The organism is Oleidesulfovibrio sp. (assembly GCF_047973035.1).
Lineage (GTDB): Bacteria > Desulfobacterota > Desulfovibrionia > Desulfovibrionales > Desulfovibrionaceae > Oleidesulfovibrio.
This window is the reverse complement of the sequence record NZ_JBKEBF010000011.1, coordinates 56,535-105,067: the sequence shown is the minus strand read 5'-3', so window position 1 is coordinate 105,067 and position 48,533 is coordinate 56,535. Positions and strand designations below refer to the sequence as shown.

Sequence of the window (48,533 nt, the reverse complement as noted above, 5' to 3'; positions counted from 1 at the left end):
GGTTGCTCTCAAATTTGCGGCAGACGCGGCATATATGGTGAAAGACTGGAAGGCCAGCACCGGCGTGTGGGAAACTCTGGACAAGGCTTTGTTTGAGCGGGTGTACACCGCAGGGGCTGCACACCTTGAAGCAGCTTATGCTTGGCAAAAGGCCAAAGAGGAAGAGTTAGCCGCTACCCCTGACGCAGAGCTTGGCGGGTTTGTCATAACTGAGCGCCTTGAGTTGTAAAAACAAGAAATCGGGCTGCACTATTTGTACAGCCCGATCCTTTGCAGAGGAACAGGCGGGGGTGTATGAGCACCCCCACTGACGCGGTGTAGCACCACCGCACCACGGCCCCCTGAATGACTAGAATCATTCAGTAGAGATAACCCGCTGCTCCATTCGTCTGATCAGACTAGGGAGGGTTGTATCCAAGGGGCATGGAAAGAAGCAACAAAAAATGAGACAAGAAATTCGGTGCGGTCAATGTAACAGGCTGCTGGCAAAGGGGGATGTACGAGAGTTGGAAATCAAGTGCCGCCGGTGCGGCACCATGAATCTAGTGAGGACTACACGTCCCAGCCGAGAAGCCCGCGAGGCTCACTCGGAGAAACGAGTTGAAAATAATCGGTGATGCAACATTATATATAGGTGACTCCCTGCGTGTTATGATGCAGATGCCTACTGAAAGTGTTGATTGTATTCTGACCGATCCGCCGTATTCGACAGGGGCGGCAGCGTTATCTACAGGCCGAAAGTTCATTGGCGTTGAGATGGATAAGGGGTATTATGGGGTTGCGTGCGAAAGGTTGGACAACCAGCATGAGCTGGCGCTGTGGAAATAAAACGTTGGCAAACGGGTGCCATTTTGGGTGCCATTGACGAAGTGAAAAGTAGATAAAAAGAGAAAAGCAGCATGTCGTTTTTGGCTAACATGCTGCTTTTCTTTGATATGGCGATGAGGGAGGGATTTGAACCCTCGATACGCTTTTAAGGCGTATACTCGCTTAGCAGGCGAGCTCCTTCGGCCAGCTCGGACACCTCACCGTGATTTTCGATACTTCGTAGGCGCGTTCGGGAATAACCTGAATGCGCGAGGTGTGTGTTTACCCACTGGCAGCGCAGGTGTCAAGCTTGGAGGGCATTTTTTAGGAAAAAAACTATCCGCGCATAAGCTTGTTATCGCAAGTGCCAGCGGTGCTGTTATCAGGTGCGGTAGTCCGCATTGATACTGACGTATTCATGAGTCAGGTCAGATGCCAGCAAAGTATACGTGCCGCTGCCGGACCCCAATTTGATATCCACATTGATATCAATCTGCTCTAAAGGCTCTTTGAGCAGTGCATCGGCGTCAATATCCGTTGGAGCGCCATCTTTAAAAATGGTTACTCCGCTGATGGTAACACTTACACCATCCGGATTAAACTTTGCGCCGGAGCGTCCCAATGCCGCCACAATGCGGCCCCAGTTGGCGTCCTTGCCGTAGAAGGCCGTTTTCACCAACTGCGAATGACCAACCGTTCTTGCGGCCTTTTCTGCATCAAGAGTGTCCGTAGCGCCCTGCACATTGATACGCAGCACCTTTGTTGCGCCTTCGCCGTCTTGCACCAGCATGTAGGCTAGGTCGCTCATAAGGGCTGTTACCGCCTGCTGCAACAGGGGCAGTTCTTCGGGCAGCACTTTTACGCCGGACGCGCCGTTTGCAAGGCCGAATACCGTATCGTTTGTCGACGTGTCTCCGTCAACAGTCACGCGGTTGAAAGACTCTGCCACAGCAGTGCGGAACATCTGCTGCCACGTATCGGTGGGAACATCTGCGTCGCACAGCAGTACGGAAAGCATGGTTGCCATTGTCGGGCAGATCATGCCTGCACCTTTGGCAACACCCGCCAGCGTCACCTGCCCGCCGGCAAGGTTGACTGTCGCGGTGGCTGTTTTCGGAAAGCTGTCAGTGGTCATGATAGCACGGGCAAAGTCGTCCAGCGTGGAGTTGCCCAGATTTTTCGCTAGAGCGGGCACGGTGGTGCGCCACAGATCCATTTTTAGTTGCTGTCCGATAACGCCTGTGGATGCGGGTAAAATAGCTGATGCCGGAATGCCTGTAGCTTCAGAAAGCAGTCGTAGCGTGGTACGGCAGTTTTCCAGACCTTCAGCGCCGGTGCATGCATTTGCCTGACCGGAGTTAATGACAATAGCCTGAGCAGTGCCGGAGGCTACCGCTTCCATGGCTACTATTACGGGGGCAGCTTTGAACAGGTTGGTTGTGAAAACTCCTGCAGCGCTTGCAGGGCGTTCACTCACAATGAGGCCCAGATCGAGCCTGTCGGCCTTTTTAAAACCGGCAGGTACTGCGGCAAAAGAAAATCCTTTAATGGCGGTCATGCTAAGGCCTTATATGGTTGCACTGTGTTGAAAAACGGCTGGCTCCGCTACATTTTCCTAACCGGAGCAGGAGGATAGTTTGCCCGTAACTTATTGTTTGCGCAAGAGGTGCAGAACGCAAGATGTGGCAGAATGTGTGCAGGGGAGGGCTAACATGGTCTTAAGTGCTAAGAGTGCCGTTTTTGGGGGACGAACAGATTGTATATGCCGCAGCCTTGAACTGGTTCACTAGACATGAACACTTTGCCGATACTAGCTTGTGTGACAGGTAAGAATAAAGAGTGGCGGTACTTGATGGCTAGTTATGGAAGGTGTGCTGTTATCAGCTTTTTCAGCCCATTTGGTGTGCGCTGAATCGCTACCCAATCGGGTTCCTTTGTTTGTTCTGACTTTGCAAACCGTTATGCATTATTCAAAGGCCCTGCCATAGCGCCTTGTGTGCTGGCGGGCACAGCATGAAAAAAGGCAGAAGCGATATGCTTCTGCCTTGTAGTTTCGGGAAAAAATGCGGTGTTAGCCACAGCACTTTTTGTATTTTTTGCCGCTGCCGCAGGGGCAAGGGTCGTTTCTGCCAACCTTGGGGGCAGCACGGCGTGCAGGAGTTTTGCCGGATTCTTCTTCTCCGCCGGAATAAGACAGTTCAGAAGGTTGTTCCTTGTGACGCAGCTCGGTTGCTTTTGCTTCCTGCATGCCTTCAGTCTCTTCCTGCGCAGGCATCTCTTCAACGCGCTGCAGACGCAGACGGGTAAGCGCGCGGAACACGCTTTCCTTGATGCTCCACAACATACCCTGAAACAGGGCAAAACCTTCGCGCTTGTATTCCTGCTTGGGGTCACGCTGACCGTAACCACGCAGGCCGATACCGTCGCGCAGGTGGTCCATGTTCAGCAGATGCTCTTTCCAGTTGCGGTCCAGTTCTTCCAGCAGGAAATAACGCAGAATATCGCCGTATACAGGGCCGGCATCAGCTTTTAGCCTGTCCAGCATCCCTTCGACAGCCTTCTGGATTTCCTCGGCAGAGGGCAGCTCGGGCAGGCTCTTTTGTTCATCGCCGCTTGTTACTGCAAGTTGCGGGTACACTCGGGAGATGAAGAACGTTTCTTCCAGACGGGCAGCGATGCCAGCCTGAGTCTCTTCGTCCAGCGCTTTGCCTTTGGCCATTTCGACAGGCTCGTAAACATCGTCGATGATGTCACCGAGGAATTCGTGAACCGTGGGTTCAAGATCTTCGGTCATCATGGTGTCGCGGCGAAGGCTATAGATAACTTCACGTTGCTGGTTCATTACGTTGTCATAATCAAGCAGCGTTTTACGGATTTCAAAGTTGTGGCCTTCCACACGCTTCTGGGCGTTTTCAATGGCGCGGGAAACCATGGTGTTCTCAATGGGTTCGCCTTCCTGCATGCCCAGCTTTTCCATAAGGCCGGAGATACGTTCGGAACCAAAGAGGCGCAGCAGGTCATCTTCCAGTGAAAGGAAGAAGCGTGATTCACCGGGGTCACCCTGACGACCGGCACGACCACGCAACTGGTTGTCGATCCGTCGCGATTCGTGGCGTTCGGTACCCAGAATGCACAGGCCGCCAGCTTCGGGCACACCTTCGCCCAGTACAATGTCGGTACCGCGGCCTGCCATGTTGGTGGCGATGGTCACTTTGCCTAGCTGACCGGCTTCAGCAACGATTTCTGCTTCTTTTTCGTGCTGTTTTGCGTTCAGCACGTTATGGGGTACGCCTTTTTTCTTCAGCATGCCGGCAATCAGCTCAGAAGTTTCGATGGAAATGGTACCAACCAGAACGGGCTGCCCTTTTTTATGCAGCCGTGCGATTTCTTCAACTATGGCGTTGAATTTTTCTGCACGGGTCCGGTAAATGGAGTCCGGCTGGTCTTTTCTTACCATGGGCTTGTTGGTGGGAATATTTACCACCTCAAGCTCATAAATCTGCTGGAATTCGACAGCTTCAGTGTCTGCCGTACCTGTCATGCCGCTCAGCTTGTCGTACATACGGAAATAGTTCTGGAAAGTGATGGAAGCGAGGGTCTGGTTTTCCGCTTCAACCTTCACGCCTTCCTTTGCTTCCAGTGCCTGATGCAGACCATCGGAGAAACGGCGGCCAGGCATCAGACGACCTGTGAATTCGTCGACGATGACTACCTGATCGTCTTTGACAATGTAGTCGACGTCTCGCTGGAAAATGCTGTGAGCCTTCAAAGCCTGCAGAATGTGGTGCTGGAATGTGATGTTCTGCGGGTCATACAGGTTTTCAAGACCCAGCAGCTTTTCAGCTTCCTGCACGCCTTCGTCAGTCAAGGCTGCGGCGCGGGCTTTTTCATCTACGGTAAAGTGCGTGTCACGTTTCAGACGAGGTATAATGTCGTTTACACGGCGGTACATGCCGGTGGATTCGTCGGACGGACCGGAGATAATAAGCGGAGTTCTTGCTTCGTCGATAAGAATGGAGTCCACTTCGTCCACAATGGCAAAGTGGTGCGGGCGCTGTACAAGTTGCTCTTTGTAGAACTTCATGTTGTCGCGCAGATAGTCGAAGCCGAACTCGTTGTTGGTTCCGTAAGTGATGTCCGCAGCGTAGGCCTCGCGGCGTTGTTCGTCTGTAAGACCATGCACGATGACGCCGACGGAAAGGCCGAGAAAGTTGTAAAGTTTTCCCATCCACTCTGCGTCACGACGGGCAAGATAGTCGTTGACGGTAATCAGGTGCACACCTTTGCCGGTAAGCGCGTTAAGCACTGCGGGCAGCGTTGCAACCAGCGTTTTACCTTCACCGGTGCGCATTTCTGCAATTTTTCCGGAGTGCAGCGCAATGCCGCCCACCATCTGGACATCGTAATGCCGCATACCCAGCGCACGTTTGCCTGCTTCACGCACCATGGCAAAAACTTCGGGCAGGATAGAGTCAAGCGAAGTACCTGCAGCCACTTCTGTGCGCAGTTCCGCCATACGGGCGGCAAGCGCCTCATCGGACATCTGGCTTATTTGCTCTTCCAGCTCGTTGATTTGCTTGAGGATGGGATTGAGGGATTTGAGATAACGGTCGTTTTTGGAACCGAAAACTTTTTTGACAATGGAACCGAGCATTCTGTCTCCCGCTGGCGGATGTATGTATTCGGCACATAGTGCATATACGCTGTTACGGTTCTATGACGCTTGCCGGACAGGCTGCGATGGCTGGACCGTAACGGCTGTGCCGATAAAAACTGTGTAATGGCTGCAGGCAGGATAATTGTCTGAAGCCTGACATGCTGCAATCGGCAAGGCGGTGGCAGCACATTGTTCAACCAGAAATTGGTAATTGAAACAGGATAAGAACGCAATGTCAGACGTCAAGCGTAAACATTGCAACCCAGCGGCCTAGGATATAGCGGTATGTCCGGTACGAAGGGAACGCTGTTTGTTAAAAGTTTAAATTGTCAGGATGTTATATAGTTACCAACGGGGGCTTTGATGGTGATGGCCATCCCCGCTGAAGCCTTCCCGCAGGCACATGAGAAATGTGCCTTTAACGGGCTTTTTTCTGGATGCCGCTCGCAACACTATTCTGTTGCCGTATGATTGAGTGCCTCTGGGGTAGGGGCGCACTGTTCGAACCCGCATATGACGCGCGGGAACGATGCAGTATGGGCGCAAGGAAGTGCTGCTCCAAAGAGCTGATATTTATTATTTATCCGGCGGTGCAGGTTCGTAGCGTATCAGGAACGAGAGATGTCTGATTTTGTACGGCTGGCCGCCACACTGCCAAGAACCGCCGAATGCGGTTTCGCAATACGTGCAGCTTGAGGCGCAAAAACAGATGCAAGTTCTGCCGATGCGTCGTCGTCCATATCCTGCTGGTCTTCCGAGTCACCATAAACTTTGGTGACCATAGCCTGTTGCTGGCTGATGTGCAGGGTGCTGAGAAAGTATGACCCCTTGCAGAGGCGCTTGGGTTGGACAGACACGGGAACGGAGGTGGGGGGAATGACAGACAACGTGTCGACGCCCTCGGAAGAGGCTGGTGCTTCCGGAGTAAGCAGACCGATGGCCAACGACTCGTCGTCGTTGTGCACAATGGGGGGGCGGCTGGGGGGCGAGGCCGGATGCTTTTTCATGGTACTTCTCCTGTTGATTGTTGCGGCGTTATATATTCTGGGGGGCGCCATATGTAATTAGGGCTGTGTATCCATCTTATCTGACCTTAGTCCTTTGGAGTACGGTGTCAAGGCTGATATAATGCTTTTGTTGTTACGTTTGAGTGACTGTTATTTATGGTGATTGCTGCATCTGTATTTTTTGTGCGTTTGTACCAGACTGAAATATCACGACTGTGCGTCGCGTTATATTTTTCATTTCACAGTGTCTGGGAATGTATAAAAAAGAGCTGAATGGTGAAGCTGCATACCGCGTGCGGAACATAGTTTTTAATAGGCGGTAGTACATAAGCTGATGCGGACAGAACAGACTGAGAGGAAGACAAAGCAAAGCGCCCTGCCGAAGCGGCAGGGCGCTTTGTGCTGTATAATCTCTGGTTATGGCTTGATGATATCCAGCCAGTGATGGACGCGAACTCCGTCCGGGGCTGTTCCTGCCAGTTGCAGGGTGCAACCTGAGCAACCTGTCAGCACAGGTGATGGTGTGTGATTTTGCCGGTTGTTGACGTCTCTTTCCTGCTGTGCCCTTTCGGGCTGACTTTCGGGAAGGCCTGAAGTGGGAATCTCTGCCATGTTGTCCGAAGAGGAAGCCGAAGAATATGTTGAATTCTCTGAATGGCTTTCAGCAGGTTGCAGGCAGTTTAACGCTGCCCAGCAGGCGTCGTTTACTGTGCCGCACAGGGAGGGGGCGGCAAGTTGCATTACGCCGCCCATGCCGCAGCATTGGCGGGTTGTAATACCATGGAGCGTTGTTTCAGGGGTATTCAGGACTGCCACTTTGAGCAATGAAATATCGGGATCGTTACTACGCGGAGCATGGCACGGCTGGTGATAGCGGAATCCGTCCGGTGCATTTTGCGTCGGTTGCAGAATGCATCCGGCAAGCAGTTTTGAAAGCGGTATAATGGATTCTGTCCACTCCTGCGCACTCGGATGCTGCTGATTTTTTCCGCAAGTCGCGGGGGGATGCGTAGTGTTGTTTTCTTCCCAAAGGCTTGCATCCGCTGTGTAAGCTTGCAGGCCATGGTTGCATGTCGCGCAAAATGTTACCAGCAAAGGCTTACCGGCTTTTTTCCAGACTTCAACATTGTGTTTTCGTGCCGTGGCGGCAGCTTGCGGTATACCTGCATGTTCCAGTGTGCAGCCGCAACAGGTGAAGTCTGCTTCTGCCACGGGCGGCAGACCCGCTTTGGTCAGCAGCTCTGCTGCGCTGGCGCTCCAGCGGTGGCGGATACGACGCGCTGTGCAGCCGGAAAAGAGCATAACAGGGCGGCGCTGCATGCTGTCGGGATATTCTGCAATGCGAAACCAAGGTTCCGGTGCGGAGTCGCGCATGGCTTCCATTTTGGTGAGCATGGGGCGCATGTTCTGTGGCAATAATCCCTTCGGGGCGAGCCCGCCCAGCGAAGCAACAGCCGGCCATAATATGTTTCCTTTCGTAATCCAGCGTTGCCACATCCATTGGTGCCATGCGGGGTGCTGCGCACGAACCGTGCCCAGTACCTGCGGAACGGAAAGGCCCTGCGGGCAGGCTTTTTCACACCTGCCGCATGATACACACAGGTCCGCAAGTTTACGGGCAGGCAGCTCCTTTAGTCTGTCTGGCGAGTGTTTTAACGCTTTGAAAAGCTGATGCTTTGCTTTGGGCGAAAGTTCCTCTTTGCCGGAAGCAAGAAAAATCGGGCAGACATCAAGGCAGCGACCGCAGAGTATACAGTCTTTGGCAGGTGTATTTGCATTCATTGTGGTGTTGTCTTTTTAGTAATCCTGAACATCCAGCCCGTACGAGGCGTTATCCAGATGCATGCGCAGTGTGTGGGTGCCGGAATTATCAAAGGTCCGGTCAAAGAGAATGCCTTGTACTGTAGCATCAGGGCCATAGTAGACGGCATTCATGGGCTTGCGTGGTGACATGGAAGCAACCTGAACTGTGCCGCCAAAGTAAAAGCCCTGATTCATGGCCGCGTAAAAAATATCGTCCCGCTGGAAGCGGGTGAGTGTGGAGTACTCGTCGCCGGTGCCTGTGGGGCCAGCGGCAACAGAAGCCTGCACACTGGCGGAACCGTTGTCATACAGCGCAGCCTTCAGCGCTTCATCTGTCATAAACGCCATAAGCACTGCGGCTTGTTGTGCACCGGCCTGAAAGCCGAAGCTTGCCCCGCTGATGTTCATAAAAACGGGCGCGCTCCAGTCTCCTGCCGGTCCTCTGGCAAAGAGCAACCCCGTACCGCCGCGAACGCCGAAAATGAACCCGCCGTTGATAAGCGAGGGCACCAGCAGTACCCCTTTTGCCTGTTCCAGATACATGCGCACCGGCTTTGGCGAATCAGGCCCCATGAACATGGCAAGGGTTTGCACCCCGTCGTCAATCATTTCCTGCTCATAGGTGCCGTCAGCCTTCAGGGGCAGAGTGCCCTTTGACGTTATACAGCCGGACAGCAGCAGAACTGTGCTCAGGATAAACAGCAGTGCTGTCGTAGGACGGAAATACATGCGGCGTGGTGTTTTGATGCGGGATAGAGTCATGGCTGCTCCTGATGCTTGCGGCAGTGAAGCCGCCTAGTAAGCCTTGCCGGGGTTCATGATGTCGGCAGGATCAAACGTCTGCTTTATTCCGCGCATAAGTTCACGTTCTACGGATGAAAGCTGACTGTCCACGTACGGTGCCTTGGTCAACCCTACACCATGCTCACCGGACAGGGTGCCGCCCAGCGACAGCACGATCTGCATCACTTCTTTTTTGGCTGCAAGAGCGTTTTCCCGTACGCCTTCCTGCGACTTGTCGTGCATGATGTTGACGTGAATATTGCCATCGCCCACATGTCCGAAAGTAAGGATGGTAAGCCCCCGTTGTCTGCCGACAGCTCTGATGCGGGTGAGCGCAGTAAGTAATGCTCCTCGCGGTACCGTTACATCGTCGCTGATTTTATCTGGTGCCACAAGGTACGATGCGGGGTTGATGCTGCGGCGCATTTCCCACAACGGTTCTTCTTCCTTAGAGCCGCTGCCGCCTGCTTGCCAGATGGGAGCATGACCGGAGTCGGCACAGAGAGCTTTTTCCAGTTTTGCACGTTCGGCCTGCAGCATTTCCGTACTGCCATCCAGCCGGAAAAGCAGGGCCGCACGTACATTGTCGGGCCATGGCGGTGTTTGCAGCAGCGAAAGACAATCCAGAGTCTCCGGTCCCATAAATTCAAGCGCTGCGGGTAACATGCCCGCACGAAACACGCTGCGGATGGCCGCAGTCGCCCGTTCCATATCGGCAAAACCGGCAAGCACGGATGCGTTGGCTTCCGGCTTTGGCAGCAGTTTAAGCGTAATTTCGCTCATGATGCCCAGCGTACCCTCGCTGCCAGTCATCAGGCGTACCAGATCAAGCCCGACAACATTTTTATGACAGCGGCCGCCGGTGCGAAGTACTTTGCCCCCCGGGAGAACGGCTTCCATACCAAGCACATATTCGCGGGTAACGCCGTACTTGAGTGCACACATGCCGCCTGCACAGGTGGCAACATTGCCGCCGATGGTCGAAATATTCAGGCTGGCAGGGTCGGGAGGGTAAAAAAGGTTCTGCGCTTCTACACGCTGCTGCAGGTTACGCGTGATGACCCCCGGCTGGACAACGGCAACAAAGTCATCGGCTGATACTTCCAGAACTTTGTCCATAAGCAGGGTGGAGACTACAATCCCGCGGGGAGCCGCATCTTTGCTGCGCGGGTCAGCGGGAACGCAGGCACCTACAACATTTGTGGCGCGGGCTCTGGGATATAACGGGATTCGTTCTGTCTGGGCATAGCGCAGCAGCTCTTCAATCTGGCTGCGATTGCGGGGGCGGACAACTGCCAGCGGAGTACCTTCCAGACGGCTGGCGTCGGTACCGAATACAAGCAGTTCCTCTGGCTGAATCAGACAGTCGCCATCAGGAAAAAGGTCTGAAAGAAAAGAAAAGTGCCTGTCAGTATGGGCAGTCATGAGGATGGCTCCGCTCGGGTTATGTAAGAAAACTTGTGGAACAGTGTTAATCTGTGCGCACCGGATGTAAAGAGTTTGCCCGTATAAAAGATTTGTCTGCTGCGGCAGGCGTGGCAGAGGGCAAATGTTGCTTTGGTTCTGAGCCGCAGCGGGCAGAGCAGCCAGCCGAACCAAGCGGCAGACGGTACGGTGGCACTTTTTATGTAGCCTTGCCGGAATAATTTATTCTGAAATTTGACCGGATCAGAATCATTGCTACTTGGTGTTCTACGAAGGGGGCCTTCGAGGATAACGAGATGCCCAGAGCTGGCGCCGCGTTTTGAAACGCTGGCAGCAACATAGTGCCGTCATCGTTTTTCAGGTCAATTGGCACCGGAACGGCAAGCGCTTTTCATTACTTCAGCACATAGAAAAAGCGCGCCGTTGCGTTTTGCCGCGGCGCGCTGTGTGAACTATTTGTTCATGATTTCTCTGCGCGTTTCTCTGTCTACATCGCGCTGTTTGATGTCCTGTCGCTTGTCGTGCAGTTTTTTACCGCGTCCGACAGCAATTTCCACCTTCACGCGGGAGTTTTTAAAATACATCTTCACAGGAACAATGGTCAGTCCTTTTTGCTCGATGCGGCTTCGCAGGGTATGGATTTCACGTGCGTTAAGAAGCAGCTTGCGGTCGCGGTCAGGGTCGTGCTGCACGTACCCGGCATTGGCGTACGGAGCAATATGTGTTCCCAGAAGCCACGCTTCACCGTTACTGATGTGCACGTAGCTGTCTGTGAACGAAACCTGTCCGGCACGCAGACTTTTTACCTCTGTGCCTACTAGCACAATGCCTGCTTCAAAAAATTCGAGCAGTTCGTAGAGGTGTCTGGCTTTTTTATTCTGAGCGATGATGGGACCACCGCTGGAGTTCTTCTTTTTGGTCATTAGTGAGGTCCGGTAATAAAAACTGCTCTGGTTTCAGCGTTCTAGTCGTCGTAATCAATCAGCGATGAATAGAACGTGAGTTCTTCGGGGAACTGTTTGAAAATTGTATCCTTCACAACGCGGTTGATGCGCGACACTGTGGCGGTGCGCAGCACTTCGTTGAGCAGGGTTTTGCATTCTTCCATGTTGGTGCGGCGGATTATGCGCTTGATACCCGGAATAGACTGTGGAGCAATGGAGATTGAGTCAATCTGCATGCCCAGCAGAATGGGAATGCAGTACGGGTCTGCCGCCACTTCGCCGCAAACGGATACTTCTATGCCTTCTCTGTGCGCCGCGTCTACCACGTACTTGATAGAACGTACAATGGCCGGATGCAACGGCTGGTACAGGTATGAAACATGGCGGTTGCCACGGTCGATACCCAGTGAGTACTGAATAAGGTCATTGGTTCCGATGCTGAAAAAGTCCACTTCCTGCGCCAGCGAGTCTGCAATCAGCACTGCGGAAGGCAGCTCGATCATGATGCCGACAGGCATGTTGGGGTTGTACGGCTGGTGGGCGCGGTCAAGCTCCATGCGCACTTCGTTCAGGATCATCTTGGCCTGTCTGATTTCCTGCAGGCCAGAAATCATGGGAAACATCAGTGCCACGTTGCCGTGAACACTGGCACGCAGAATAGCCCGAAGCTGGTTTTTAAAAACATCGATATTGCGCAGGCAGTAACGGATGGCACGCAGGCCCAGTGCAGGGTTCTGTTCCTGCATCAGGCTCTGTTCGGTCAGCATTTTGTCTGCGCCTACATCCAGCGTGCGGAAAATGACCTTGCTGGGTGCCATGATGGAGGCAAGCTCGGAGTATTCTTCGTACAATTGGTCTTCAGTGGGCAGCTTTGTTCTGCTGAGGTACGCATATTCGGTACGGTAAAGTCCCACACCTTCACCGCCGCTGTCGATGACCTGTGCGACTTCTTCGGTCATTTCAATGTTGGCGTCCACTTCTACGCGGTAGCCGTCAACGGTTTCCGCAGGCAGGCGGCATTCACGGTGTACCGCTTTCTGGTACGCCTCAAACTGAAATTTAAGTTCAGTATAGTCTGCAAGCTCGTCTTCGTTGGGATCGACAATAATAAGGCCGCGAAGCGCATCGACAATAACCAGCTCGCCATCGTTGATGTTGTCTTCCAGATTGCTGACGCCTACCACCGCAGGAATCAGCATACTGCGGGCAAGAATGCCGGTATGGCTGGTTTTGCCACCTTCGCTGGTGGCAAACGACATGATTTTGTCCAGCGGCAGCTCAATGGTGTCCGCGGGAGTCAGGTCGTGCGCCATCAGAACCATACGTTCCTGAAAAGGCCGCTTAAGGCTGTGTGAAGCCCCCATGAGGCGCTTGTAAATCCGGTCTGCTACCACGCGGACGTCTTGCACGCGCTCGCGGATGTAAGGATCTTCTATGTTGCTGAACGCAACGGCGATCCCTTCAACCGCCTGTTCCAGCCCCCATTCGGCAGTGATGTTCTGCTCCAGAATACGACGCGAGGCGTCTTTGATCAGTTTGGGGTCTGCGGCGATAAGCAGATGTGAATCAATAATGGCAGCCTGATCTTTCAGTTCCGCTGGAACGCGGTCACGGGCCTGCGCAAGTTCATTCTGCACGACTTCCATAGCGGCCTGCAGCCGTTCCACCTCGCTTTGTGCGGCTCCGGGAGCCACAATGCCGCGAGGCAGACTGCTTATGTTGTCGCGCCAGGCAAAAAAAACTTTGCCTATGGAAATACCGGCTGAAACTGGAATGCCGTGGAGAATGAGACGGGCCACTTACACGTCCTCACGAAAGCGGTTGGCAAACGTGGCTGCCAGATGAGCCAGAGCTTCACGGGCGTCAGGACCGCTGGCACGCAACTCCAGCGCGGTGCCCTTGGCGGCAGCCAGTGATAAAATATCCAGAATGGATTTTGCGTCTACTTCGGTGTCGTCTGTAACCAGCATAATGCGCGCTGTGAACCGCGAAGCCTCTTTTACAAGCCTTGCAGCAGGGCGGGCATGCAGCCCCTGTTCGTTGGCAACGCGCACTGTTAGGCACAGTCCGTCTTCTATTTCGCGAATCTCTTCCTGCACGGGAGAGGTTCCTCCAGCATGAATGCTATATGATATCCGGCGGTTGCCGATAATCGTAACGTAAAATAACTTCCTGAACGCCTCTAAAACAGTTGCCACTCTACGGGAACATACGCGGAGGCAAAAGGCAGCGCCAGTATAACCGCAGTAAAGATAAATAACAGGAGCATGCGAGACAGCCCCAGTCTGCCTATGAGCACGGCAAAAAGCCCCAGCGATGCAACTGCCGCGGCCCACAGTACGGGTTTGTCATGTGCCGGAAAGAGCAGCCATAAAAGAACTCCTGCCAGCACGGCATTCGCCGCTTTCAGCCGTTCGCCCCAGTTGATGAGGTTCCAGCTTTTCAGTCTGTTCAGCACCTTCAGGCCTTCACGCAGTCCTGCAATGAAGGTGAAAAATTTAAACAGCTGCAGCAGCGTAAACAGCGTTAGTCCCAGCGCGAACGCTGCGGTTTCGTATCCCGAAACAAGCAGACAGCATGTGGCAAGCGACCATGATACCAGCATGGTGCCGCCAAAAACAGAATCGCCGATGGCTGAAAGCGTATACGTTGTCGTGTCTTTCAGGTTCCGCAACATCTGGGGCGGAAACGTCTGCGCGGCAATGTGCATTTCAAGCGATAAAAATGTTCCAACCAGTAACGGTGTCCAGAAAGGATGCGTGTTATAGTGCCGGATGTATCGCTTGCGTGCTTCGCGCCGCTTTGCCGGATCGGGATATATGACTGCAAGTCCCGGCTCCATGGCATGAACAAGCCCGATGTTCTGCATGCCGCGCGTGTTGAATGCGGCACCCACAGTGTAGGTACGCAAAAAACAGCGGAGCAGGGTGCGGGCATCAATGGTCATGTCAGGGCCGTAAATCCTTCATTACTTCGTAAATTTCTTTCACGCTCCAGCCGGGGGCGCGGTCTGCCACTCTGCGGGCTACTTCGCGCGGCTTGCCGCCAAGTCTCATCTCATCGGCAATGATCGTCTGGATCGCTTCGGCGTCGAGCGTTGCTTCCTGTTCCGGCGGGCCTACCACTACTGTGATTTCACCCAGCAGGTCTTCAGGGATGTTCTGATACTCTTCAAGACGGCAGAGGATAAACTCCTCATGTGCCTTGGTCAATTCTCTTGCAACGCAAAGTTCTCTCGGGCCCAGAGTATCATAGGCTGTTTTCAGCGTGGCATGCAGCCTGTTTTTACGCTCAAAAAATATGAGCGTGGTGGGCGCATGGGCAAACGCTTCAAAAAAAGTTTTTTGTTCTGATTGCTTGCGGGGAGCGAAACCTAAAAAAGTAAATGGCTGCGGAGCAATGCCGCTGGCTGCCAGTGCGCACAATGGCGCAGATGGGCCGGGTACGGCAGAGACTGAAAGCCCTGCTTCGCGGGCCGCACGGACCAGCCGGTAGCCGGGGTCGGAAAAAAGCGGAGTACCGGCATCGGAAACCAGTGCCAATTTTTTACCGTCACGCATGGCATCCAGCATTTCCGGTATGCGCTGCGCTTCATTGTGGTCGTGACAGCTTACAAGGCGTGCTTCGATTCCGGCAGAACGCAGCAGATTGGCCGTGCGGCGGGTGTCTTCTGCCAGCACGATGTCTGCACCGGCCAGCACTTCACGTGCGCGGGGCGAAAAATCACCAAGGTTGCCAAGCGGTGTTGCCACCACAAACAGGCTGGGAGAGCTCGAAAGCATCGGGGATATGCTCCACGCTGAAAAGTTGTGCCGGACCGGCAGAGCTGCGTTGTTGCTCTCCTGCCGTAGCTGAGTCGTTTTGTGATGTGCCTGACATCTCTTTGCCGGTTTCTGAAGAATAATTTTTGCCCGGTACATTACATTGCGGCAGTTGTATCGGGCCGGCGTTCACCGAATCGCCTGCAACAGCGGTATGCGCAGGGGGACCTTTCCGGTCGCGCCCAGCCGTGTTGCAAACACAGCCGATGTTGTTTTCAATCTGGTTACCGCTTTGGTCGCTCAGGTTTGTCTGCTTCTTGCTGTTATTGCGCTGCGTTTCAGGAGCGATGTCCGCTTTCCGGCCTGTAAAAAAATTTGTGATAGTTGCTAACAGCGGTATTTTGCCGAGGCTTGTTCCGGCTTCGGCCTTGCCCTGTTTTGCGCCCGCCGCCTGTGCATCCTGAAGCGTCACTGTATGCCAGTACTTACTGTCAGTGTCAGTGGATACACAAACAAGGTCAAAGCGGCAAGGCTGATCCCACATCTGATTTACTGTAAGCCACTGCGATGCGGCCTTGGCAAGGCGCTGCCGTTTGCTGCGGGTAAGTGCTTCGTGCGGAGAACCCATGCCCTGAGCATCACGAGTTTTCACTTCAGCAAAGACAACGGTTTCGCCATCACGTGCGATGATGTCCAATTCCAGCTGCTTATGACGCCAATTGCGGGCAAGTATGCGCATACCCTTAGCAGAAAGGTAGGCAGCTGCCGCTTCCTCTCCCAGTTGGCCTGTCTGCAGGTGTGTTGCAGTTGGTCGTACCGGAGTATCTGCTTCAGCCTGCGGGGTAGCCTTGTTTGTGGCTGGCGCGGCAGAGCGTTTCCGGTTTACCATAATGTATTTTGATCGTTGGCGTGCGGGGCCGTTGCAGGTTTTACCTTGGCAAAGGACAGCCGATGCATGCGGCAAGGCCCCAGCTCTTTGATGGCGGCGATATGTGCTGCAGTGCCGTAGCCTTTATGTCCCGCAAAACCGTATCCGGGGTATCGGGACTCCAGCGCGGTCATGAGCCTGTCACGGAAGGTCTTTGCCAGTACGGAAGCTGCCGATATTGCACGCACGCACCCGTCACCGCCGATGATGGCCTCCTGCGGAAGCTGCATTCCTGCAACAGACGAGAGCACTTGTTCCGGGATGGTTTTATCGCCGTCTACAGCCAGAAACGACGGTTGTTGCGGCAGGCGTTGGTGCATGGGAATACCGTTGCCGTTGCGCAGATGAAAAAGAGCGCGGCTCATGGCGTGATACGTTGCCTGCAGTATGTTGATGCGGTCAATTTCCCACGGCCATACAACGCCGATGCCCCAGCTGAGGGCACAGCACTTGATAGCTGGCTCAAGTGTCAGGCGCTTTTTTTCTGAAAGTTTTTTTGAGTCAGTCAGACCTGCAAGGGGGCCGGCAAGCGGGTCGGCGCCATCTTCCGGCAGGGGAGGCATGATAGTAGCCGCAGCAACGACAGGCCCGGCCAGACAGCCTCGTCCGGCTTCGTCAATGCCGGCAAAAAAGGGAGGGTACAGCGAGTCGCGCGGGCCTGAGGAGCCAGCTTGGAGTGCGGTTTCGGGCAGCAGAGACTGCTGGCTGCCGGCACCGGATGATGAGCCGGTGTCAGAACCGGGCTTCTTGCGGGCGGCCATAAGGGCGTATGTACGAAAAAAAGGGGGCGTGCCTAAGCAGCCCCCTTCTTGGCTTCGTATGACTACCAGGTCTTAAGCGGCTTAATACGAGCAGCTTTACCCTTGAGGTTGCGCAGGTAGTACAGACGGCTACGGCGTACGCGGCCCTGCTGCACAACTTCGATGTGGTCAATGAACGGGGAGTGCATGGGGAACACACGTTCCACGCCCACGCCGTTCGACATTTTACGAACGGTGAAGGTTGCGTTGGTGGTACCACGGCTAACGCGAATTACGTTGCCCTGGAAAACCTGAATACGCTCTTTTTCACCTTCGATAATGCGCATGTGTACTTTCACATTGTCGCCAGATTTGAACTTGGGGATGTCCAAGCGCATCTGTTCGAGTTCAATTTTCTTGATGATATTCATATTCGTGTCCCCCTTGGAACCTGATTTATCCGCAATAGGGAGTTTGCGTCCTGGTTTGAAACATTTCGGCACTGCCGTGGTCAGCCCTACAGGGCGTCGCCCAGCACCCTGTCCACAATAATCGCGGCTGCTGTACGCACCGATAGATGGTTGTATCCATCAAGTGACCGTATCGGCCGCAGGATGCCGTCACACTTTTCCAGCACATCCGGCGCCAGCCCGTGGGCCGTACCGAACAGAAGCAGCACTGGTTTTTCTCGCAGCATGTTGCGAACCGACTCGAATCCGGTATCGCCTGCGCCGCGGGCGCTGGTGGCGATGACCGTCGGCCGTTGCCCCGTGCGTTGCTCGATATCCGCAATGGCATCCTCTACAGTGGATACCCCGCGGACAAGGCGGAGTGCTGTACCCCTGTCGGGGTTTGCGCTTACACCCGGTCCGTCCGTCCAGTGCCGGAGCAGACCATCAAGCAGGCGTTTTTGGTCTTCAATCGGGGTGGTGATGTAGTAACCACCCAGACCAAACGTGCACGAACAGCGGCCTATATCGTGAATATCGAGATTTGTCAAAGATACGGCAACAGATTTATTTTCTTTATTTACAACAGGATAATGAACCAGTGCGCAGTATAAATTGCGTCCCGGTCTTTCTCTGTCGATTTTCCTTAGTGTTTTAAGGTCGTTATAGTCGATCTCTGCGTTGCATAAAATATCTGGTCTGTTGCGCAAAGTTGTTGTTAACGCCTGATCTCTGCGCCATCGGGCTATGCGGCCGTGGTCGCCGGACCGGAGTATCTCCGGCACTTCATGGCCCTCAAACACTTCGGGTCTGGTGTAATGGGGATATTCAAGAAGCCCTGAAGAAAAGCTTTCTTCTTCACCGGATTCTTCGTGCCCCATGTACCCCGGAACCAGCCTGCCTGTGGCTTCAAGTACCGCCATGGCTGCAGTTTCACCGCCGTTGAGAACAAAATCGCCCATTGAAACAGGCTCGATGGGAAAAATTGACTCAAGCCGTGCGTCGATGCCTTCGTAGCGGCCGCAGATTACGGTGACGTTTTCTTCTGCCGCAAGCTCTTTGGCAAGGGCTTGCGTGAAAGGACGCCCTTTAGGCGCCATAAGCAGAATTCGTCCCGCCTGCGGGAGGCTGCGCAGTGCATCGGCCAGCGGGCCGGGCATCATGACCATACCGGGGCCGCCACCATAAGGGCGGTCATCCACGGTACGGTGTTTGTCTGTAGTAAAGTCGCGCGGGTTTACGAAGTTGACATCGACAAGACCGTTTTCGCGTGCTTTGCCCATAAGGCCGCACGCGAGCGGGGAGTCGAAATACTCCGGAAACAGTGTGACTATGTTAAAGCGCATGCTTTGCCTTTGTAACGCCGGTCATGCCACGCTGCGCACAGCAGCGATGCCGCACGGCGTTACTTGCCGGAAAGATATAACTCCAGCAGGCCGGGCGGCGGGGTGATGCGTATGGTCTCTGACTCTAAGTCTATTTCGGCCACAAACTCTTCTGTGGCAGGAAAAAGCACTTCTTTGCCGTCGGGTGTTATTATCTCCCACACTTCCTGTTCAGGGGTGGGAGCCTGAAACGACTCCAGCGTTCCTACTGTGCTTCCGTCTTCGTCCAGTACGACGGTAAAGCCGAGGATGTCTTCGATGTATACTTCATCGTTATCCAGTTCCGGCAGTTCATCGTGCGGAATCAGCACGTTGTGCTGACGAAGCTTTTCAGCGGCATTTCTGTCTGCCACACCTTCAAGCAGCAGAAGCTGCGTACCGGAGTGGTTACGTGATGCCTTTACCTTGTAGGGAACGCATGGGCCTTTACCCGCCTGCAGAAAAACGCGTTCCTGCATGAGAAAAGGGGAGTCCGCGTAAGAAGTGACGCAGACTTCCCCCCGAAGTCCATGGGGCTTGGTGATCAAGCCAATCTGAACGTATTTGTCCATCTACGCTTTAGGCTTCCTTCATCCAGAGAGCGCTATTCCAGAATTTCCAGAACAGAACGCTTTCTGACCTTGGTGGAGGCAGCGCCGAGGATGGTGCGTATAGCACGGGCAGTACGCCCCTGCTTGCCTATAACTTTGCCGAGGTCTTCCTTCGCCACTTTCAGTTCGAGAACAGATGTCTGTTCACCTTCAACCTCGGTAACCACAACAGCATCGGGGTTATCCACAAGAGACTTGGCAATGTACTCGACGAGTTCCTTCAACATGGCTCACCTCCACTAGTGCTTCCACAGGATTAACAGCGTGAAAGAGGCGCTGCCGCGATAGACCGTTTTTCGGTTCTACTTCGACCGCGACTACTTCGCGTTCTTTTTCAGCAGAGCGCGTACGGTGTCGGTGGGTTCTGCGCCGCGATCAAGCCACTTCTGTACCTTGTCGTTGTCGATTTTAACTTCGGCGGGATCCACCATGGGGTTGTAAAAACCAAGGTAGTCCAAAGGACGGCCTTCACGACGAGCTTCGCTGTTGATAGCAATGATGCGGTAAAAAGCGCGTTTTTTGTTGCCCATACGGGTCAATCTAAGCTTAACGGCCATAATGACACTCTCCCATTATTTTATGGCATAATATGGTATTTGCGGGAAATCGCAAGGGGACACTCCCTGCGCTGGCCGCAATCTTACCTTTTTTTCTTGCCCTGTTTCTTTTTTTGTTTGTCTTTTTTGCGCTGATCTCTTTTTTTCTTCAGCTCTTGCTTGCTGGGACCGGAGGGCTGCATGCCATCCATTCCCGGCATACCGGGCATTCCGCCCATCCCGGGAAGTCCGCCCATGCCGGGCATTCCGCCAAGGGATGAAAGATCACCCAGCGCTGAAGGATCAGGCATTCCCTTGCCGCCCATGCCGGGCAGTTTGGGCATTTTACCTTTTTTCTTTTTACCGCCGCCCATCATCTGCTTCATCATCTGACGCATGCCTTCAAAGTTGGCCAGCAGTTTATCCACTTCTTTTACAGTGGTGCCGGAACCTTTGGCAATGCGTTCTTTGCGGCTGGTACTCATCAGGGCAGGCTGACGCCGTTCCTTCAGGGTCATGGAGTTGATAATGGCTTCGATGCGCGCCATTTCCTTTTCAGGAACCTGCATGTTGCCCAGCTTTTCGCGCAGGGCTCCCATGCCGGGAATCAGCTTCATGATACTTTCAAGAGAACCCAGTTTGCGCATGCGGCGCATCTGGGTAAGAAAATCTTCAAAGTCAAACTCGGCCCGCTGCATTTTGCGGCCAAGTTCTTCCGCCTCTTCTTCCTTGATGGTTGTCTGCGCCTTTTCAATAAGCGTCAGAACGTCACCCATGCCCAGAATACGGCTGGCGATCCGGTCGGGGTGGAAGATTTCAAGGTCGGAAAGCTTTTCGCCCATACCGACGAACTTTACCGACTTGCCGGTAACCGTCTTGATGGACAGCGCAGCACCGCCGCGCGCGTCACCGTCCATTTTGGTCAGAACAACACCGGTAATGTCGAGCTTTGCGTTAAACGCTTCAGCAACGGTAACGGCGTCCTGACCTGTCATGGCGTCAGCAACGAATAAAATTTCCTGCGGACCGACAGCCTCTTTGATGGCTACCAGTTCCTGCATCAGTGTTTCGTCGATGTGCAGACGGCCTGCGGTGTCAAGGATGACGACGTTGCACTGCTGCTCTTTGGCGGCTGCTACTGCGTTTTTGGCAATATCAACCGGATTCATCTGCACCGTGGAGTCGTATACGGGCATATCCAGCTGCGAGGCCAGCGTTTTCAGCTGGTCGATAGCAGCAGGGCGGTATACGTCTGCCGGCGCCAGATACGGACGCATGCTGTTTTTGCGCAGATGGTTGGCCAGCTTGCCTGTGGACGTGGTTTTACCCGAGCCCTGCAGGCCCACCATCATGATGACGTAGGGCTGCTTGCCGCGCAGGTCCAATCCCGTAGTCTCGCCGCCCAGCAGTTCCACCATCTCGTCGTTGACGATTTTGATGACCTGCTGTGCAGGATTAAGACCTTTAAGAACGTCCTGCCCAAGGCATTTGTCGCGTACACGGTCAATGAACTGCTTGACGACCTTAAAGTTGACGTCGGCCTCAAGCAGCGCAAGGCGAACTTCGCGCAGGCCTTCCTGCACGTTTTCTTCAGTTAACCGTTTCTGGCCGCTGAACTTCTTGAATACCGACGACAATCGATCGGAAAGCGTTTCGAACATGATAACCCCAAGTTAACAACGTAAGAGGCGATTCGTTAAGTGACTTCTACGCGGAAGTCAAGGATAGAGTTTGGCTTGCCCGCAGTGCCCCGTTGCGACGGGCTCCGTGTGTGTAGCGGAAAGTGCTGCTTTTACGCAAGGTCAGAGCGTACGCTTTGCTGCACGGAAGGATTCTGTCCTGTGGGGCTATCACATAAAGAAATGCACCCCGCAGTCGCAATAACTGCGGTTGTATCATCAGACAGGCCAGAGAGGATCATGCGCCTGACTGCGGCAGAAAACAATGATGCCTAACTGCGATAAAAGCAAACCGGCCGCCCTGATTGGGGCGGCTGGTGTTCATTGTTGGTTGGAAGGGGCCAAGCTGCAGAAACTGGCTGTGCAAATCTGCTTTTCCCTTGGTAGTGGGATGGAGACTTCCAGCCGCGGACTGTGCGCCAGAGAAATGCCTTCCACGTTTTTCAGGCTGTCATCAGACTGAACACTTTTCTGTGTTTTCAGCCTCCAGCTCTGCCCCCGGCAGTGTCGCGCACTCCTGAAAGACTCTGCGGGTGCAGGTCGCACATCTTTTCATATCAAGCTCCGGAACTATTTGGGCGATGGCTTCAGCCTTATCAGCATAAAGCGGTATTGACGGGCCGCACTGCATGCGTTCCATAGTTGCTTTTACGCCCGGGTTGGCGGAACACATATACAATTTGATTCCTGACGCCTGTAACAGTCTGCGTTCTTCAAAAATGGTTTCGCAGCCCGAGTAGTCGATAAAGTTAATGCCGCTGGCTATGATCAGTATATGATCCTGCCCTCGGTTTTTTTCTACAACCTCCTCCAGCTCTTCTGCCACATGCTCTGCCGCACCAAAGAAAAGCGAACCGTCGAGGCGGAGAATTTTTATCTGGGGGCACTCAGGGAGTGCACGGGTTTCCTGCCGGATGATGTGTCTGCTGCCGTCGATGATGACAGGGGCCATAGGCATGAAATGAGGATGAGTGGTGCGGTGCAGGTAAATAAGCAGCGAAAGAGCGACACCAGCAATAAGTGCAAATTCCAGCTTTACAGTAAGGGTGGACACCAGCGTGACCGCAAACACCAGCGGTTCGCCGCTGCCTGCACGCATGATGCGGCGGATATGTTCAAAGTCCAGCAGGTTCCAGGCTACAAGCATGATGACACCCGCCATGGCAGGTAACGGAAGGTACGCCGCGAGCCCGCCCATCAAAGATACCAAGCCGACCAGTAACAAAGCTGCAAAAATAGCAGAAAGAGGAGAGCGGGCACCGGCAGCATAGTTGACGCCGGTTCGGGTGAATGAGCCGGAGGATGCGTACGCTGAGAAGAAGCATCCCACGATGTTTGACAGCCCTTGTCCGATAAATTCCTGATTGTTATCGATGCGCTGATGCGAAAGCGTGCCTATGGAACGGGCAATGGAAACAGCTTCAGCCAGCCCCAGCATGGCCACGGCAAGGGCGCCGGGTAACAGCGTGCCCAACCGTTGCGGGTCAAACTCCGGCACGGAAAACGGCGGGATTGCCGCATGCAGTGCGCCTACCATGCGCACTCCGTTTTCTGCGCCGTCGATGCCCAGACAGACCAGTCCGCCGACTATCATTGCCACCAACATGGCGGGTAGCCTTTTATCTATGCTTCGTACCAGCAGTGCTGTTACAAATGTAGCCATAGCAATGGCTGCAGCATGCCAGCTGGCCTGAGGCAACATGCTGAACAATGCCCAGAGATCTTTAGGTAAAAAGCCGCTTCGCGGAATGGAGACTCCTGCAAAACCGCTCAATTGGCTTGCCGCGATAAGAATTGCAGCTCCTGTAGTAAATCCTGTCAGCACAGAGTGGGACACAAAGTTGACCACAGATCCCAGTCGGGCAGAGCCAAGAATGAATTGTATCAATCCCGCCAGCAGAGTCATGCTGAGAACCAGCCCGATGTAATAAGGCGTTCCTGCCGTAGCCAGCTCGCTGACATTGGAAAAAATGACCAGAGAGATAGCTGTAGTCGGTCCGGAGACAAGGTGCATGGATGAGCCGAACAGTGCTGCAATGATGGCCGGAACAATGGCTGTGTAAATGCCGTATTCAGGGGGCAGCCCTGCCAGCGTGGCAAAGGCGACACCCTGCGGCAGAACGATGATAGCGCCTGTCAGCCCTGCCAGAAGGTCGGCGCGTGCGCTTTGCGGAGTGGTTTTGGGCAGCCAGCTTAAAAAAGGCAAAAACGTTGTGATGCCGGATTTCATTATGCGAATGCTCCGTTTATGAGCTTGTGGTTAGCTGAATGTGGTGCTTGATTATCCTGCGTATCATAATGCCGGATTATCTACTATAGCGGCATGATGCGCGTGATTCAATAATCTATGAAGATTAATTGCACATTATGCCGGCTGTGCCGGATGAATCGTAGTGCCGGTGGCATGTGGCGTGTATGTAGCGTGTTCACTGGACAACAGAACCGGTATTGCCTATCGGATTGTGGTTGAGTCTGAAAAAACAGCCGTTTTGCAACGGCCAAGCTTTACGACAGTACGAGGTGGACATGTCGCTTATTTCCGCAGAAATCACAGGATACCTTGAAAAATCATCTTGGATTCGTAAGATGTTCGAGGCCGGAATTGCACTGAAAAAAGAATTTGGTGAAGACGCAGTGTGCGACTTCAGTCTTGGAAACCCTGACCTGCCTGCACCGCCTGCCGTGGGCGAAGCGTTGCGTAAGGTTGCAGATAATGCCGATAAACCATTTGCTTTCGGGTATATGCCGAATGGTGGTTTTCCGTGGGCTCGCGAAGCCTTGGCAAAGCAGGTTTCTGAAGAACAGGGTTATGCTGTGGAAGCTGGCGATCTGTTGCTTTCCTGCGGCGCAGCTGGTGCGCTGAATGCTTTCTTCCGCGCGGTGCTTGAAGCCGGTGACGAAGTGATCGCCGTTGCGCCGTTCTTTGTTGAATACGGCTTTTATGTATCTAATCATCGCGGTGTGTTTAAAACTGCCATGAGCCGCCCTGATACCTTTGAGCTGGATATTGATGCCGTTGAGGCTCAGATTACTGTCAAAACCCGTGTGCTTATCATCAATTCGCCCAACAACCCCACCGGCGTGGTGTACAGCAAGGAAGAACTTGAAGCTCTCGGCGCCATGCTGGAGCGTAAAAGCGCAGAAAACGGTCGTCCCATCTTCCTGATTTCTGACGAACCTTATCGCTTCCTCGCGTTCGATGGTATCACCGTGCCCAGTGTGTTGCCCATCTATCCTTATAGCGCAGTTGTCAGCAGCTTTTCCAAAAACCTGTCTCTGGCTGGCGAGCGTGTGGGCTACATCTGCCTGTCGCCGCGTATGGAAGAGCGCGCAATGCTGATGGGTGCTCTCACATTGACCAACCGCATTCTCGGCTTCGTCAACCCGCCTGTAATCGGTCAGCATATTATGGCGCATGCACTCGGCTTTCAGGTGGACGTTGACGTATATGCCCGCCGCAGAGATGCTATGGCAGAAGTGCTTGCCGAGGCTGGCTATGAATTCAGCATGCCTAAGGGGGCCTTTTACTTCTTCCCCAAGGCCCCCGGTGGCGACGATGTAGAGTTCTGCCGCGTGCTGATGGAAGAGAAGGTACTGGCAGTTCCCGGTTCCGGTTTTGGCGGTCCCGGTTATTTCCGCCTGACCTTCTGCGTTGGCGAAGAGGTCATCCGGCGCAGTGCTGCAGGATTTGCCAAAGCCATTGCAAAGTTTAAATAGCGCTGCGGATTGTCTGAAAATGATGAGGCCGGAACTTTTGGGTTCCGGCCTTTTGTTTTTTGCCTTTCAGGGGTGATTATTTGTTGAGCGGGCGCTCTTTTGTGCAGATGTCCGTCAAGTCAATGCGGACAAGTGCCGTGACTCGCATCATGTCTGAGAGCGATCTGTCCTCAATGTTGAAATGGCGAAGAATACAACGCATGGCTTCCGAACGTTCTTTCTCATCGGTCAGAACATGTGCCGTTCCCGATGCCATCAGGCTGGAGAACGCCGAAGTCGCTTTGCATGCCGGGGCTGTTGGTCCTCCATCGTCAAACTGCATATGGCTGACCACCGTAACCCACACGGCTGGGTTGGCAGTCAGAATTTCAAGTTTTTTGCCCTCCAGTGCGCAATGGAAAAACAGTGATGTCCCATCATGGCCGTAGTTAACGGGGACTGCGTAGGGAGAGCCGTCCGGCGCTACCATTGAGATAATGCAGTGGCTGCCGGCTGCTAAAATGGCATTGATGGATTCGGGACTGGTCGTTTCTCGTTTGTGCAGGCGCATGGGCTTTCCTTTGTGATGTTCGGGTAGAAAAAAGGCGACACCGTTGGGTGTCGCCTTACTTGCTTTTGGGCGGAATCAGAAGGGTTCCTGCTCCATACGAAGTCTGTTGAGCCTGTTTTTGGCAAACTGGCGCTCCACAGTGTAGCGGTTTTTCAACTGGAGCGCTTCGTGGATTTCTTTGGCAAAGAATACGCCGTTTTTGAAATCTTCAGACGCGCGGAGTTTGGCGATGGTTTCATCCATCGTTTCCAGCTGCTTATTGTAGCTTGCTATAAGGGCTTCAACATCCGGAATATTATCCGGCAATGATTCGTCTGCGAGCAGGTTTGTCTCCATCGGGTGACTCCTTGGGTTTGCGCTTCATATTCGGATTGGGAAGGCCGTTGTAAAGCAGCCAGAAGGAAGGCATCAGGTCTGTTATGACACCGGGGTTGGCAATGCGCAGACCGGCGGCGTAGGGACGTTTGAAGGCTGCCAGTGCGTATGCCATGGCCCACCAAGCGTCAGGGCAGGTCCACGGGGCCGGCATCTGGGGTTTGCCTTCGGGTTTGGTCAGAGTGTCGCCTTCTGCATTCAGTCCCAGACGGGTGAGAAAGCTGTCAGCACCTTCGCGGAATTCCGGCAGGTCTGCCAGTGCACGCTCAAGGCCGGGAAGAGTGCAGGAACCGGAAGCCGTTGCGCAATGTGACGCCAGCGCCAGCGCCAGCGGGCGCAACTGCGCGGGAAGGGCTGTCAGATTTTTGCCTTCCGTCAGTGTTTCAAGAGCGCAGTCTCCGGTTGCAGCACTGCGAACGCCTTCTTCGACGTTCTTGGCTGTGATGCCAGCGGCTTTCAACAGTGCTTCGGCATCATCCATGCCATGCAGGTTGCTGTTCCAGCCGCCGCCAAGCTGTACGTAGCCCTGAGTGAATGCGGGCAGCGCAAGAATGTATGAGGCCAGAAGCGGATCAATATCAAGCGATGTTTCAGCAGGAACGGAAGGCAGACCGGGACTGACGGACAGAGTGTCTTCGTGCAACTGAACGTCTGCACCGGAAGCCTTGAGAGCAGGCAGAACTGCACCCAGAACAGTCTGGCGATGCGGCGAGTCGCTCAGATCAATCGAAATGTTCACGCCCCATGCGGGGGCGGCCAGCAGCAGAGCCGTCAGACCTTCCTCCGGCAGTGCGGCGGGAACCTTGACGCTGTCGGGCAGCATGCCTGCGCTTTCAAGGCGCAGCGGAAGTCCGTTGGACTTGGGAATCATATGGGCAATGCGTGCGCCGAGAGAAGGCAGAAAGTGACGCAGAGGAGTCAGGTCTGCCAGCTTCAGTTGGTGTCCGCCGGTAAATTTGACCATGCCGGGGTGGGGCAGTGCCAGAAACGCAAGCAGGTATGCGTTGAACGTTTCATCACCGGCAAAGACTACTTTGTCGGAAAAGTCGAGACCGGAGCCTTGCTTGCTGATAATGCAGTCGCCTTCCCAGGAAAGTTTTGCGCCGGACTGGTTCAGAGCTTTGACCAGATCAACGACAGGGTCGGTAATGACCACGTTGGCAATACGCGACGCAGCACCAGCGGCAGCGGCAAGAGCAATCCAGATGCGAGCCTGAATAGCGGAACCGGGACCTGCGATATTGACAGATACAGGGCGCTGCTGAGGGGCAAGGTTGAAGTCGGATCTGGTGTCTTCTTCTTTGCGCTCGGCAAGGTCGAGCTCCTGTAGCATGGAAAAAAGCTGGCGCAGCAGACGCTGGTCACCTGTATAGTGTGCCGAGGTACGTTCCCAGGCGAGTCTGATTTTCTTTTCGTTATTTACTTCGTCTGTACCCGTGCCTTCACGTTTGGGACGGCGGGTTTTGGCTACCAGCCTGCAACGATAACTAAGCAGGCGGAAAAGTTCCTGATCCAGATCGACAATCTCTTCAACAAGAGACCGGCGATGCTTGGGACGGGGTGAGTCATTATGCATTATAAGCCTTCCGGTAGGTAATATGTGGCGTTCCCCTAGCGTGAATTGCGAAAGGGAGCAAGTCTATTCTGTCATGAAGTGGTGCTCCGGGGAACATAAATATAAGAGAGTCGCAACCGATGGTTGCAAGTGGCTATGTGCAAGTGTTCACAATCTTGGTTTTGAGGCGGCTGCAGAGCGAAGCGAAAAGAAGAATCAGCCCCGTAAGTGGCGATTGTGAAACGGGCTAGTGAAAAAATGCGTAAATTAAGCGGAAAACGGCTCAGCAGGGTTGAATCATTTAGATAATAAGGGTAAATGGCACTGAACCCGACCGACAAACTTGTTCACAAGCTCTTTGTGAGAGGGTAGGATAACCGTTTTTTTGCTGTATTTTCTACAAAATTAAAATGGTTGTGAAAAAAAAGAACAAGTCTGTTGACAGCGCAAGGGGAGCTTTGTTAAATATCTCACAAGCGCACGGGCCAACGAATTCGTCAAAGTCTCCGTTAGGCACGGTGCTGGCCCGGAAGGCGGGATGGATTCCTGCTTTTCGTGCCTCCATCGAATCCAGATGGATCCGTTTTCGGAGAAAGGCCAAACAGGTTAAACCCTTAATTCCGTTTGTGTTGGAGGAATAGGTATGCCGACTTATGTTGATCCGTCCAAGTGTGATGGATGCAAGGGTGGTGAAAAGACCGCTTGCATGTACATCTGCCCCAACGACCTCATGATCCTGGACCCTGAAGAAATGAAGGCTTACAACCAGGAACCCGAGGCGTGCTGGGAGTGCTACTCCTGCGTAAAGATTTGCCCGCAGGGTGCCATCACCGCCCGTCCCTACGCTGACTTCGCCCCTATGGGCGGTACCAGCATCCCCATGCGTTCCGCTGATTCCATTATGTGGACTGTTAAGTTCCGTAACGGCAACGTGAAGCGCTTTAAGTTCCCGATCCGTACCACCCCTGAAGGCTCCATCAAGCCCTTCGAAGGTAAGCCCGAAGCTGGTAGCCTCGAAGACGAACTGCTGTTCACCGAGACCACTCCTCTGGTTAAGCCCGAGACTGCTCTTGGTCAGAAGTTTGATGTTGCTGAGGCCGACAAGGCTGCTGAATTCAAGGCTTCCGCTGTTTAAGCTCGGATTTGGAACTCACGTTTTTTCCCATTAAGGAGAAAATATCATGCCGATGATTCCCGTTAAGGAACAGGTGAAGGGTGTGGCTATCGCCGAGCCCACCATCAAGGAACACGACGTTGACATGCTTCTCGTCGGTGGCGGTATGGGTGCTTGCGGTACCGCATTTGAAGCCATCCGCTGGATGGAAAAGTACGCCCCTGAACTGAAGATCCTGCTGATCGACAAAGCTGCTCTGGAGCGCTCCGGTGCAGTTGCTCAGGGTCTGTCCGCTATTAACACCTACCTTGGTGACAACAGCGCTGACGACTACGTACGCATGGTTCGTACCGACCTTATGGGTCTGGTTCGCGAAGACCTTATTTTCGACCTCGGCCGTCACGTTGACGACTCCGTACACCTCTTTGAAGAGTGGGGCCTTCCCTGCTGGATCAAAGACGCTGACGGTCACAACCTCGACGGTGCTGCCGCTAAGGCTGCAGGCAAGTCCCTGCGCAACGGCGATGCTCCCGTTCGTTCCGGCCGCTGGCAGATGATGATCAACGGTGAATCTTACAAGAACATCGTTGCTGAAGCTGCTAAAAACGCTCTGGGCGAAGACCGCATCATGGAGCGTATCTTCATCGTTAAGCTGCTGCTCGACGCTAACATCGAGAACCGCGTTGCCGGCGCTGTAGGTTTCGACCTGCGTGACAACGTTGTTCACATCTTCCGCACCAACGCTATGCTCGTTGCTTGCGGTGGCGCTGTTAACGTGTACAAGCCCCGCTCCACCGGTGAAGGTATGGGCCGTGCTTGGTACCCCGTATGGAACGCAGGCTCCACCTACACCATGTGTGCACAGGTTGGCGCTGAAATGACCATGATGGAAAACCGCTTCGTTCCCGCTCGTTTCAAAGACGGTTACGGTCCGGTTGGCGCATGGTTCCTGCTGTTCAAAGCTAAAGCTACCAACTTCAAGGGTGAAGACTACTGCGTAACCAACCGCGCCATGCTGAAGCCCTACGAAGATCGCGGCTACGCAAAGGGTCACATCATCCCCACCTGTCTGCGTAACCACATGATGCTGCGTGAAATGCGTGAAGGTCGTGGTCCCATCTACATGGACACCAAGACTGCACTGCAGAACACCTTTGCTACCATGACCCCCGCACAGCAGAAGCACCTCGAGTCTGAAGCTTGGGAAGACTTCCTTGACATGTGTGTTGGTCAGGCTAACCTCTGGGCTTGTATGAACATCCAGCCCGAAGAAGTTGGTTCGGAAATTATGCCTACCGAGCCCTACCTGCTTGGTTCGCACTCCGGTTGCTGCGGCATCTGGACTTCCGGTCCCGACGAAGAGTGGGTACCCGAAGACTACAAGGTTCGCGCTAAAAACGGTAAGGTCTACAACCGTATGACCACCGTTGAAGGCCTGTGGACCTGCGCTGACGGTGTTGGCGCTTCCGGTCACAAGTTCTCCTCCGGTTCGCACGCTGAAGGCCGTATCTGCGGTAAGCAGATGGTCCGCTGGTGCCTCGACCACAAGGATTACAAGCCCGCCATCGCTGAAAAGGGTGAAGATCTTGCTAAGCTGATCTACCGTCCTTACTACAACTATCTGGCAGGCAAAGACGCTTCTACCGACCCCGTGGTGAACCCCGAGTACATCACTCCCAAGAACTTCATGATGCGTCTTGTTAAGTGCACCGACGAATACGGTGGTGGTTGCGGTACTTACTACACCACTTCCCAGGCTGCTCTTGACACCGGCTTCCATCTGCTGGATATGCTGGAAGAAGACTCCCTCAAGCTGGCTGCTCGTGACCTTCACGAACTGCTTCGCTGCTGGGAAAACTACCACCGCCTGTGGACCGTTCGTCTGCACATGCAGCACATCTCCTTCCGCGAAGAAAGCCGTTACCCCGGCTTCTACTACCGTGCAGACTTCATGGGTCTGGACGATTCCAAGTGGAAGTGCTTCGTTAACTCGAAGTACGATGTGAAGGCCGGCACCACCAAGGTGTTCAAGAAGCCTTACTACCAGATCGTTCCTGTTTAATCAGGCGCGCTAGTTACAGGGGGCGGTTGCAGCCGCAACCGCCCCTTTTTTACCCCCCACCCCAGACGGTCTGAGCCGGGGCAGTAAGCGCCGCTTATTGTCTGGGCTTAGGCCGTTTTGATTAAAAAGGCCCTAAAAACCGTAGGGAGGATTGCTCCAATGTCGAACTCCATACTTGTCGTCGGAGGCGGGTTTAGCGGGCTTACGGCCGCTCTAGAAGCCGCTGAAGTCGGCTATGAAGTGTTCATCGTCGAGAAGACCCCATTTCTTGGCGGACGGGTCATGCAGCTCAGTAAATATTTCCCAAAGCTCTGCCCGCCGTCCTGCGGACTGGAAATTCAGTACCAGCGCATCCGCAACAACCCTAAAATCAAATTCTTTACGCAAGCCAGTGTTAAGTCCGTCAAGGGCGAAGCCGGGAATTACACCGTAAAGGTAGCCATTGAGCCGCGCCACACTGCTCCTTACAGTGCAGACCTCGGCCTTTTGGCTTCTTCGCTGGAAGGGGAGACCACCAGCGATTTCGATTTCGGCCTTGCCAAGCGTAAGCCGCTGTACCTCAGCGCTCCTTTCGCATTCCCCAACCGTTTCGTACTGGACAAAGAAGCTCTTACCAAAGCTGACGAGTTGAAAGTCGGGCGCTCGGCTGCTGTGGATATGAACGAGTCCGGTCGCGAAATCGAACTTGAAGTCGGCTCCATCGTTCTGGCAACCGGCTGGAAGCCTTACGATGTGACTCGCCTGAGCAATCTTGGCGCAGGTCAGATTCCTAACTGCGTGACAAACATGCAGCTTGAGCGTCTTGCCGCAGCCGGTGGCCCCACCGACGGCAGCATTAAGCGCCCGTCTGACGGCAAGGCTCCTAAAAAGGTCGCCTTTGTCCAGTGTGCCGGTTCGCGTGACCAGAGCCACCTGAACTACTGTTCCTACATTTGCTGCATGGCTTCTCTGAAGCAGGCAACGTATGTTCGTGAGCAGTTCCCCGATGCCGAAGTAACCATCTACTACATCGATCTGCGTACCCCCGGCCGTTACGATAAGTTTATGCGTAAGGTCCGCGCTGATGAAAAAATCAAGCTCGTCAAGGGCAAGGTTGCCGGTGTTGAGGAAGATGCAGCTTCAGGCGATGTAATCGTCGAAGTGGAAGACGCTGTTAAGGGCGAAAAGAAGAAGGTGCGGTACGACATGGTAGTGCTGGCTACCGGTATGCAGCCCACTCTTGCTGGCGAAAAGCTGCCCATTGACGTTCCTGTTGATGAAGACGGCTTCATCATCGGCGGAGAAGAAAAGGGCATCTTTGCTGCGGGCTGTGCCAAAAAGCCCCTCGATGTCATGAGATCCGCCCAGTCCGGCACGAGTGCCGCACTGCAAGCGATTCAAACGGTGAAGGGGAGGTAGCGAGTAATGGCCAAGAACATAGGCGTATATTTCGATAAGTCCAACATCGGCGCCGGACTTGACCTGGACGCGCTTTCCGATGTGGTGACGAATAAGTTCGGCGGCTCCTGCCCTGTCGTGAAGGTTTTCCCCGTACTGGGTGCAGAATCTGCCCGTCAGGAAATTCGTCAGGATATCGCTGAAAACGAACTCGACGGCGTACTGATCGTCGGTTCGTCGCCCCGCGTTGACTGGGATTTGTACCGCTTTGAAGGCGTAACTGTAGAACGCGTTAACCTGCGTGAGCAGGGCGTGCTCGGCTACGGTGCCAAAGTAGAAGTCGATGAAGATGCCGAGGCCGATGAAGAACTCTTCAAGGTAGCAGCTGACTACGTTCGTATGGGCGTTGTGAAGCTGACTAAAATGGAAGAGGCCGGCGGCGGTGAAGTGGAAAGCGTTCGTACCATTATGGTGCTTGGTGGCGGCTGGACAGGTCTTACCGCAGCCGTGAACGCCGCTAACTCCGGTTACGACGTTATTCTGGTGGAAAAAGAAGGTGAGCTTGGCGGTCGTGCCAAGGGGCTGCTGAAAACAGTGCCCCTTAAGTACCCCTTCACCGATGTTCACGACACCGGCATCGAGCAGAAGATTGCTGCGGTACAGGGTAATGACCGTATTAAGGTTCTTACCTCTGCCGTGGTTAAGAAAGTTTCCGGTCAGCCCGGTGCCTTTACTGCAAAAGTAAAGACAGCCGGCGGCACCGAAGAGTTCGCAATCGGTTCCATCGTTCTGGCAACCGGCTGGCAGCCCATGGCTACCAAAGCAATGGCCCCCATGGGTTACGGCTCGCTGGAAGGCGTTGTTACCGCTGCTGAATTTGAGAAGATGGCAAAAGAGGGTACCCTCTCTGCCAAGCGTGTTGCTTTTATTCTGAACACCGACCTCGTTGATGGCGGCGATATTTACGCGCCCATCTGTGATGAAGAGTGCAAAGAAGCTGAAGCGAAAGAAGTAGAAGAAGGCGAAGAAGAAAGCACCTACGAACACAAGGACCTTGAGTCTGTTCGTCATCTGCCTTACTCCAACGCCATCAGCAGCGTAGTTGCCCTGAAACAGGCCGGCTACGTGTGCGATAATAATGAAGACGGTCAGGCCTTCATCCTGTACGACTCCATGGTTGTGCAGGGTATCCACGAGCGCTTCTATAAGGCAGCTCAGGACAAATTGGGCGTGATGATGTCCAAGGCCGTGATCACCGGTATCACTCAGGCTGAAGACGGTGGTCTGCTGGTTGCCGCATCCGACACCCTTATGGGTGAAGATGTGGAAATCAAAGTGGACATGGTTGTTCTGCCTACCGGTATGGTTCCGTCTACCGCAAAAGATCCGGTTGTATGGTTCGACTACCGTCAGGGTCCGAACCTGCCTGACCTTGATCTTTTTGACGGGTACGCAGATTCTAACTACATCTGCTTCCCTTATGAAACCCGTCGTACCGGCCTGTATGCAGCAGGTTGTGTGCGTCAGCCCATGATGCTGGACGCTGCCGAAGAAGACGCCATCGGCGCCACCATGAAGGCAATCCAGTGCATCGAATCCGCTAACCGCGGTATGGCTGTGCACCCCCGTTCCGGCGACCTTTCTTACCCCATCTTCAACTTCGTGCGCTGCACCCAGTGCAAACGCTGCACAGAAGAGTGCCCGTTCGGCGCGCTGGATGATGATGAAAAAGGTACGCCGAAGCCCAACTTCAGCCGCTGCCGCCGCTGTGGTACCTGCATGGGTGCATGCCCGGAACGTGTTATCTCGTTCGCTAACTACAACATTGATCAGATCGGTTCTATGATCCGTGAAATTGATGTTCCGGACGATATGGCTGCTGAAGGCCCCCGTGTAATTATCCTTGCCTGCGAAAACGACGCGTATCCTGCTCTGGATATGGCGGCACTTCGCGGCCATCATTGGAGCCCTTACGTTCGTATTATCCCCGTTCGCTGCCTTGGCTCGGTCAACGCAATCTGGGTTGCTGACGCCATGTCCAAGGGTATTGACGGCGTAATGATGCTGGGCTGCAAATACGGTGACGACTACCAGTGCCACTTCGTCAAGGGCTCTGAAATCTGCAACCGTCGTAAAGAAAACATCGCTGAGACTCTGAACCGTCTTGGTGTTGAGCCTGAGCGCGTAGAGCAGTTTGAAGTTGCTATCGATGAATACGACAAGTTGCCCGGCATGATCGACGAGTTCATGAACATGATCCTTGAAAAGGGCCCCAACCCGTTCAAGGGTTACTAGGAGGAGATGGAAGATGGCTCAGCCTGTACGAATCGAACCCGATCTTCAGTTTGTAAAGGAGTTGCAAGCTGTTGGTGGAGAGTCGCTGAAAAAATGCTATCAGTGCGCCACCTGCAGTGTCGCGTGTCCCATCTCCCCGGCAAGCAACCCTTATCCTCGTAAGGAGATGGTTTGGGCTTCCTGGGGCATGCGCGACAAGCTGCTCAATAACGTTGACATCTGGCTTTGTCACAACTGCGGCACCTGCTCTGACCTGTGCCCCCGTGGTGCAAAGCCCGGAGACCTGCTGGCAGCCCTGCGTAACATGGCTTACCAGCGTCTCACCAAGCCCTCTATAGTGGGTAAGTGGATGAGCTCTCCGAAATACTTGCCCATCCTGTTCGGTATTCCTGCTGTATTGTGGGCCGTAATCTGGATGATCATGGCAAGCGTGAACGGCTCGGTTATTCCCGAAGGCCAGATCGTTTTCGGTAAGCTGTTCCCCGGAGATTACACGATTGACCCCCTTTTCATGCTGACCTTTTTCACCATGGTGGGGATTTTCTGGAAAGGAACCAAAAATCTGATTGCTTCGTTCCAGCCTGAAGGCAAGACCCTGATGCTCGGCAAAACCAAGCACTGGACTCTGCACCTTCTGGACGTGCTCAGAGAAGAAATCCTGACCCATTCCAAGTTCAAGGATTGCGGCGACGACAGATCTGACCGCAAGGTCGGGCACATGGCTGTATTTTACAGCTTCCTGATCCTGATGGTTGTCACTGGCATTGTCGCTGTCGGCCACTGGGGTGGCAAAGTTATCCCCGCGATAGCTATCCATACCCCTATGCCGCTGACGTTCCCTGTTAAGATTCTGGCCAACATCGGTGCAATCATGCTGGTTGTAGGTCTGGCTATTCTTACCTACCGCCGTCGCCAGCAGGATCCCAGCAAGACCAAGTCTAACTACTACGACTGGTATCTGCTTAATGTGATCTGGTTTGTTACCCTGACCGGTATCGGCTCACAGCTGTTCCGCCTTGCGGATATCGCTCCCGTGGCATACTTCGTCTACTACCTGCACCTTGTGTCTGTCTGGATGCTGTTCGCATACCTACCCTGGTCCAAGCTGGGCCATCTGGTATACCGTACCGCAGCCCTGACCTATGTGCGGATGATGGGCCGTCGCTAGTCACGCAACGGGGTGCTTGCGGGCACCCCGATAAAGAACGATAAAACTTTTCCTTGAAATAGGAGGCAGAAATGTCTGACGAAGCTCGCAGAGTATTTAAAATGGAGACGATCCTCGGCCTTATCGCCGGTAAGCGCGGTGCCGATATCTCCGACCTGCTTGGGTTCCTTTCCCAGCGCGACCTTTCCGAAGTAGAAGAAGGCGCTGTTGCTCCCATCGCAAAAGGTTGGCTGTACAGCCTGCATCCCGACTTCATGAAGTCTGAATTCTCCGAGACCGATGTTTTCGAAGAGTGGGCTGCCAAAGAAGCTGGTCGCCTTGGCGACAATGTTTCGCTGGAAGCAATTCCTGCTAACCAAATGGCCGGCATCTCTGCCGTGCTGGACAAAATGGCTGCTGATGTTGCTGAAAATGCAGCTCAGGCTGCTGAACTGGCAGCTGCAAAGGCTGAAGTTGCCGAACTTGCTCCCTTTAAGGCTCAGGCTGAAAAGCTGGAAAAGCAGGTTGCAGACCTGCAGGGCAAGCTGGAAGCAGCTCAGACTGACGCTGCTACCGCCAAGAAAGAACTGGCAGGATTCAGCGGTAAGGTTGCCATTAACGAAACTGAAATTGAATCCAGCGTTAAGGACATCGTTTCCCGCGCTGTGAAAGATGCTCTGAAGGCTCTGCCCGTTGGCGCCGCTGCAGGTGCAGTTGCTGCTGACGCAGTAGCAGAAGACGCTCCCGCAGGTTTTGACGAGCCTGAAGAACCCAGCGTTCCCGATAGCTTCGGCTTCGGCGCTTCCGGTTCCGACGGCGATGGCTTCGGTTTCTAAGCTATCAGGATAGAATCCGGAAACGGATTGTAATACCCTACGGTTGGCCCGGCTGCTTATGCGGTCGGGCCTTTTTTCATAATATACTGCTGGGGAGGCGGGATATTTCTATTTCTTTGGGGTACGAAGCCATTGTCTTTTGGATAAGAGGAACTGAAAGAGGCGCAGGATTGCATCAGCTTGTAACCGTGGGTATTATCTTGGATTAGGCCAAGTGTAATCCGTAATGTGGTTAATTTTCTTGTGGCTGCTTAATCTTGCGACGTGTTTGGCCTAAAAGTCGACTGAGTGCTTTCTCCATGCCGTTATAACAACGTATACTAACTCCGCTGCTAAAAAAATGTTACGCGGGGCGTAGTCGGTTCCCGCAACATGTTCATGGTGCAGCTCTTTGATCTCATACAATTGCGATGCTGAACTGTGGCAAAACTCTTTATCTGTCCATTCAGAAGACTACGGTCAGGTGGTGCTAATCTGGATACCTTGTTAGTCAGAAAGACATAGCCAGAGCTGTCTTTGAAGTTTTGCTGAAGTGGATGATAATGCGAATGACGAGTTGCTGTTTGAAATGAAACAAGCCCGACATGGTATCATGGCGGGCTTGATTTTTTTGTACGCTATTGCAGTCTGTCTGTGGGGGCCGGAGTTGTTTGTACGCTTTCTATAAGGTATTCGCGTGATTGGAGTAAGCTGTTGTGTAGTTCTAGCCGTCGCTGCACGGACAGGCGGATAAACTCCGGCTTGTTTACCAGATCAAGTAGCTGGTCCATCTCCATTTGTATCCTCTGGATACGCTCAAAGGGTATGGTTTGCTGAGAACCGGTCCGCACTGCAAGTTCTGTAAGACTGCGTAACTCAACTGCTAATCTCCGGATTGTTGCCGGTGCAATACGGTCTGCGTATTTTTTACGCTCCCGCAGCTCTTTAAAAAAGGCTTTTATGCGCGTGAACATGGCAACTCCAGATGTTTCTTACTTAGCCTATGGTTCCCATTATTGTCTGAACAGACATTACAGTAAAGATCGTCATCAAGAGATATACAGGTAATACTGCAAAAATAGCCTTACCCCAGCCGATACGGTGCCCGTGCTTGATACCGATAAGCGTAAGTACCAGGTACCAGAACGGGCCGACGATCTGGCTGAAGAATGGGAACAGGGCCAGTATACCAACCGCGTTGGAATAGGCAATTACTCTAAACGTAGTGACAAAGCCGCCTTTGTCTGCACCGACAAGGCGCAGGAATGTCTGGTACAGGCCTGAGAACAAAATGAGTTTTACCACCATTAAAAGAATAGCCATCAGCAGCATTGAAAGGCTGCCTGAAGCCTGAACCATTTCATTGAACAGACCGGCAAACGGGCTTGCAGCAATCTCTTCATGATTCATGCGCGCCAGAGCAAGGAACCAGCCGCGAGTGGCAATCTCGTCGAAAATGCCCGTGAGCAGGTAGAACGTAATCGGGGCGGTAATGGTCAGCCCCGGCCTCATTGAAGCAAAAAAGCGTGCAGGCGAAAAAAGTACCCGTTTGACGGTTTCAATGAAGGAAGGGAAGAAACCGTATCTGTCGGGCCATTCCCAAGGAATATCCTGTGGTTCAGGCCTGTTCAGTCTGTCTTGCAAGTCAGCCGGAATAGATGAGGGTTCGTCTTCCAGAACTATCCTGCGGCTGCCGTCTTCCTGCTGTTCCTGTGTCGTCTGGGTATCGGACCAGTATTCGTCAGCATTTTTGCGTGGTTCGTGATGGCCGACTGAGTCTTCAGTGCGCCCAGCGCCAAAAGGATCGCTTTTAGCAGCATGGTGAGCGTCTACGATGTCTTTAAAGTCATTTTTTGCTACCGGACGCTCTTCGCGTTCAGCGGGAGTGGGCGTAGCTGCTTCAGTATCAGTGTACGCTTCTGCCCGCGGCTGGAACGGCGCAGCCGCATCGCGCGACTCTGTTACTGCAGTCTGTTCAGCCTGTTGGACGGGCTCAACCGGGGCCGTTTCCGTAACTGTGGGCACTTCATTTGTCGGACGGGGGGCAGGCTTTGACTCTATGCTACCGATATTATCAATGACAGTGTGTGCGTTTACACGCTGTTCTTGAACATTCGTAGCCCCTTCAACTTCTGCAGTTTCCGTAGCACGCTCAGTCTGGCGGGCTGATTCAGCCGGATCTACCGGAGCCTTTTGTATGGATTGTTGCGGTGACTCTTTCTTATCGCCGAGCGAGGCAATGTCATTCCATATGTCGCCGGATTGGGGCATGCTTCCACGCTCAGGGCGCGTGGAGATTGCTTTGTCCGTAACATCGGGAGACGGAGAGGGGGTTACTGTCTGTGCCTCAGGCTGATCCGGATCCGGCTCAAGTGTAAACTCATCCGGCAGAGCAAAGTCTCTGAAGCGGAACCGGTGCCTGCACTTCGGGCAGGTAGCTAGTGCGGCCGTCGGCGGTATTTTTGTTTCATCAACGTAACGTGTGAACTGACATTCGGGACAGCGTATCTGCATGGAAAAACCTCAAAGGATGATATCGAATCAGTGTATGTTGGGAAGCAAGTCAAATCAAGAAGTGAGACATCAGGTTTTATCCGTTTTGATGGAATAACAACAGATGATCTGTTTTGTAATGACTTGTAAGGGAACGGAAAAATTGTGTTGGTAATGAAGGATACTTGTTGTTAAGCCTATGCTGCCTGTGTCCGGCGGCGGCATCAAAAATTTGTAACTTTTGTGCCAGCATGACCTCGTCTTTGTAAAGGCGTGAAAAATGTTCGATAGGAAGTGCCGGTGCAATGGCAAGCTTACCTGTGGTTCCTGTAATAACTTCATGCACGGGGCGCGTGAATGCAAGTGTAGGGCAGGCGCGCAACAGGCGAAGCTGCATATCGGGCCATAACCCGAAACCTGCCAGTACATGCTCCTCATCGGGCCAATAGGTTTGGCGCGGGAATAATACTCCGCCGATGTTCTGCTCATCAGCTTTTTTCATTATGGCTGAAACTCCCTGCCATTGTTCACTTGTCAGTCTCTCGTCACCATCAATAAAAAAAAGCCACTCACCGGAGACGTATTGCAGCACTGCATTGCGCTGGGCAGCAAAATTTCCCTGCAATGGTCTGGCGTATTGCCTTACAGTGCATGCGGTTTTCGGAGCATATGCGGGAATTGTTTCTGCATCCCATAAAATGACGACTTCGCGTGCGTCAGGCAACTGAGCAAAAAAATCATCCAGATGTGGCTCTGTCGGGTGGAGAATGGCACAAATGCTCAATTTTTTAAGAACAGGCTCGGAGTGCGTGTTGCCTGAAGCTTGAAAAAAAGGGGTGTTATCGACTGGTATTGAAGGGATGGAGCTGGTGTCAGTTTCAGCTTCTGACGTAGCTGTGGGCCGCTTATTACACTCCAAAGGTGTGCTTGGCTGTATGCCCGTTGTAGAGATTCCGGCATCAGGCGTCGAAGGATGATCTGCTGCCAGAGAATAAGTTGAGAGCATCAGTCGCTGAAGTTGCTTATAGGGTGTTCTTTCAGTCGGTGAAATATGCGGGTTGAGCAGCATAGTTGTCCGGTCTGGAGTTCTGCCGGTAAGGTGCAGCAACAGCATAAGTGCTTTCAGGGAATTATCGCAGAGCAAGGTATGTCTGCCTTGCATCCACCACAACGAAGTCTGTTTTAAGGGGGCGTCGGAATCTGTTTGCAGCAATGATGACGCATAGACACTGCGCACGGTCTGAGGGATGCATTCGACAACGGTAAGCATGCGGTCATCAGGCAACTTTGTAGCCAGTGCTTCTGCCAGCCTGCCGTCAGCAAGCCCCATCAGCACCACATGGTTGCGCGGCGCTCTTGATGCAGCCTGTAACAGTCTGTCTAGCGTGCGTTCTATGGTGCCCTGATTGCTGTCGCAGGAATGGCGGGTGCCGGCCGGAATTGCACCTACCTGCCACGGTAAGAGCGTGTACGTGTACTGTCGCAGCAGGGTTGCAGTGTCAGCAGGCATCATTTGTCCTCGTAAAACAGGCATGCGGATTACCCATGGTTCTGCTTGCGGTGTCCGGAATACCAAGCAACGTGTGATACAGTGCAGCCAGCTGTCTTGTGACGTACTCTTTTTTGAAGCAGGCTCTCGCTTTATTACGACCTGCAATTCCCATACGGCGAGCTTCTTCGGGGTGACTGAGCAGATAGTGCACGGCAGCTGCGTATTCATCTGCGGAGTCCGCAATCAGGCCGGTTATGTTCTGGTCCACCAGTTCGGTTTGCGCATTATCGCGCCAGTCATGACATTGGTGAGTAATTACCGGCAGGCCGCAGGACATGGCTTCAGCGATGGCCAGCCCGAAACTTTCTCCTGTATCATTGGCATGAGCCAGAATCGAAAGACCATCCAGAAATTCTGCCAGTTCATTTTCTGTGCGGAGAGGTGGTAAGAAACGGACATTATTTTGTAACCTGTGTTTTGCCACAAAATTGCGGGCCTCAGCGATTCCCCCGACAACACGGTATTCCAGATGCGGAAATTTTTTTACCAGTGCAGGTAAGAAGGAGAGCGCAAGGGGCGACCATTTACCTGAATCGGCCCGTGAAAGCCGGCCTATGACAGGGCGTGAAAAATCGCGTTGTTCCGGCGTAGTAGTATGCTGTTCCAGAAAATCAGTATCCACAGGGTTGTACAAAACCATCCGGCGGGGGGTGGTTACAGGAATGGAGTACAAGTGCTGATATCGTGCTGCACAGAATGATGAAACGAAAAGTGTACTGTCCACTTCGCGCCCGCTAGGGGAGTCGTCCAGCCTGCCGAATACATTGGTTTCAACAACGATGGGAAGAAAAGGGGCTGGTTTGCCTGTGCCGGAGCGCTTTCGAATGGCCTGAACGGGGCGCATCAGATCTGGTTCCGGCCAGCCTGCACGATGAACATGGATGATGGCAGGGCGGTGCGCGGCAGCGGCGAGGCTGATGTCAGGACCTATGTATACGGGAATGCCGTTCTGGCGCAAAATATCACCGCGCTCGCCATCGTGCATACTCCATACCGCAGGTTTAAAGCCTTTATGCTGAGGGTCGCAGGACAACGAAGCAAGAGTCTGCACAAAGAGCTGCATAACTTTTTCCGTGCCGCCTAACCCTAGCGATTTTATAGCATGTAATACCGGAATGCCTGACTGTGCCATGCCCGTAAAGTAGCCTACCTACATGGATTTGAAAAGAAAAACCCGTCAGCAAGCATAACTGGAAAAAACATCGGTTCGACACCGGAAAAGAAGAAGCGGCTTTGAAGGTGACCATTTCGGGGGGGAAAAATGGAATTACCAAAGCCGCTTCAACGGGGGGATAAAAAAACAGCCTGTGCAGAGCACAGGCTGTCTATCTGTTGTTATGAGTCCGCAGCCTTGCGGTAAAGGCTTGCGCCGAACTGACGATTGCCAAAACCGAAACCAGCGGGTTTCTGGGGCGCAGCTTCTTCTTTGTTTGCAGCCTGCTGGGGCTGCTCTGTGTGTTTTGGTTGCGTAACCTGCCGGGGTTGCCGGGGAGGAACCTCAGGAGCGGAGGGCGCAGGCTGAGGCTGCTGCGTCGGTGCAGCATAAGCGCGCTTTGCTCCTGCACCGAAGCCGGATGGCACTCCAAAGCCGCCGGTCGTGCCTGAAGGAGGCTGAATGGGCTGCTGTGGCGCGGTTGTTTGGGGTGCTGCTGGTGCAGCCTGTGCTCCATACCGTTTTGCAGCGGTTCCACTGTTAAATGCGGGGCCGGCAGCGGGTTGAGCCTGAGGCATCATGGTACGGTTTTGTGGAATTGCCGCATCTGCACGCTGTTTTGCAGCCAGCTGCCTTTGCGCCTCTATAGCCCCCGGCGTGTCCATAATCTGAGCATACGCACTACGAAGACCGCTGAGGATTCTGATAACCTCGTCAATAAGTGCGGTATCCATTTTCAGGTTTGCGTTCAGCAGTCTGGTGGAACAGTAAAAATAGAGTTTATGCAGGTTTTCGGCCAGTTCAGGACCCTGTTCCGGATTCAAGCTGCCGTCTAGCTCATTGATGACATCCAAAGCCTTGGAAATAAGGATACCCTTGGCCGCATAGTCTCGCTGAGCAATCTTATCTTTTGCCTGATTAAGGAACTTGATAGCTCCATCGTACAGCATAAGGAGAAGCTGCCCTTGAGAGGTGGTTGACACCTGAGTCTGAAAATAGGCCTGGGCTGCCTTCTGCATATTGGTCTCCTGTGTGTCTATCTAGCTCTTGCTCATCTGTTGAATAGCAGAGCTAAGAGCCTGCGTCTGACGATCGTACATGGTCAGCGTTGCTTCAAGGCGCGAGAATCTGAGTCGCTGGTTCTGCTCCCACTTCAACAGGCGTGATTCTTCCCGCTCAATTTTTTCATCAATCTGATAGATGATGTCCTGATAGTTTCTTTCCAGAATCTTCAGAGTGCCGTTGCTGGAAGTCATTTCGGCCAAGGTGCCGGAAAGTTCCCCCATTTTGCCTTGCCGCAGACGGACAGTGTCGCTATATGACCCTGCTGTCATGTTATCGACCGTAACGGACAAACCTTTAGCCGGTCCGTCCATGGCGACTATCTGGTGCAATCCTTGCTCAATCTTGGCGGGAACACCACCGATTGTCGCATTGGTGATATTGCCGGAGGCGTCAATGTCGTACTTTACTTCGTACTTGCCGGGCTTCGTGATGCCGTTAACATGAGAGTGGTAGGAAAAATCGGCACTGTCAGAAATCCCTTCGCCGCTTGCAGCAAACAGGGCCGAAACTTCGTCAGGATATTTTTCCAACGCACTTCGCAGCTTTTCTTCATCAATCTCAAGCAGACCATTATTGACGGAACTTTCATCCGAGTTCGTCATAATACCAATCTGTGCAAGGGAACTGAATATATCACCTTTTGTCTGCCCGTCTTCTTCATATTGATAATCGAAACCGGGGCCACTGTTCGAGGTAATCAGCTTAAGGCGCGAAGAAAGCAGCTGGACACCGTAGTTGCCTGTAAGAACAGAGCCTTTTTCAGCGTCAAACTGACTGGTTTCTTTGTTGGGGTCTGACGCAGACTTGTTTGAGTCAACTTTTGTCAACTCAAGAATTTTTGTACGTACGGTGTTCATACCGTCGACGAAAGCTCTGATGTTTTCTGTAATTTTATCAAGGTCGGTATCAACAGAAACCTGACTTACGCCTGTATCCCGTAAGTTGATGGTAAGGCCTTCGATTGCCTCGTCCAGCGTGTTGGTGGATGATTCCAACCAGGAACCGCCGGGCCAGTCATTGATACGATACTGGGCGTTTTGCGGAGCCTGCTCGTGCCACATCGCCGGGTCAAGGTCGAACGAACCTACAGTGGTTGCAGCGTCAATGGTCAGGGTGTTGTTGGCACCCAGATCCATGCCTTTCAGCTGGAACATGTATTGATCGCCGGTTTTGATCAGCGATGCCCGGACTCCGGGGTTTTGCGAGTCCTTATTGATCATGTTGACAAGACCTTCCAGCGTAGTCCCGTCAGCAACCGAAATTGTGTGTTGTTCGCCCTTGTAGGTGTAAACGAATTCCTGTGCCGCACCCGAAGAGTTTATGGATGCGGTTTTATCCGTAAATCCGTTCTGGTAGGTAAGAATGGCATTGGTGGCAAGTTGACCAACTTCAAGCTTATACGAACCTTCCAATGCTTCTGTACCGGCTGCGGCTGTAAGAATACTGCTGTTTGAAGACGAGGCTGTCTTTGTCATGAACTCCTGAGTGGTGTCCATCTTGTCAACAATCACCTTAAGATTGCCGATTTCAGTTCGGATTTCCTGAAAAGCAGCAAGGCGTTTTTCCCAATCGCCTTTCCACAATTCCATGCGGTTTTTCTGGATGCTTTCAACCTTCTTCAGCTGGTCAATCATCGAGCTGAAGTCGGTACCGGAAGAAATTCCGTCAAATCGTATGCCGCCTGAGAGCAGTTCTGTAGCCATAATTACACCTCGGGCATTTTTTTCCTGAGCGGTATAGCCCGTAGCCATGGATGCAAGGAAAATGCCATGCGCCGTTAAATAGTGCAGCCCCTAACGGACTGGATAGTCTGCTGTTCTGATAACTTTTTGTGACGCGTGTGTTTGTCGGATACACGCCATGTTCTGAACTTCAGCAGTGCGCAGGGCAGCAAGCCTGTCAAATCGGCCTTGATAACCTCATCGGTTGTACGCGGCAGAACTTTACCCGTCCGGCAAGAGGGCAGGTAAGCAGAGGAACATAAAAAAGCCGCCCTGCAGGACGGCTTTTTTATGTTTTTGTAGGAAACAATTATGAGGAGGTAAGCTTCCGCAGGGTTTTCACTGCCAGCTCCGGTTCCATGCCGCGTGCGGCAGCAAGGCGCGGTAGATTTTCTTCTGCATCGCACCCCCGGACATATTCGGGTTCTACCGGTTCATGGTCCCATTGTGCGTGGGTGGTCATGGCCAGCATGGTTTCAGGCCGGACATGATCAAAGCGCGAAGGCAGCATTGTGCATGGCAGAGTGCTGGCCGTCATCGCTTCTTTAATAGCCTGCATATTTCTGCGCAGGCCGCTGCCGAAAAAATACGCATGGCCGTTGTTGCCTTGCGTCAAAGCGACAATATGGCGGCTGGCTTCGGATACACTGAATGTGGTGACCTGCTGCAATGGGGCTGTTTGACCGTCTGCTTGCAGGGTAAATCCTTGAACCATTACCTGATCGCGCCGTGCGTGCAGAATGGCCCAGAGCACAGGTTTTCCGCTTTCGGTTGTAGTGCCGGTTGCAGCCAGCACCTGCGCCGCGTCCGTAGCCAGTGCTTCGGTGTACGAAATACCGGCTGTAGGCACGGCAAGAGCCCGTGACAGGCCCAGTGTGGTTGCCAGAGCAAGGCGCAGACCGGTAAAGCCGCCTGGCCCGTTTATCACAGCAATCCTTCTGATTTCTTTCATGGAAACACGCATGCGGCTCATGGCGTCATGGATTGCAGGTGCCAGCACTTCCGTACCCTGACGGGGAACTGTCATTTCAAAGCTGAACAGCAGCGAGGTGTCACCCGGCTGCGCCGGACACACTGAACCGGCAACAACCTGCAGGCGCCCTTCTGCCGCATTGATGACAAGGGTGAGGTCTGCTTCAGGTGCGGGGCACGAATTTATCGTAGTCATGTTGTCAGTTCCGTTTCTATTCGCTGAAGAATGACCGGACGACGTCGTTAAACGTGGCAAGCACCATCAGCATAAGCAGCAGCACCAGACCTGCCTGTGTCGTGAAGTTCTGGATACGTTGCGGAACAGGCCGCCTGAAAATAGTTTCCAGAGACAGGAACAGCAGATGTCCGCCGTCCAGCACAGGAATAGGCAGCAGGTTAAGAAGGCCAAGGTTGACGCTGATCAGGGCGGTAAGTGCCAGCAGCGGTGAAAGGCCGTTTTCTGCCTGTTCGGTAACCATCTGGGCAATCATGATGGGACCGCCGACGGTATCAAGCGGTACAACGCGTTGGAACAGCTTTAAAAAGCCCTGCCCGGTAAGCGCAATCATGCCCCATGTATTTCCGGCACCGGCAACAAGGGCATCGATCGGCCCCATTGGCTTGTTCAATGTTGCGCCGGAAGCATGTACGCCGATAATCAGTGCCCGTTCATCTTCTCCGAACAGGTTTTTGCGCAGCTGCTGTTCGGGAGTGACGGTGATGTTCATAGTCACCGGCGCAGCCCCTCCAGAAGCAGGTCTGCTGAGGGCTATTTCGATGGGGGAACCGTCGCCGGAGCCGATGGTGTCAGACACATCGCTCCAGTATTCAATGGTGCGGCCTGCAATGCTCAGGATGCGGTCACCCTTCTGGAGTCCTGCATGCTGCGCGGGGCTGCCTTCCTGTACGCCGCCTACTTCGGGCAGCAGATACATCTGGCCCTGTGCCCAGAAAAGTCCCCAGTAGATAAGCCATGCCAGCAAAAAGTTGAAAAGCGGACCTGCTGCAATGACGATCATGCGGTGCCATGCAGGACGCAGTGCAAAGCTTTCCTTTACGGTAAAGCCTTCCGGGACGTCAGATTCATCCTGTTCGCCTACCAGTTGAACATAACCGCCAAGCGGAATAAGAGCGAGGCGATAGTCTGTCTGGCCCTTGCGGAATCCGAAAAGGCGCGGGCCGAAACCCAGAGAAAATGTTTTTACCCCGATGCCGAGGCTGCGTGCAGCGGTAAAGTGCCCAAGTTCATGAAAGAATATGAGGCCGCCGAGCACAAGAATGACGGAAAGGGTGCTTACCATAGAGTTATTCCGCGCGGGTTCCGAAGTGGTGCAGCCTGAAATAGACTGCCTGAAATGCGCTCCTAGCCGCGGATGCCCGCAAGCTCGGCCGTGGTGCGCCGTGTAGTATTATCCAGTGCGAGAATTGAATCTACGCAGTCATAGGTCGTGTCGTGTCGTGCGCTGCAGTGGTTTTGCATGGCGCTGTGAATGAGCTCCGGTATGTCCAGAAACGCTATTTTGCCGTCCAGGAACAGGTCCACTGCTACCTCATTTGCTGCATTCAGCACCACGGGCAGACCGTTGCCGCCTGCAAATGCCTGCCGCGCAAGATCAAGGCACGGGAATAGAGATATATCCGGCGATTCAAAGGTCAAGCTGCCCACTGATAAAAGGTCCAGATGAGCTACTCCCGTATGCATCACGCGGGGCCACCCCATACAGTAGGCAATGGCAATGCGCATGTCCGGCGGTCCCATGTGGGCCAGCTGCGAACCGTCATTGTATTCTACCAGCGAGTGGATGATGGACTGCGGGTGCACGACAACCTCGACCTTTTCCAGCGGTTCGCCGTACAAGTGACAGGCTTCGATAACCTCCAGCCCTTTGTTCATCAGCGTTGCGGAATCGATGGAAATTTTTGCACCCATGCTCCAGTTCGGGTGATTGAGCGCTTGTTCCGGTGTAACGGACTGCAGAAAGGCCTTGTCGCGGCCGCGGAACGGCCCGCCCGAAGCTGTGAGGATTATCCGACGAACCTCTGCGGTATCGTGCCCCTGCATTGCCTGAAAGATTGCGTTATGTTCAGAATCTACGGGCAGAATACTGGCGCCTGTGCGTTTGCAGATACTGCGGATTAGATCACCCGCAAGGACCAGAGACTCTTTGTTGGCAAGGGCGATTACTTTGCCGGCCTTTGCTGCTGCCACAGTGGCACGCAGCCCTGCAGCTCCTACCTGCGCGGAAAGTACACAGTCCGCTTCGGGCAGAGTTGCCAGAAATTCATATCCTTCCTGCCCGATGTGGATCTGAGGGGTGTAACCGGCCGGCAGCAGCTGCCGTAACTGGTCTGCGGCCTGCGCATCAAGCACAGCCAGATGGGCTGGCTTGTATGTTGCTGCCTGTCTGGCAAGCAAGGTTACATTGCGGGCACCGGCCAAGGCCGCGATTCGAAAAATCTCCGGCTGCTTATCTATTACTTTCAGTGCACTGGTTCCTATGGAACCGGTGCTGCCCAGCAGAACTAGCGTGCGGGGAAAACGGACACACCAAGGGGCATCCGGTAGGGGGGATATGTAGCCATTCATGCCGCTAGTCCTTTACGGTTGCGAAAATCTGCGATTCGACAAGACGGGTGCCGATGGCAGTCAATGTGTTGAAAAGAAGTTGCAGGTCTTCCGGTGTGGTGCGGTGGTTCGCCACGCATACGCGGATGCCGATCTTGCCTCCGGCGGAGGCGGGGGTGAGCAGCGCGGCGCCGCTTCGTTCCAGCTCTTCCAGCATGGCCAGTTGCAGGGCATCTATCTGCTGTTCACTCCAGCCTGCTTCACAGGCTTTTCGGGGAGTATAACGCCCGCAGACTATGGAAAGCTCAACCGGTGCTATGGGCTGCCAGTCTGCATGTTGCTGCATCATATCATACAATGTTGCTGCAAGTCGGGCATTTCGAAGTATGATACGCGCAAGGCGTGCTTTGCCGTATGTACGAAAGGCAAACCATACCTTCAGCGCACGGTTGGCACGCGAAAGGATAAACGTTGTATTTTTCAGATCGTGCGGATTTTCTTCGCCAAGGT

General features: G+C 53.6%; 43 protein-coding genes and 1 tRNA gene (1 of these 44 only partly in view). 10 read left to right on the top strand and 34 right to left on the bottom strand.

Annotated features, from left to right (window positions below; all coding sequences use genetic code 11):
• The 3 genes from ACK5LI_RS03125 to ACK5LI_RS03115 form a co-directional block, all read left to right on the top strand.
• On the top strand, nucleotides 1–229 hold a 229-nt coding region (locus ACK5LI_RS03125), incomplete at its 5' end, for a hypothetical protein (RefSeq protein WP_416946176.1).
• Nucleotides 230–443: 214 nt separating this feature from the next.
• Nucleotides 444–617, top strand: a complete 174-nt coding sequence (locus tag ACK5LI_RS03120; protein WP_416946175.1) for a Com family DNA-binding transcriptional regulator — start codon at nucleotides 444–446, stop codon at nucleotides 615–617.
• The gene (locus ACK5LI_RS03115; RefSeq protein WP_416946174.1) at nucleotides 601–828 is read left to right on the top strand and encodes a hypothetical protein; all 228 of its coding nucleotides are present in this window, start codon (nucleotides 601–603) and stop codon (nucleotides 826–828) included. Before ACK5LI_RS03120 ends, ACK5LI_RS03115 begins: the two co-directional genes overlap by 17 nt.
• A gap of 108 nt (nucleotides 829–936) precedes the next feature.
• Here ACK5LI_RS03115 and ACK5LI_RS03110 read toward each other — a convergent pair.
• The 21 genes from ACK5LI_RS03110 to ACK5LI_RS03010 all read right to left on the bottom strand — a co-directional run bounded on the left by ACK5LI_RS03110 (nucleotide 937) and on the right by ACK5LI_RS03010 (nucleotide 23,724).
• Nucleotides 937–1,030 (bottom strand) — tRNA-Ser (locus ACK5LI_RS03110).
• Between the two features lie 159 nt (nucleotides 1,031–1,189).
• Nucleotides 1,190–2,365, bottom strand: coding sequence for a bifunctional glutamate N-acetyltransferase/amino-acid acetyltransferase ArgJ (argJ, locus tag ACK5LI_RS03105; RefSeq protein WP_416946173.1), 1,176 nt, complete (start codon nucleotides 2,363–2,365; stop codon nucleotides 1,190–1,192).
• A gap of 513 nt (nucleotides 2,366–2,878) precedes the next feature.
• Entirely contained in the window at nucleotides 2,879–5,461 is a 2,583-nt protein-coding gene (secA, locus tag ACK5LI_RS03100; RefSeq protein WP_416946172.1) for a preprotein translocase subunit SecA, read from the bottom strand.
• Nucleotides 5,462–6,072: 611 nt separating this feature from the next.
• Nucleotides 6,073–6,471: a hypothetical protein gene (locus ACK5LI_RS03095; protein ID WP_416946171.1), complete on the bottom strand. Its 399-nt coding sequence runs from the start codon at nucleotides 6,469–6,471 to the stop codon at nucleotides 6,073–6,075.
• A gap of 417 nt (nucleotides 6,472–6,888) precedes the next feature.
• Entirely contained in the window at nucleotides 6,889–8,253 is a 1,365-nt protein-coding gene (locus ACK5LI_RS03090; RefSeq protein WP_416946170.1) for a (Fe-S)-binding protein, read from the bottom strand.
• A gap of 15 nt (nucleotides 8,254–8,268) precedes the next feature.
• Nucleotides 8,269–9,036 (bottom strand): lipid-binding SYLF domain-containing protein, encoded by a 768-nt coding sequence (locus ACK5LI_RS03085; protein WP_416946169.1) that lies wholly within the window; start codon nucleotides 9,034–9,036, stop codon nucleotides 8,269–8,271.
• Nucleotides 9,037–9,069: 33 nt separating this feature from the next.
• Nucleotides 9,070–10,482: an FAD-binding oxidoreductase gene (locus ACK5LI_RS03080; RefSeq protein WP_416946168.1), complete on the bottom strand. Its 1,413-nt coding sequence runs from the start codon at nucleotides 10,480–10,482 to the stop codon at nucleotides 9,070–9,072.
• A gap of 452 nt (nucleotides 10,483–10,934) precedes the next feature.
• Nucleotides 10,935–11,405 carry an SsrA-binding protein SmpB gene (smpB, locus tag ACK5LI_RS03075; protein WP_416946167.1) on the bottom strand — a complete coding sequence of 157 codons (471 nt, stop codon included), beginning with the start codon at nucleotides 11,403–11,405 and terminating at the stop codon, nucleotides 10,935–10,937.
• A 41-nt stretch (nucleotides 11,406–11,446) separates the two neighbouring features.
• Nucleotides 11,447–13,225: a phosphoenolpyruvate--protein phosphotransferase gene (ptsP, locus tag ACK5LI_RS03070; RefSeq protein WP_416946166.1), complete on the bottom strand. Its 1,779-nt coding sequence runs from the start codon at nucleotides 13,223–13,225 to the stop codon at nucleotides 11,447–11,449.
• Nucleotides 13,226–13,525, bottom strand: coding sequence for an HPr family phosphocarrier protein (locus ACK5LI_RS03065; RefSeq protein ID WP_416946165.1), 300 nt, complete (start codon nucleotides 13,523–13,525; stop codon nucleotides 13,226–13,228).
• 83 nt (nucleotides 13,526–13,608) lie between these two features.
• Nucleotides 13,609–14,373, bottom strand: coding sequence for a PTS system mannose/fructose/sorbose family transporter subunit IID (locus ACK5LI_RS03060; RefSeq protein WP_416946164.1), 765 nt, complete (start codon nucleotides 14,371–14,373; stop codon nucleotides 13,609–13,611).
• A 1-nt stretch (nucleotide 14,374) separates the two neighbouring features.
• On the bottom strand, nucleotides 14,375–15,208 hold the full coding sequence (gene rsmI / locus ACK5LI_RS03055) for a 16S rRNA (cytidine(1402)-2'-O)-methyltransferase (protein ID WP_416946163.1): 834 nt from the start codon (nucleotides 15,206–15,208) through the stop codon (nucleotides 14,375–14,377).
• The gene (locus ACK5LI_RS03050; RefSeq protein ID WP_416946162.1) at nucleotides 15,150–16,076 is read right to left on the bottom strand and encodes a YraN family protein; all 927 of its coding nucleotides are present in this window, start codon (nucleotides 16,074–16,076) and stop codon (nucleotides 15,150–15,152) included. The genes rsmI and ACK5LI_RS03050 overlap by 59 nt, the downstream gene beginning before the upstream one ends.
• Entirely contained in the window at nucleotides 16,070–16,876 is an 807-nt protein-coding gene (locus ACK5LI_RS03045) for a ribonuclease HII (RefSeq protein ID WP_416946161.1), read from the bottom strand. The genes ACK5LI_RS03050 and ACK5LI_RS03045 overlap by 7 nt, the downstream gene beginning before the upstream one ends.
• 62 nt (nucleotides 16,877–16,938) lie before the next feature.
• The gene (gene rplS, locus ACK5LI_RS03040; protein WP_416946160.1) at nucleotides 16,939–17,286 is read right to left on the bottom strand and encodes a 50S ribosomal protein L19; all 348 of its coding nucleotides are present in this window, start codon (nucleotides 17,284–17,286) and stop codon (nucleotides 16,939–16,941) included.
• 86 nt (nucleotides 17,287–17,372) lie between these two features.
• The gene (trmD, locus tag ACK5LI_RS03035; RefSeq protein ID WP_416946159.1) at nucleotides 17,373–18,650 is read right to left on the bottom strand and encodes a tRNA (guanosine(37)-N1)-methyltransferase TrmD; all 1,278 of its coding nucleotides are present in this window, start codon (nucleotides 18,648–18,650) and stop codon (nucleotides 17,373–17,375) included.
• 59 nt (nucleotides 18,651–18,709) lie between these two features.
• Nucleotides 18,710–19,240 carry a ribosome maturation factor RimM gene (gene rimM / locus ACK5LI_RS03030; protein WP_416946158.1) on the bottom strand — a complete coding sequence of 177 codons (531 nt, stop codon included), beginning with the start codon at nucleotides 19,238–19,240 and terminating at the stop codon, nucleotides 18,710–18,712.
• Between the two features lie 32 nt (nucleotides 19,241–19,272).
• A complete protein-coding gene (locus ACK5LI_RS03025) occupies nucleotides 19,273–19,506 on the bottom strand; it encodes a KH domain-containing protein (RefSeq protein ID WP_416946157.1) in 234 nt (77 codons plus the stop codon).
• A 90-nt stretch (nucleotides 19,507–19,596) separates the two neighbouring features.
• On the bottom strand, nucleotides 19,597–19,836 hold the full coding sequence (gene rpsP, locus ACK5LI_RS03020) for a 30S ribosomal protein S16 (RefSeq protein ID WP_416946156.1): 240 nt from the start codon (nucleotides 19,834–19,836) through the stop codon (nucleotides 19,597–19,599).
• Between the two features lie 83 nt (nucleotides 19,837–19,919).
• Nucleotides 19,920–21,476 carry a signal recognition particle protein gene (gene ffh, locus ACK5LI_RS03015; RefSeq protein WP_416946155.1) on the bottom strand — a complete coding sequence of 519 codons (1,557 nt, stop codon included), beginning with the start codon at nucleotides 21,474–21,476 and terminating at the stop codon, nucleotides 19,920–19,922.
• 472 nt (nucleotides 21,477–21,948) lie between these two features.
• Complete coding sequence (locus ACK5LI_RS03010) at nucleotides 21,949–23,724, bottom strand: SulP family inorganic anion transporter (RefSeq protein ID WP_416946154.1); 1,776 nt, start codon at nucleotides 23,722–23,724, stop codon at nucleotides 21,949–21,951.
• A gap of 296 nt (nucleotides 23,725–24,020) precedes the next feature.
• Here ACK5LI_RS03010 and ACK5LI_RS03005 point away from each other — a divergent pair, with 296 nt between their 5' ends.
• Nucleotides 24,021–25,211 (top strand): pyridoxal phosphate-dependent aminotransferase, encoded by a 1,191-nt coding sequence (locus ACK5LI_RS03005; protein WP_416946153.1) that lies wholly within the window; start codon nucleotides 24,021–24,023, stop codon nucleotides 25,209–25,211.
• A gap of 76 nt (nucleotides 25,212–25,287) precedes the next feature.
• On the opposite strand, the gene ACK5LI_RS03000 is transcribed toward ACK5LI_RS03005, so the two are convergent.
• The 3 genes from ACK5LI_RS03000 to ACK5LI_RS02990 form a co-directional block, all read right to left on the bottom strand.
• Entirely contained in the window at nucleotides 25,288–25,761 is a 474-nt protein-coding gene (locus tag ACK5LI_RS03000) for a pyridoxamine 5'-phosphate oxidase family protein (RefSeq protein ID WP_416946152.1), read from the bottom strand.
• Nucleotides 25,762–25,836: 75 nt separating this feature from the next.
• Nucleotides 25,837–26,097 carry a hypothetical protein gene (locus tag ACK5LI_RS02995; RefSeq protein WP_416946151.1) on the bottom strand — a complete coding sequence of 87 codons (261 nt, stop codon included), beginning with the start codon at nucleotides 26,095–26,097 and terminating at the stop codon, nucleotides 25,837–25,839.
• Nucleotides 26,057–27,712 carry a 3-phosphoshikimate 1-carboxyvinyltransferase gene (locus ACK5LI_RS02990; protein ID WP_416946150.1) on the bottom strand — a complete coding sequence of 552 codons (1,656 nt, stop codon included), beginning with the start codon at nucleotides 27,710–27,712 and terminating at the stop codon, nucleotides 26,057–26,059. Before ACK5LI_RS02990 ends, ACK5LI_RS02995 begins: the two co-directional genes overlap by 41 nt.
• A 622-nt stretch (nucleotides 27,713–28,334) precedes the next feature.
• Here ACK5LI_RS02990 and aprB point away from each other — a divergent pair.
• The 6 genes from aprB to ACK5LI_RS02960 all read left to right on the top strand — a co-directional run bounded on the left by aprB (nucleotide 28,335) and on the right by ACK5LI_RS02960 (nucleotide 36,522).
• Nucleotides 28,335–28,826 carry an adenylyl-sulfate reductase subunit beta gene (aprB, locus tag ACK5LI_RS02985; protein ID WP_416946149.1) on the top strand — a complete coding sequence of 164 codons (492 nt, stop codon included), beginning with the start codon at nucleotides 28,335–28,337 and terminating at the stop codon, nucleotides 28,824–28,826.
• A 46-nt stretch (nucleotides 28,827–28,872) separates the two neighbouring features.
• Complete coding sequence (gene aprA, locus ACK5LI_RS02980) at nucleotides 28,873–30,867, top strand: adenylyl-sulfate reductase subunit alpha (RefSeq protein ID WP_416946148.1); 1,995 nt, start codon at nucleotides 28,873–28,875, stop codon at nucleotides 30,865–30,867.
• Nucleotides 30,868–31,026: 159 nt separating this feature from the next.
• A complete protein-coding gene (locus ACK5LI_RS02975; RefSeq protein ID WP_416946147.1) occupies nucleotides 31,027–32,265 on the top strand; it encodes a CoB--CoM heterodisulfide reductase iron-sulfur subunit A family protein in 1,239 nt (412 codons plus the stop codon).
• A gap of 6 nt (nucleotides 32,266–32,271) precedes the next feature.
• Complete coding sequence (locus tag ACK5LI_RS02970) at nucleotides 32,272–34,539, top strand: hydrogenase iron-sulfur subunit (protein WP_416946146.1); 2,268 nt, start codon at nucleotides 32,272–32,274, stop codon at nucleotides 34,537–34,539.
• A 13-nt stretch (nucleotides 34,540–34,552) separates the two neighbouring features.
• Nucleotides 34,553–35,707, top strand: a complete 1,155-nt coding sequence (gene qmoC, locus ACK5LI_RS02965) for a quinone-interacting membrane-bound oxidoreductase complex subunit QmoC (protein ID WP_416946145.1) — start codon at nucleotides 34,553–34,555, stop codon at nucleotides 35,705–35,707.
• 71 nt (nucleotides 35,708–35,778) lie between these two features.
• Complete coding sequence (locus ACK5LI_RS02960; protein WP_416946144.1) at nucleotides 35,779–36,522, top strand: hypothetical protein; 744 nt, start codon at nucleotides 35,779–35,781, stop codon at nucleotides 36,520–36,522.
• Between the two features lie 617 nt (nucleotides 36,523–37,139).
• Here ACK5LI_RS02960 and ACK5LI_RS02955 read toward each other — a convergent pair.
• The 10 genes from ACK5LI_RS02955 to ACK5LI_RS02910 form a co-directional block, all read right to left on the bottom strand.
• Nucleotides 37,140–37,475, bottom strand: a complete 336-nt coding sequence (locus ACK5LI_RS02955; RefSeq protein WP_416946143.1) for a hypothetical protein — start codon at nucleotides 37,473–37,475, stop codon at nucleotides 37,140–37,142.
• A 22-nt stretch (nucleotides 37,476–37,497) separates the two neighbouring features.
• Entirely contained in the window at nucleotides 37,498–39,015 is a 1,518-nt protein-coding gene (locus ACK5LI_RS02950) for a YIP1 family protein (protein WP_416946142.1), read from the bottom strand.
• A 76-nt stretch (nucleotides 39,016–39,091) separates the two neighbouring features.
• On the bottom strand, nucleotides 39,092–40,507 hold the full coding sequence (locus ACK5LI_RS02945; RefSeq protein ID WP_416946141.1) for a hypothetical protein: 1,416 nt from the start codon (nucleotides 40,505–40,507) through the stop codon (nucleotides 39,092–39,094).
• Complete coding sequence (locus tag ACK5LI_RS02940; protein ID WP_416946140.1) at nucleotides 40,494–41,609, bottom strand: glycosyltransferase family 4 protein; 1,116 nt, start codon at nucleotides 41,607–41,609, stop codon at nucleotides 40,494–40,496. The genes ACK5LI_RS02945 and ACK5LI_RS02940 overlap by 14 nt, the downstream gene beginning before the upstream one ends.
• A 272-nt stretch (nucleotides 41,610–41,881) precedes the next feature.
• Nucleotides 41,882–42,718, bottom strand: a complete 837-nt coding sequence (gene fliS, locus ACK5LI_RS02935) for a flagellar export chaperone FliS (RefSeq protein WP_416946139.1) — start codon at nucleotides 42,716–42,718, stop codon at nucleotides 41,882–41,884.
• Nucleotides 42,719–42,739: 21 nt separating this feature from the next.
• Entirely contained in the window at nucleotides 42,740–44,467 is a 1,728-nt protein-coding gene (fliD, locus tag ACK5LI_RS02930; RefSeq protein WP_416946138.1) for a flagellar filament capping protein FliD, read from the bottom strand.
• A gap of 328 nt (nucleotides 44,468–44,795) precedes the next feature.
• The gene (gene tsaB / locus ACK5LI_RS02925; protein ID WP_416946137.1) at nucleotides 44,796–45,653 is read right to left on the bottom strand and encodes a tRNA (adenosine(37)-N6)-threonylcarbamoyltransferase complex dimerization subunit type 1 TsaB; all 858 of its coding nucleotides are present in this window, start codon (nucleotides 45,651–45,653) and stop codon (nucleotides 44,796–44,798) included.
• A 16-nt stretch (nucleotides 45,654–45,669) separates the two neighbouring features.
• On the bottom strand, nucleotides 45,670–46,758 hold the full coding sequence (gene rseP, locus ACK5LI_RS02920) for an RIP metalloprotease RseP (protein WP_416946136.1): 1,089 nt from the start codon (nucleotides 46,756–46,758) through the stop codon (nucleotides 45,670–45,672).
• A gap of 62 nt (nucleotides 46,759–46,820) precedes the next feature.
• On the bottom strand, nucleotides 46,821–48,044 hold the full coding sequence (dxr, locus tag ACK5LI_RS02915) for a 1-deoxy-D-xylulose-5-phosphate reductoisomerase (RefSeq protein ID WP_416946135.1): 1,224 nt from the start codon (nucleotides 48,042–48,044) through the stop codon (nucleotides 46,821–46,823).
• A 4-nt stretch (nucleotides 48,045–48,048) separates the two neighbouring features.
• Nucleotides 48,049–48,533 carry the end of a pyridoxal phosphate-dependent decarboxylase family protein gene (locus ACK5LI_RS02910; protein ID WP_416946134.1) on the bottom strand. Its footprint extends 991 nt past the window's final position, so 485 of the gene's 1,476 nt are visible here — the last part of the coding sequence; its start codon lies beyond the right edge, outside the window; it ends in the stop codon at nucleotides 48,049–48,051.

Coding starts and splice junctions, on each gene's coding strand:
- ACK5LI_RS03120 (WP_416946175.1), top strand. CDS start 444: ATGAGACAAGAAATTCGGTGCGGTCAATGTAACAGGCTGCTGGCAAAG.
- argJ (WP_416946173.1), bottom strand. CDS start 2,365: ATGACCGCCATTAAAGGATTTTCTTTTGCCGCAGTACCTGCCGGTTTT.
- secA (WP_416946172.1), bottom strand. CDS start 5,461: ATGCTCGGTTCCATTGTCAAAAAAGTTTTCGGTTCCAAAAACGACCGT.
- ACK5LI_RS03095 (WP_416946171.1), bottom strand. CDS start 6,471: ATGAAAAAGCATCCGGCCTCGCCCCCCAGCCGCCCCCCCATTGTGCAC.
- ACK5LI_RS03090 (WP_416946170.1), bottom strand. CDS start 8,253: ATGAATGCAAATACACCTGCCAAAGACTGTATACTCTGCGGTCGCTGC.
- ACK5LI_RS03085 (WP_416946169.1), bottom strand. CDS start 9,036: ATGACTCTATCCCGCATCAAAACACCACGCCGCATGTATTTCCGTCCT.
- ACK5LI_RS03080 (WP_416946168.1), bottom strand. CDS start 10,482: ATGACTGCCCATACTGACAGGCACTTTTCTTTTCTTTCAGACCTTTTT.
- smpB (WP_416946167.1), bottom strand. CDS start 11,405: ATGACCAAAAAGAAGAACTCCAGCGGTGGTCCCATCATCGCTCAGAAT.
- ACK5LI_RS03060 (WP_416946164.1), bottom strand. CDS start 14,373: ATGACCATTGATGCCCGCACCCTGCTCCGCTGTTTTTTGCGTACCTAC.
- rsmI (WP_416946163.1), bottom strand. CDS start 15,208: ATGCTTTCGAGCTCTCCCAGCCTGTTTGTGGTGGCAACACCGCTTGGC.
- ACK5LI_RS03050 (WP_416946162.1), bottom strand. CDS start 16,076: ATGGTAAACCGGAAACGCTCTGCCGCGCCAGCCACAAACAAGGCTACC.
- ACK5LI_RS03045 (WP_416946161.1), bottom strand. CDS start 16,876: ATGGCCGCCCGCAAGAAGCCCGGTTCTGACACCGGCTCATCATCCGGT.
- rplS (WP_416946160.1), bottom strand. CDS start 17,286: ATGAATATCATCAAGAAAATTGAACTCGAACAGATGCGCTTGGACATC.
- trmD (WP_416946159.1), bottom strand. CDS start 18,650: ATGCGCTTTAACATAGTCACACTGTTTCCGGAGTATTTCGACTCCCCG.
- rimM (WP_416946158.1), bottom strand. CDS start 19,240: ATGGACAAATACGTTCAGATTGGCTTGATCACCAAGCCCCATGGACTT.
- ACK5LI_RS03025 (WP_416946157.1), bottom strand. CDS start 19,506: ATGTTGAAGGAACTCGTCGAGTACATTGCCAAGTCTCTTGTGGATAAC.
- rpsP (WP_416946156.1), bottom strand. CDS start 19,836: ATGGCCGTTAAGCTTAGATTGACCCGTATGGGCAACAAAAAACGCGCT.
- ffh (WP_416946155.1), bottom strand. CDS start 21,476: ATGTTCGAAACGCTTTCCGATCGATTGTCGTCGGTATTCAAGAAGTTC.
- ACK5LI_RS03010 (WP_416946154.1), bottom strand. CDS start 23,724: ATGAAATCCGGCATCACAACGTTTTTGCCTTTTTTAAGCTGGCTGCCC.
- ACK5LI_RS03005 (WP_416946153.1), top strand. CDS start 24,021: ATGTCGCTTATTTCCGCAGAAATCACAGGATACCTTGAAAAATCATCT.
- ACK5LI_RS03000 (WP_416946152.1), bottom strand. CDS start 25,761: ATGCGCCTGCACAAACGAGAAACGACCAGTCCCGAATCCATCAATGCC.
- ACK5LI_RS02995 (WP_416946151.1), bottom strand. CDS start 26,097: ATGGAGACAAACCTGCTCGCAGACGAATCATTGCCGGATAATATTCCG.
- ACK5LI_RS02990 (WP_416946150.1), bottom strand. CDS start 27,712: ATGCATAATGACTCACCCCGTCCCAAGCATCGCCGGTCTCTTGTTGAA.
- aprB (WP_416946149.1), top strand. CDS start 28,335: ATGCCGACTTATGTTGATCCGTCCAAGTGTGATGGATGCAAGGGTGGT.
- aprA (WP_416946148.1), top strand. CDS start 28,873: ATGCCGATGATTCCCGTTAAGGAACAGGTGAAGGGTGTGGCTATCGCC.
- ACK5LI_RS02975 (WP_416946147.1), top strand. CDS start 31,027: ATGTCGAACTCCATACTTGTCGTCGGAGGCGGGTTTAGCGGGCTTACG.
- ACK5LI_RS02970 (WP_416946146.1), top strand. CDS start 32,272: ATGGCCAAGAACATAGGCGTATATTTCGATAAGTCCAACATCGGCGCC.
- qmoC (WP_416946145.1), top strand. CDS start 34,553: ATGGCTCAGCCTGTACGAATCGAACCCGATCTTCAGTTTGTAAAGGAG.
- ACK5LI_RS02960 (WP_416946144.1), top strand. CDS start 35,779: ATGTCTGACGAAGCTCGCAGAGTATTTAAAATGGAGACGATCCTCGGC.
- ACK5LI_RS02955 (WP_416946143.1), bottom strand. CDS start 37,475: ATGTTCACGCGCATAAAAGCCTTTTTTAAAGAGCTGCGGGAGCGTAAA.
- ACK5LI_RS02950 (WP_416946142.1), bottom strand. CDS start 39,015: ATGCAGATACGCTGTCCCGAATGTCAGTTCACACGTTACGTTGATGAA.
- ACK5LI_RS02945 (WP_416946141.1), bottom strand. CDS start 40,507: ATGATGCCTGCTGACACTGCAACCCTGCTGCGACAGTACACGTACACG.
- ACK5LI_RS02940 (WP_416946140.1), bottom strand. CDS start 41,609: ATGCAGCTCTTTGTGCAGACTCTTGCTTCGTTGTCCTGCGACCCTCAG.
- fliS (WP_416946139.1), bottom strand. CDS start 42,718: ATGCAGAAGGCAGCCCAGGCCTATTTTCAGACTCAGGTGTCAACCACC.
- fliD (WP_416946138.1), bottom strand. CDS start 44,467: ATGGCTACAGAACTGCTCTCAGGCGGCATACGATTTGACGGAATTTCT.
- tsaB (WP_416946137.1), bottom strand. CDS start 45,653: ATGACTACGATAAATTCGTGCCCCGCACCTGAAGCAGACCTCACCCTT.
- rseP (WP_416946136.1), bottom strand. CDS start 46,758: ATGGTAAGCACCCTTTCCGTCATTCTTGTGCTCGGCGGCCTCATATTC.
- dxr (WP_416946135.1), bottom strand. CDS start 48,044: ATGAATGGCTACATATCCCCCCTACCGGATGCCCCTTGGTGTGTCCGT.